Raw genomic sequence first — 55,438 nt, forward strand, 5'->3', positions numbered from 1 at the left:
GAGGCAAGAAATCCCAAACGGGATGTGCCAGTGGGTATTGTGCTGTCTCTCCTGATCTGTACCGGCGTTTATATGGTGGTGGCAGCGGTGCTGATTGGCGTTGTGCCATGGCAGTTGCTGGATGTGGCAGACCCGCTGGCAATTGCGGTCAACGCCATGCACCAGCCGTGGCTGGCCCTGTTTGTTAAAATTGGTGCGGTGGTGGGGTTATGTTCGGTTCTTATGGGCCTGCTGTATGCCCAGAGCCGTATCTTCTTTGCCATGGCGGAAGATGGCCTGTTGTTTTCCGTTTTTGCCCATCTGCACAGACGCTACCAGACACCATGGATCGGCAGCATTTTACTGGGGTGCGTGGTAGCCTTGGCCACTGCCGTGCTGCCCATTGATATTATTGGTGATCTGGTCAGCCTGGGTACGGCCACGGCATTTGGCATTGTCTGTTTTACTGTCATATGGATGCGCAACACAGCACCTGAGTACAAGCGTGCCTTTGTGGTGCCGTTTGGTGGTTTTGTGTTGCGCGGTGTCTGGGTTGGCTATGTGCCTTTGCTGGGCATGCTGTTCTGCGCTTTTATGGTCGCGCCATTATGCTGGGAGCTGGTTCTGGCATTTATGGGGGGGGACCCTGTGCCTGCTCTGCTGCTGGCAGCTTATGCATTATGTGGGTGGGGCTGTTACCGCTTTTACGGGCGGCAGCATTCCCGCCTGCGGCGGGAGCAGCACAGCACGCTGGTGTCTGCACCGCTCAGTCATTGAGCGGGTAGGACGCTAGCAGTTTTTTCTGTTCTCGCCACAGGCGCAGGCCATACCACAGGTTTGTGGGTTTCCAGCCTGCGGCCTTGTTTTTTGCTCCTATGCGGTAGCTCTCGCCATAATGGTGGAACTGTGCTGCATAGGCCTCGCGCAGGGTGGTCGTGGAATCCCAGATGTGGATGGCCTCTGCCCCCACGCCATTGATTTCTATGATTTCAAAATTTTCACCCTGCGCCAGATCGGCTACCGAGCGGAATTTAAGGTCAATACGCCCGAAGTAAAAATCGGGAATATCGTGCATGATCTGGTCAATCCGCTGCGTCAGCTCCGGGGTAATATCGGCTATGCCATTGCGGAAGACTGCGCCTTTGCAATGATTGCCAGCAAAAACCAGATCCAGCCTTTGGCCTTTGGGCGGAATGGTATGCAGGCTGCTTTGCAGGCGCGGGGTGTAGATATGGAGCACCTTGCTTGTGCGGGCATCCTGCTTGAGCAGTTCCAGAACCGTGTTTTCCCCGTTACCGGTCAGGAAGGGGATGTCCTTGTAGGTCAGGGATGTCAGGCGGCCTGTGGGTTCGTCCGGATGGCGGATGTAGAACAGTCCTGCCTCGTGCGGCCATGTGATCAGCTTTTGAATAACAAGGTCGATATTGCGCGGGAATGCGGCGCAGACCTGTGCCAGTTCTTCCTGCGTGTGCACCAGTTTAACGCCTGTGCCGTTGCAGCCGATGTCGGGCTTGACCACTACGGGGAAGTTCAGTTCCGTGGCGTGCATGGCCTGAATGGCGTTCTTTAGATCATCTGAGCCGGTTGTCAGGGTGGCGTAGGGTGCAATCCAGCGTTTTGCGTAAGGCCCAGCCATATCCAGCAGGTCGCTTTTTCTTTCCCCACACAGGCCACCCGTGGTTATGCGGGGGTTGGCGGCGGTGGGTAGGGTTACGTCCCTGTAGCGCAGGCCCAGCAAAATCCAGTAAGCCACAACAGGTGTGTAAAACAGCCAGCGGGGCCAGAATTCAAACAGCGAAAGCGGGTTGGGTTGTTTATTGTTTTGGGGCGCGGAGGGCATGGGCAAAGTCACATCTTGCGTTTTTTGGAGCGTGCAACCAGCCGCCCCATAAGAATGATAACAGCGATAAAGCCAGCAACGCCAACCCAGCGCCACGCACCCAGATGGGCCAGCAAGGCCCCACCGACACGCAGCGAAAGCAGGAAAAGCGCTGTTGTCCAGATCAGGGTGGCGCAGGTGGTTGCCGCAGTAAAAACCAGCAGACCTGCGCGGAAAAAACCGCAGGCCGTATAGAGTGGCAGGCGGGTGCCCGGAACAAACCGGCTGACAAACACAACCCAGAACAGGTTCTTGCTCAACCATGTCTGCTGCATCTGCTCGGGGGGGGCAGCCATCCACCGCTTTGCGCGGGGCCATCTGGCGGCCAGAGCCCCCAGTGCGTACAACCCCACATCGCCCACCACAATGCCTACGTACAGAGCTATTAAGGCATGGGGGATACTGATGGTGTGCAAATGGACCTGAATGGCCGTAATAACGGTTGCCGCGTCTTCCAGCACAAAAGTGGCCAGAATAACGATCAGAACCTGCACAAGAGGTTGTGAGGTGGTCAGTTCCAGAAAATGGTCCAGCACAGCGGGGCTTGGTCTCCAGCACGCAAGGTATGGTCTGTTTTATGCACACAAGCTGCGGCAACAGGCTCTTTTACGCACCACCTGTCAAGCTTTGGAGGTGTGGGGCACCTGTGCGGGAATGGATTTTAAGCGCGCAACACAACCTGACAGCGCCGCAAAAGCAGGATACTGTACTCCTCTGTGTCGTCTGCAAGGCGGATCATGCCCATGTTACGTAGAAAACTGCTGCTTGGAGGGAGTGCTCTGCTGCTTGCTCCGCCTGTTTACGCGCGTACCGCGCCACGGGGGGGGCATGCGGCACATGGCGCCTATGCTACTTTTCTGGCCGGTGTTGCGCGGGAGGCTAGGGGGCAGGGAGTCTCGTCTTCTGTTGTTGCGCAGGCACTGGCGCTGACAACAGCCCCCAATGTCAAGGTCCTGCAGGCGGACAGGCACCAGCCTGAATTCACGCTGACATGGGCGCAGTATAAAGACCGTGTTCTGAGCGAGAAAAAAATGAACGATGGTCTGGCCGCCGTGCAGCAGCGCTCAGGGCTGCTGGGGCAGATCAGCAACCTGTATGGCGTAGGCAGGGGAGCGCTTGCTGGTATCTGGGGGCTGGAATCCGCTTATGGCACCCGCATGGGCAAGTTCTCCGTCATCGATGCTCTGGCTACTCTTGCTTATGATGGGCGGCGTGCCAGCTTCTTCCGTGCAGAGTTGCTCAAGGCGCTGCATGTGCTTGAGCAGGCTGGGGTAGCACCCGCGGGCATGCTGGGGAGTTATGCAGGTGCTATGGGGCAGCCGCAGTTCATGCCCAGTGCCTATCTGCGCTATGCCGCGAGCTATCCTGCGGGTGGGCGTGCGGATATCTGGCATAACGAAGGCGATGTTTTTGCTTCCATTGCCAACTACCTTGCGCGCTGTGGCTGGCAGGCTGGTCAGCCATGGGGGGAGGGCGTTTTTGTCCCTGATACGCTTGAGCAGTCTCAGCTTGGCCGTAGCCAGACAAGACCTCTTGCGTGGTGGCGGCAGCAGGGAGTAAGGCCGCGTGTAGGGGACTTTAATGCCTCCGTAAGCGAGGGAGCCGTCATCCGGCCGGATGGTCCGGGAGGGGAAGCATTTATCGTCTACCACAATTTTAACGTGATCCGGCGGTACAATCCTTCGGATTTCTATGCATTGGCCGTAGGGCTTTTGGGTGATGCCATAACGTGAAGAAAGTTGTTTTTGGGGGATGCTGCCTGCTTGTGGTGTCGTGCTCTCCCACGCCACCACCGCGTGCGGATGTGCACTATACCGTGGGGTCTGCGTGGCAGGCGGATGGTCAGTGGTTTTACCCGCGTGAGGAGTTTGCGTGGCAGGGAACCGGGCTGGCCGTGCGCCAGAACGGGCGTGAGGGTGAACTGACCGCCAATGGTGAGGTGCGCAGCATGGCCACTATGACGGCAAGCCACCCCACACTCCAGTTGCCCGCTATTGTGACCGTCACCAATCTGGAGAACGGGCGGCAGGTGCGGGTGCGGGTCAATGACCGGGGGCCAGCCCAGATCGGGCGTGCGCTGGCACTGTCCACGCAGGCGGCCAACCTTTTAGGTATGGGTAATGACCCCGCACAGGTCCGAATTGTGGAGGATGAAGCCGCCAGCCGCCAGTTGGCTGAGACCCTGCCCGGAGGTGTTGCCCTGCAAATAGAGGCAGCGCCCAAGGAGCAGGTTCTCCAGTCCAGCCTTGGTAATGCGGGGGATACTTCTGTCGTGGCGGGGAGCCGCGGGGCCGAGGCCGCAGCGCCCGCAGGGGTGCAACTGCCCGCCCTGCCTGTGGTTTACACACAGGGTTACGCCGCACCGGGCATGCTTTGGGTGGAAACCATGGATTTTACCTCCCGTTCCGCTGCAATGATGCAGGCTGGCGGCCACGGTGGCATGGTGCGGCCAGTTATGTCTGGCCAAAGCATGATGTGGGCTGTCCGGCAGGGACCGTTTGCGACTATAAGTGCGGCAGACGCAGCCCTTAAACGGGCCTTGTTAAATGGGTTAACTGGTTCTCACATCGTCGTCGAATAGGGAATAGCTTTGCAGACTCGACGGTTTTTACTCGCAGGGGGCGCTGCCCTTATCTCTGGTGGGCTGGTGGGCAGTGCGGTTGCGCGCCCCCGGCACGGGGCAACATCGTCCGCTGCGTCCGCAGCCGTGGCTCCGGCAGGGAGTGTTGTGCCCGAATCACCGGCCATTACTCCCGTTGGGCCAGTGGATACAATGGCACGCTGGGCCTGTATTCTGGACTATGGCAGCGGCACCACCGTTTTGGAAAAAAATGCGGATGAGCGGATGCCGCCTTCATCCCTGACCAAGATGATGACGGCCTATGTCACATTTGGCATGCTGCGGGCCGGGCGGCTCAAGCTGGACCAGATGCTCCCGGTAAGCGAGCGGGCATGGCGCATGCAGGGCTCCAAAATGTTTGTCCCGCTGGGGCAGAGCGTTGCGGTGCAGGACCTTATTCAGGGTATGGTCATTCAGTCAGGGAATGACGCCTGTATTGTGCTCTCTGAAGGGATTTCCGGTTCCGAAGAGCAGTTTGTCGCCTTGATGAATGATACGGCGTCCAAGCTGGGGCTGACCAACTCGCACTTTATGAATGCAACAGGCTGGCCTGCGGAAAATCACTATATGTCCGCCCGGGATGTTGCTTATCTGGCGCTGCGTCTGATCCACGACTTTCCTGAATATTATCATTTCTTTTCTGAAAAAGAATTTGTTTTCAATAAGATACATCAGGAAAACCGCAACATTCTGGTGGTCAAGGGGTTGGCGGACGGCCTGAAGACCGGCCACACGGATGCTGGCGGGTTTGGTCTGTGCGCCTCGTCCGAGCGGGATGGGCGGCGTGTGGTTATGGCCATTAACGGCCTGCCAACAGATGGTGCGCGTGGGCGCGAAGGTGAGCGCCTGATGGGATGGGCGTTTGCTAATTTTGAAACCGCCCAGATTATCAGCAAGGGCGAGATCGTAGATCAGGCTCCGGTATGGATGGGAGCAAGCCAGACCGTACCTTTGGTTGCCGCGCAGGATTTTAAAATGCTGCTGCCTCATGGCTGGAAGAACAGCACCCATGTGTCCATCGACTATGACAGCCCGGTGATTGCGCCTGTGCAGGACGGGCAGGTGCTCGGGCAACTGACCGTGGTGCTGCCGGGGGGCAGAAAAGCGAGTATCCCCCTTGTGGCGGGGCAGGCTGTGCCAGCTCTTGGCCTGCTTGGGCGTGCGAGCAGACGGCTGCACCTCTAGGTTATGGCGCAAGGAGTGTTCATAACGCTGGAAGGGGGGGAGGGTGTTGGCAAGTCCACGCAGCTCCGCCTGCTCCGGGATGCGTTGCAATCCCACGGGTACGAGGTTCTGGCCACGCGCGAGCCCGGTGGTTCCGCCGGGGCGGAGGCCTTGCGTGAATTACTGTTGTTCGGGCAGGCGCCTCTTTCCCTCCGTTCAGAGATTCTGACGCATTTTGCAGCCCGGTTTGACCATGTGGATCAGGTCATTCGTCCAGCTCTGGCGCAGGGGCGCATTGTACTGTGCGACCGCTTTACGGATTCGACCATGGCCTATCAGGGTTATGGCCGTGCGGAGGGGGATGCGACAATTCTGAAATTGATCGCCGTCTTGCAGGCCCAGCTTGGCCTTGCGCCGGATATGACCTTTCTGCTTCAGGCTCCCCGGCAGGTCACGCGGCAGCGTCTGGCCGTGCGGGGCGCGCCAACAGACCGCTACGAACAGGCGGATGAGGCCTTCCATGCCCGTATTGCCGCGGGGTTTCAGGCCATAGCGCAGCAGCACCCAGAGCGTGTGCACTGCGTGACAACCGATCATTGCAGCGCAGAGGCTGTGACCAGCCGGATTATGAAAGACATTTTGCCCCAATTACCCAATGTCTGATGCAGCCCCTCTCTCCCCACGTCTGGCGTCACTCCATTTGCGGGGGCATAGCGCTGAACTGGCACTGTTCCGGGGGGCATTCAGCAAGGGGCGTATGCCACATGCCTGGCTGCTGACTGGCCCACCCGGTATTGGCAAGGCCACATTTGCCTTTGCGCTGGCCCGAATCCTGCTTGGGGGGGAAGGTGAGGGCAGTCTGGCCGGGCGTCGTATTTCAGCCGCAACCCATGCCGATCTTTTGGTGGTCGAGCGTGGTTATGATGAGAAAAAGCACCGCTACCGGCAGGAGATCGTGGCGGATGATGTGCGGCCAATCAATGCCTTTTTGCGCCGGACTGCGGCCGAAGGCGGCTGGCGTGTGGTGATTGTGGATGGCGCGGAGTGGATGAACCGGAGTGCCGCCAATGCGGTGCTTAAAATTCTGGAAGAGCCGCCGCCTGCCACCGTGCTATTCTTAACCAGCTCAGCCCCGGGGCGTTTGCTGCCAACCATACGGAGCCGCTGCCGCAGGCTTGAGTTGTCCGCGTTATCAGAGGCGGACATGCGGCAGGTTCTGCCCATGCTCTGGCCAGACCTGCCTGAGCACGAATTGATGCGTATTCTGGCGCAGGCGCATGGAGCGCCGGGCAAGGCTGTGGCATTGTCGAGTGATACAGAAGGCGGCGTGGCCGCACTGGTCACAGAAGTGCTGCAAGGTGTCAGCGCCCTGCGTGGGTACGAAATAGCCGAGGCCGTCCTGCGTAAGGACTATGGTTTTGGCCTCTTTTTTTCCTTGCTGGCAGACCAGTTGCAAAGTGCCGCACGGCAGGCCGCAAAGGCGGGCAGTGCGCATTGCATGGCTTTTGCCACCGCATGGGAGCAGATTATGCGTGTTCATACCGAGACGGAACGCTTTAATCTGGATAAACAGGAAGCTCTTATTGAAGCCATGACGATTGCGAGCGCACAATGACCCGTCGTTTTTATGTCACCACCCCTATCTATTACGTGAACGGAGCACCGCATATCGGCCACGCCTATACGTCTATCGCAGCAGACGTTCTGGCGCGCTTCCATCGTCTTGTTGGGGATGATGTCTTTTTCCTGACCGGTACGGACGAACACGGGCAGAAGGTGGAGCAGGCCGCACAGGCCGCCGGAGTGGCCCCCAAGGCATTTGCGGACAGTGTTTCTGCCAATTTCCGGGCGATGGCCGATGCCATGGCCATTTCGTATGATGACTTTATTCGCACGACTGACCCCCGCCACATTGCGGGCGCACAGGCCCTGTGGCGCAAGGTGGCAGATAACGGCGCGATTTATCTGGATGCCTACGAAGGCTGGTACGCCCTGCGTGACGAGTGCTTTTATGGCGAAGATGAACTGATAGACGGGTCGGATGGCAAAAAGGTCGCTCCCACCGGGGCCCCTGTGGAGTGGGTGAAGGAGCCGTCCTATTTTTTCCGTCTGTCCGATTATCAGGACCGTCTGCTGGAACTGTATGACCGGCACCCGGAATTCCTTGGCCCCCACGGTGCCCGGAACGAGATCATAAGCTTTGTCAAACAGGGGTTGCGCAACCTCTCCATCAGCCGCACGAGCTTTAAATGGGGCATACCCGTGCCCGGTGATGAGCAGCACGTCATGTATGTGTGGTTTGATGCGCTGGCCAACTACCTGAGCGCACTTGGCTACCCGGATATGGATGCACAACGCATGGCCTTCTGGCCTGCCAGCCTGCACCTTGTTGGCAAAGATATTGCGCGCTTTCATGCCATCTACTGGCCAGCCTTCCTTATGGCCGCAGGGATTGAGTTGCCAGAAAAAATCTTTGCTAACGGCTGGTGGACCATTGAAGGCCAGAAGATGAGCAAGTCCTTGGGCAACGTGGTTGACCCAAGGGAACTGGTTGCAGAGTTCGGGCTTGATGCCGTGCGGTTTTTTGTGCTGCGTGAGGTGCCGTTTGGTGGAGATAGCGATCTGTCGCGCAAGGCACTGATAACGCGCAACAACGTCGAGCTTGCCAACGATCTGGGCAATCTGGCGCAGCGCACGCTGTCTCTGGTTGCGCGTAACTGTGGTGGCATTTTGCCCGAGCGCGGAACCCTGACAGAAGAAGACCAGAAGCTTCTGGGGCAGGTGGCCGTGCTGCCACAACTGCTGGGCGCGCAGTTTGAGCGATGCGCGCTGACCGATGCACTGGAAGATGTGTGGAAGGTGATCCGCGCCTGTAACGCCTATATTGACCATCAGGCTCCATGGGCGCTGCGCAAAACGGATGTGGAGCGTATGGCCGACGTGCTGCGCGTTCTGCTGGATGCACTGCGCGGCATTGCCACCATGCTCCAGCCTTTTATGCCGGATAGCATGGCCCGTATGCTGGACCAGCTTGGTGTGACGCAGGATGAGCGGACATTTGCAGCTCTGGAGGTGCCTCTTCCCGGAGGGCGGCAGTTGCCTGCCCCACAGGGTATTTTCCCCCGTTATGTTGAACCGGAACTGTCATGACAGCAGAACCCATGCCAGGGCTGATCGACTCTCATTGCCATCTTGACCATTTTTCCGATGAGGAATTGCCTGTTCTGCTCAGTGCGGCCAAAGAGGCGGGGCTGAGTGGCATGGTCACCATTGGTACGCGCCTGTCCCACGCTGCGCAGCAGAAGCGCCTGACGGGCTTTGGCAGCCCCGACATGCGGGTCTGGTGCACCATTGGCACTCATCCCGATCATGTGGAGGAAGTGCCTGTTCCTTCGGTGCAGGACATTGTGGCGCTGGCAGACACGCCGGAGGTAATTGGCATAGGCGAGACGGGTCTGGACTACTTCCATGGTCAGGAAGCGGTCCGCCCCCTTCAGCAGGAAAGTTTTCGCAGGCACATTCAGGCTGCCCGGGCGCTGGATATTCCCGTTATTATCCATGCACGGCAGGCGGATGAGGATGTTGCTACGATTCTGGAGGAAGAGTCCGCCATAGGGGCTTTTCCCATTCTGCTGCACTGTTTTGCCTCAGGCCCTCAACTGGCCGAACGGGTGGTGGCGCTGGGGGGGTATGTCAGCTTCTCAGGCATAGCAACCTTCCCCAAATGTGAGGAAATCCGCAGTGTTGCCCGCGAGTTGCCCATAGACCGCATTCTGGTGGAAACGGATGCGCCTTACCTCGCCCCCGTGCCCCAGCGCGGCAAGCGCAACCAGCCCGCATTTGTTGCCCATACGGCAAGGCGTATTGCGCATGAGCGTGGGTTGGAGGTTGCAGATTTTGCGGAGCAGACAACCCGTAATTTTCAGCGGTTGTTCCGCAAGGTTCGTTAACGCGGGAGAGTGCCGGGGATGCAGGTCAGTGTGCTTGGGTGTGGCGGGTCGTCTGGTGTGCCTGCCTTGGGTGGGGAGGATGGTCGTGGCCAGTGGGGGGCCTGTGACCCGGCTGAACCGCGTAACCGACGCACCCGTGCGTCCATTTTTTTGCGGATGAGGGATGGATGCGGCGTTCTGGTGGACACAGGGCCAGACCTGCGCGCCCAGTTGCTGGCGCATGGCATAAGCGCGTTTGAGCATGTGATTTACACCCACACACACGCGGACCACGTTGCTGGTATTGATGAGTTAAGGGGCATCAACCGCCAGATTAGTAAGGCGATCAACGCTTACGGTACTGCCGATGTACTGGAGGAATTGCAGCAGCGCTTTGCCTATGTTTTTAAGCCTGTTACACCGCCACATTTTTTTCGTGCAGCACTGGTGGGCTGCCCCGTTACGCTGGGGCGCTCTGTGAGCATTGGTGGGTATGAGTTCACTCTGTTCGAGCAGAACCATGGTTATGTCACATCCATGGGTATCCGCTGCGGAACCTTTGCGTACAGTACGGATGTGGTGGAGTTGCCAGCCGAGGCCATGGAATGCCTGCAGGGAGTGCAGACATGGATGGTGGACTGTTTTCAAAGAACACCGCACGGCGCGCATGCATGGCTGGAGCGGGTGCTGGAATGGAAAGCCCGGATACAGCCCCAGCGCCTTATTCTGACCCATATGGGCATGGAGATGGACTGGGAGTGGATGCGCCAGAACCTGCCCGAAGGGGTGGAGGCGGCATGGGATGGCATGAGTTTTGAACTCCCAGACCCGCCCCGCATGCCATGAGCGGGGCGGAAAGCTGAGAGTTGAGCGGGTTAGCGGCTCATCAGAACCGTAATGTTGGCTGATTCCAGCACGTGGCGTGTAACACCACCCAGAATAAGCTGCCGCAGGCGCGAGTGTGAATAAGCCCCCATGGCCAGCATGTCGGCATTAAAGTCCTGACAGGCGGCGAGCAGGCCCTTGCCCACATCCCGCTCTACAGGCTGGAATTCTACCGTATCGGCCTGAATGCTATGGGCCGCCAGATACTCCACCACATCTTTTGCGCTGGGGCCGCGGCGCTGGTAATCGCCACAATGCAGCACCCGCACGGCCTCTGCCGTCTGGGCCCATGCAAGCGCACCACGCAGGGCGGATGAGGATTCCGCCGTGCCGTTCCAGCCAATGCATACGCGTTTGATTGGCCCCAGAGGCGTTGTGCGTGGAGCTATGACCACAGGGCGCCCGCTATCAAACAGAACGGCATGCAGTGTTTCGGAGGAGGAGACCTCATCCCCTGAATCAGGGTGGGGGACCAGCGTAAAGTCCGACAGGCGCGCCTGTGCGGGAATAATCTCGCTCTCCACGCCACGGGCTACGGTAAAGCTGATGCTTGGGGCGTCCTGAGGGTAGGTGCTGTGCAGCGGCACAACCTTGATGTCGGGCTGGGTGGCCACGTAGCGCTCAAACAGCGTGTGCACGTCATGGGCGTGGCGTGCACTTTCGTGGTCAGCCGAGCGCATAAGGTCTTCCACCATGGCGCCAGACATGCCCTCGCCAGCCAGTGGGGCAATATCGCGCCCATCGGGGCGGACGTGCAGCACGGCCAGATGGGCGCCAAACCGGCGGGCAAACATGCCGCCACGGGCCAGAGCGGCCTCGGCATTGGACGTGCTGGGGAGTGGTAGCAGAATTTTGCGGACGTCTTTCATTATATCGCTCCTTATTAATGTCTGTGCCGATGGTCTGTGTGCGTTGGGTGGAAGACCGGAAGTGGGGCTTTACGGGTATAACCGCGTAACGTCCCATCCGTTCCCATGGTGTTCCCATATGGCCCTGTCATGCAGGCGATAGGGACGTTCCTGCCAGAACTCAAAATGCTGCGGGCTGACCCGGTAGCCAGACCAGTTTTCGGGGCGGGGGATGGGACCGTCACCAAACTCCTCTTCCGCATCTTTGAGACGTTTTTCAAAAATATCCCGGTCCGCCAGAGGGCGGGACTGGCTGGAGGCAATGGCCCCAAGGCGGGATATACGGCTCCGACTCGCAAAATAGGCATCTGCCTCTGCATCGGAGACCGGAGTAATATTTCCTTCGATTCTAATCTGGCGGCGCAGGCTCTTCCAGTGGAACAGGAGTGCAGCACATGGGTTGTCGGCCAGTTCGCGCCCTTTGCGGCTGAACATGTTGGTATAAAAAACAAACCCCCGGCGGTCATGCCCTTTAAGCAGGACAATGCGTGCAGATGGCCGCCCCTCTGTTGTGGCGGTTGCCAGCACCATGGCGTTAGGGTCGCAGGGTTCGGTTTTTTCCGCGTCGTGCAGCCATGTCTCAAAGAGGGCAAACGGGTCGGCGGTCAGGTCGATCAGGGGGTGCTCTACAAAGGGGACTGTGGGCGCGTTGGGGTCTGTTTCGGGCATGGGGCGCACTCTTGCTCTAAATGTCATGGAAAGGGGCGTTGCTCGCATTCGTGTGTGATTCCATACTCCTGCCCGATGTGAGTTTAAAGCATGTCCATGCGTCTTTGGGCTTGTTTCACGCGCCGGTGTATGCGACCACCCCTACAGAAAACCCAGAATTTTTTCCGAAACAAGTAGGTTGAGGTTCCCACATGTCTGCTCCCAACGCCGTACTGCCCACAAAAGGCACACTGATGAAGGGCAAAAAAGGTCTGGTGATGGGTGTTGCCAATGACCGCTCTCTTGCATGGGGCATTGCATCCGCAGTGGCCGCGCAGGGAGGTGAACTGGCATTTACCTATCAGGGCGAGGCGTTGGGCAAGCGCGTGCAGCCTCTGGCGGAGAGCGTTGGCGCAAAGCTGGTTCTGCCGTGCGACGTAACCGATGATGCCGCCATAGACGAAACCTTTGCCACCATTGAGCGTGAATGGGGCGAACTGGACTTTGTTGTTCATGCCATTGGCTGGGCAGACAAGCAGTTCCTGCGGGGCCGTTACGTGGACACCCCGCGTGATGCGTTCCTGACCGCGCTGGATATTTCGTGTTACTCTTTTACAGCCGTAGCACGCCGCGCTGCCAGCCTGATGAAGAATGGCGGCTCCTTGCTGACACTCAGCTATCTGGGTGCTGAGCGTGTGATGCCCCATTACAATGTTATGGGCGTGGCCAAAGCAGCGCTTGAGGCTTCCGTGCGGTATATGGCTGCCGATCTTGGGTCGGACGGGATCCGCGTTAACGCGGTTTCTGCCGGTCCGGTCAAGACGCTCGCTGCCAGCGGCATTGGCGACTTCCGCTATATTCTGAAGTGGAACCAGTATAACGCACCGCTCGAGCGCAATGTGCTGCTGGAGGAAGTGGGCGGGGCAGGGCTGTATATGCTCTCCGACCTGTCTTCCGGTGTTACGGGCGAAGTGCACCATGTTGACTGTGGCTACAATATTGTGGGTATGAAAAACCCGACCGCTCCCGATATTTCTGTTGCCGGAGACTAAACACCGCCGTGTCCTACAATACTTTCGGGCATATGTTCCGGGTTACCACGTGGGGCGAGAGCCACGGCCCAGCCATTGGCTGCGTCATTGACGGCTGTCCGCCACGCATTGCGTTGAGTGAGGCTGATATTCAGCCTTTTCTGGACCGCAGGCGACCGGGGCAGTCCGCCTTTACCACACAGCGTCAGGAGCCCGATCAGGTCCGTATTCTCTCCGGTGTGTTTGAAGGACAGACCACAGGGACTCCCATCTCCCTGATGATAGAGAACACGGACCAGCGTTCGCGCGATTATGGCGACATAGCCCAGACATACCGCCCCGGTCATGCTGACCTTGTGTATGACCTTAAATACGGCATACGCGACTATCGCGGTGGAGGGCGCTCTTCCGCGCGGGAGACAGCCTGCCGTGTTGCCGCAGGGGCCGTGGCGCGCAAGGTGCTGGGGGCAGGTGTGCAGGTCCGTGGGGCATTGGTCCAGCTTGGCCCGAAGGATATAGACCGTACCCGTTGGGACTGGGCGGAGGTGGAACGCAACCCGTTCTTTTCCCCCGATGCAGGGGTGGTGGATGACTGGGCTGCGTATCTGGCAGGCATCCGCAAGGATGGTTCATCCATTGGAGCGGTGATCGAGATTGTGGCTGATGGTGTGCCCGCAGGGCTTGGCGCGCCGATTTATGGCAAGCTGGATGCGGATATTGCCGCAGCTTTTATGAGCATCAATGCCGTAAAAGGGGTGGAGATAGGGGACGGATTTGCCTCAGCCTCCCTCAGCGGGCCAGAAAATGCCGATGCCCTGTTCATGCGCAATGGTGTGCTGGAGTTTGGGTCCAACCATGCCGGAGGGGTGCTGGGGGGTATTTCCAGCGGGCAGCCGGTTGTGGCCCGTTTTGCGGTCAAGCCAACCAGTTCCATGCTAACGCCTGTTCCCTCCATTACCAAGGATGGGGTGGAAACACAGGTTATTACCAAAGGGCGGCATGACCCCTGCGTGGGTATTCGGGCTGTTCCCGTGGGGGAAGCCATGATGGCCTGCGTTCTGGCAGACCATCTGCTCCGCCACCGTGCTCAGATGGGGGGCTGAGCCCCGTACCCGAGCAGAGTAGCGTCCAGCGTTATGGGGGCCCTGAACAGTTTGGAAACGGGGCAACCTTCCTTGGCTTTATTGGCGAGCTCTAAAAACTGGGCCTGAGTGGCTTCTGGCACTCTGGCCTTCAGGGTCAGGGCGATGGCGGTAATCTCAAACCCTGTGTCTGTTTTGCTTAGACTGACATCGGCCCGTGTATCAATGCTGCTCGGGGTCAGCCCTGCATCCCCCAGAATCAATGATAAAGCCATGGAGAAACAGGCCGCGTGGGCAGCCCCCAGAAGCTCCTCCGGGTTGGTGCCGGGCGTGCCTTCAAAGCGGGTGTTAAAGCCATAGGGCTGCTGGCTGAGTGCTCCGCTCTGGGTGGAAACAGTGCCTTTGCCTGTCTTGATCGCCCCTTCCCAGTGTGCGCTCCCGTGTTTGACAATAGTGCCCATGCTGGCTGCGTCCTTGTGCGGTTCACCCGGCGCGTTGGCCGGGCATCGTAAGGGAGAAACGTGGAGCGGGGTATAAAGTTCGGCCAGAGCCTCTGCTCTCGCAGAGATGAAAAGGCGTTTTGGCCCAGTTGTGCCTATACTGCATTCAATAATAAGGCCGTGACTGCTCCGTAATGCCTTGCAAGCACGAAGGAGTAGGAGCATTCCGGCTGTTATCTTTGGCCCCGTTTCCATACGCAGGCGCGGCGGCGGGCGAGGCTGACAACGCGGAGACCATAATGAGTTCCACCACGACCGATACCGCTTCTTCCGTTGATGTCGTCCTGATCGGCGGCGGCGTCATGAGTGCAACGCTTGGAACATTGCTGCGTCAACTCCAGCCGGAATGGAGCATCAGCGTGTTCGAGCGTCTGGGCAGCGTTGCGGAAGAAAGTTCCAATGCGTGGAATAACGCAGGCACCGGACATTCTGCCCTGTGTGAGCTGAATTACACGCCCCAAGGAACAGACGGCAGCGTGGATATTTCCAAAGCTGTGGGGGTGAACGAACAGTTCCAGATTTCCCGCCAGTTCTGGTCCTATCTGGTGGAAAACCAGATTATTGTCTCGGCCAAAAGCTTTATAACGCCTGTCCCGCACATGAGCTTTGTATGGGGAGAAGATAACGCGGCGTTCCTGCGCAAACGCTACGAAGCACTTGCCCAGCACCCCCTGTTCTCCGGCATGGAATATACCGAGGATACGGCCCAGATCACCCAGTGGGCGCCGTTGATCATGCGTGATCGCCCTGCCGGGCAGAAACTGGCCCTGACCCGTAGCCTTAAAGGAACGGATGTTAATTTTGGTGCCCTGACCCGCCTGATGTTCACCTATCTTGCCAGCACACCGGCCTGCACGTTGCATACGCAGCATGAGGTGAGTGACATTTCCCGTAATGGCACTGACGGCTGGACGCTGAAAATTCGTGACCTGCGGCAGAATACCCAGCGTGAGGTCAAAGCTCGCTTTGTCTTTATTGGCAGTGGTGGTGGAGCACTCTCCCTGCTGCAAAAAACAGGGATTCCAGAAGCACGGGGCGTTGGCGGTTTTCCGGTCAGTGGGCAGTTCCTGCGGTGCACCAACCCGGACCTGATCGCCCAGCATCATGCCAAAATTTACGGCAAGGCATCCGTTGGGGCTCCCCCTATGTCCGTGCCACATCTTGATACGCGCATGATCGATGGTAGCCCCGCCTTGCTGTTTGGGCCTTACGCGGGTTTTTCCACACGCTTTTTAAAGCAGGGGTCCCTGATGGACCTGCCGCTTTCGGTCCGGGCTGATAATATTGGTCCCATGTTGGCAGTCGCGCGGGATAACTGGGCCTTGACCAAATATCTGATCGAACAGGTCATGCAGACGCAGGCTGCCCGCATTAAAGCTCTGCAGGACTTTATTCCCAACGCTCAGGCCAAGGACTGGGAACTGGTTGTGGCAGGCCAGCGTGTGCAGATTATCAAAAAAGACGCAGCCAAAGGGGGCGTTCTGCAATTTGGCACGGAAGTGATCGCCAGTGAGGACGGATCCGTTGCTGCGCTGCTCGGGGCTTCCCCCGGTGCATCTACCGCAGCGCCAATCATGTTGAATGTTCTGCAAAAGTGCTTCCCCACAAAAATGCCGGGATGGACAGACAAGCTGCGCCAGATCATTCCATCATTCGGGCAAAAGCTCGCTCGTCACCCAGACCTGTGTGAGGAAGTTTTTGATAAAACAACGCAGGTGCTGGGCCTGACTCAGTAATTCCGCAGCCCCCCGTATGCAGTGCCTATGGGGGGCAAAAGCGGAGGCTTAGTCTGCGATACTCATGTCGGCCCGGTTCCACCAGCATGCCTGCCCAATGTCGGTATTGGGGATAAAGTCAGCCGGGTCGCCTGCAAAGCTGACTGTATTGGTCGGGGTTTCTTCAATGCTCAGTTCCGAGCAGTATAAAACCCCACCTTCGGCCAGAAGGAAGGCATTGATCTTGGCCATGAGCAGGCAGGTCATCAGTTCGGTTGTCGGGTCGCCGGGGGTGACCACAATGCGTGCCGCACGTGTGGGTTCATGCGCTTTAAACCACGCAAGAAGTGGGTCATCCCCTGCAAGCTGGAGCGCGTGGTCCAGCCGCTCATCCACAAAACGGTGCCAGGTCTGCTTTGCTTTTTGAAAAGAGACCGGCATGTTGGCAGAACCATCCAGACGGCTGGGACGCGTGGGTTTAAGCCGCACCGTTATAAATTCATTATGACCATGGGGCAGGGCGCAGCTCTCGCTGGCACCGTGAATAAGGCGGTGTCCCATAGAAAAACGGCGCGTAAAAACTAGGTCAGGCATGCTGGTCTTCTGCTCTGTAGGCTTCCCATCCGGCGCGGCGGAGCTGGCAGGCGGGGCAGGTGCCACATCCATAGCCCCAAGCGTGGCGCTGGGTACGTTCGCCCATATAGCATGTATGGCTCTCATGGTTAATGAGCGTGACCAGTGGCGCGCCCCCCAGTTCTTCTGCCAGTGTCCATGTCTCGGCCTTGTCGAGCCACATCAGGGGGGTGTGTAGGACGTACCGGCTCTCCATCCCCAGATTCAGGGCGACCTGTAGGGCCTTTATGGTGTCGTCTCTACAGTCCGGGTAGCCGGAATAGTCTGTTTCGCACACGCCGGTTACAATGTGGCGTATACTTCTGCGGGCAGCCAGAGCGGCGGAAAAAGTTAAAAAAATCAGGTTGCGACCGGGCACAAAGGTGTTGGGCAGGCCGCTTTGAGTCATGGAGATTTCGGCATCACGGGTGAGTGCCGTGTCGGAAATATCGTTCAGGGCATGCAGGGGCAGGGTATGGTCCGGCCCGAGGCGTTTTTTCCATTCCGGGTTCTGGGCTGCCAGTCCATCCCGTATGCTCTGGCGGCATTCAAGCTCAATGGCATGGCGTTGTCCGTAGTCAAAACCCACGGTCTCCACATGCCCAAAGCGCGACAGCGCCCATGCCAAGCATGTTGCAGAGTCCTGCCCACCAGAAAAAAGGACAAGTGCTGATTCAGTCTGTTCCTTGGAGGACAGGGGCATGCTCAGGGTATTCCCGTCAGCTTGTGGGTTTGCAGGGACAAGGCCCATTGCGGTGTTTGCAGGCAATAGGCAATGGCGGCCTGTGTGTTGGCCGCCTGAGCGGGACCATCCATGGGTTGTAGCCAGAACTGTGCAAAGTCCAGTCCGGCCACATCTGCCGGGTTCAGCCCACTTTGCGGGTAGACCAGCTTGAGTTCAGTGCCGCTGGTCTGCACCAGTGGCGCACCGGCTTTGGGGCTGATGCACAGCCAGTCTATGCCCGGTGGGGCCAGCACCGTGCCATTACTCTCAACCGCAATGGAAAAACCCCTGTCATGCATGGCGGCGATCAAGGCTGTGTCCAGCTGGAGCAGTGGTTCCCCCCCTGTAAAAACTACCAGACGGCGGGCAGGAGTGGGCGGAGCAGAGGCAGGCCAGAACCCGGCAATACGGTCGGCCAGAGCGGCAGCGGTGTTAAACCGCCCGCCACCAGTGCCGTTGGTGCCGATAAAATCGGTATCGCAGAACTGGCAGGTGGCCTGTGCTCTGTCTTCCTCCCGACCGGACCAGAGGTTGCAGCCGGTAAAGCGGCAGAACACGGCCACGCGTCCTGCCTGCCCCCCTTCGCCCTGCAAGGTGAGAAAAATTTCTTTGACCGAGTAAACCATTTTAAAGTCTTACAGGCCGATCCCGGTCGTATGCATGCCCAGCGTATCCAGCAGGGCCCGGTCGCGCTGGGCCTGCGGGTTGGGCGTGGTCAGCAACCGCTCACCATAGAAAATGGAGTTGGCCCCGGCCAGAAAACACAGGGTCTGTGTTTCATCGGTCATATTTTCGCGCCCGGCGGCAAGGCGCACGCGGCTTTTGGGCATGGTAATGCGGGCGGCGGCAATCATGCGCACAAAGTCCAGCGGCTGCACCTCATCTGCGTGGGCAAGGGGGGTGCCCTCCACGCGGACCAGCAGGTTGATCGGCACGCTCTCTGGGTGGGTGGGCATATTGGCCAGTGCGGTTATCAGGCCCGCACGGTCGGTTTCGTTCTCGCCCATGCCAACAATGCCGCCACAGCAGACATTGATCCCCGCATCACGCACATTGGAGAGCGTATCCAGCCGTTCCTGATAAGTGCGGGTGGTAATGATCTGGCCATAATATTCAGGCGAGGTGTCGATATTATGGTTGTAATAGTCCAGACCGGCCTGCTTGAGCCTGTGTGCCTGTGCATCGTCCAGCATGCCAAGGGTGACGCAGGTTTCCAGCCCCAGTTCCTTGACGCCTTCAATCATGGCGCAGACGGTTTCCATGTCCCGTTCCTTGGGCGTCCGCCATGCAGCTCCCATGCAAAAACGGCTGGCTCCTGCGGCTTTGGCTTTTCTGGCCTCGGTCAGCACGTTTTCAACCGCCATGAGCTTTTCGGCTTTTACGCCGTCTTCATGGAGTGCGCTCTGGGGGCAATAGGCGCAATCTTCCGGGCAGCCGCCGGTTTTGATCGACAGGAGAGTGGAAATCTGAATTTCGGTCGGATCAAATGTCGCGCGGTGAATGGCTTGCGCCTGAAACATCAGTTCCGGGAAGGGGAGGTCAAGCAGTGCCTGTACTTGCGCGACACTCCAGTCATGGCGTGTGTCCACAGATGAAGGGGCGGGGCGGGTAAAAGAGGGCGAACCATCAGGCATGGAATATCAACCGAACCAGATATGCTAAAGGAAAGACTGACGAGTATATCGCGTTTGACTCTTCAAAGCCAGTTTTTAGCAGGCGGGCATAAGCTGCTCCTTAATGCGTGCACCGCCTTCACAACGGGAGTAAAGTGTTCGCATACTGCGGCCACGCTCAACCTGAATGCAAAAACTAAGGTGTTTACGATGGTAAAAAGAAAAACGGTTCTGGGGCTGACTCTGGCACTGGGCGCGCTTGGAACACTGGGGGCGTGTGAACAGCACCCACAGGAACGGTCGGGGCGTGGCGTGGGGCTCCTGCGCATGCCCAACCCTGCATCGCTCTACTGCGTGAAAAAAGGTGGTGAACTGAAGATGGAAACAACCGACAAGGGTCAGGTCGGGTACTGCCATCTGCCTGATGGCACTGTGGTGGAAGAATGGAAACTGTTCCGTCAGGACAACCCGCGGCAGGAGGGGTAATCTGCTGTAAAGGCGGTTCATTCCGGGGGAGGGCATATCGTTCGGATGCGCTTATGCCCCCACACTCAGCCTGACGAGTATCAGGCTGGCCCCAATCAGCCCGATCAGGGAAAAAAGAACCGTCAGGGCTAAGGCTCTGCCTGCGCGCATGACCGTGCGCAGGTCTACACTCAAACCAAGGGCTGCCATTGCCATAATGGTCAGGGCAGTTGCTGTAAGGCTTAAAGGCTCTACGGCCTGCGTGGGGACAAGGTTGGCCGCGCGTGCGAGCATCACGCCCACAAACCCCAGAATATACCACGGGACAAGGCGGAAGATGGCGGGGGATCTGGCCGGAGCTTGCGGAGCTTCTTGAATCGGTATCTTTCGGGCTGTGCCAATCAGGCCGAGTACAAGGCAGACTGGCCCCAGCATAAGTACGCGCATAAGCTTGACCAGCGTGCCTGCATGGATGGCGGTCTGGCCAAAAGGTGCTGCTGCGGCCACAACCTGCGGCACGGCATAAACGGTCAGGCCCGCCAGCGTGCCCTGTGCCTCTGGCGTGAGGTTCAGGGATGGCAGCAGAAGTGGCAGCGCCAGAACGACCACAAGGCCACCGGCCGCAGTAAAAGCAATGGTGGTGCCTACGTCTTCATCTTGTGCATGAATAACGGGCGCTGCGGCCATTATGGCGGAGTTCCCGCATATTGCGTTCCCGCAGGCGACGAGTACGCGTTGCTGCATAGGCAAACCTGTGAGTGATCCAACCAGCAAGGTAAAAACAATGCTGGAGGCAACAAGAGCCACAACCGCCAGGAGCAGGTGCAGCCCTGCGCCAAAAACGGCATTTGGGGCAAAGGATGCACCCAAACAAACGATGGCAATGTTCAAAAGAGTTCTGGAGCAGAACTTCGTGCCTGCGGCCCAGCGGGGACCGGGTTTGCAGGCTGTTCGTATGCCAACTCCAAGTAGAAGGGCCAGATTGAGGCTTTCCAGCCATGCTTTACCCAGAAGCCTGCTTTCTGCCATTTCCAGCACTACGGCAAAAGCACTGAGCAAAAGGCAGAGCAACATGCCCGGCAGAATGCTCTGCATGTGTTGAATAGAGAACCTTGTGGAAAGGCGTGCAGGGGGAGGGGCTGTTGCCACGGCGGTTTGTCCTTTTGTCCTCCCCGGTTTTAAGAGTAGCCAATTCAATCAATCCAACTCATAGTTATTGTCATTTTAATCGTTAATTATGATTGATTGTGCGGGACACAGGGCATGACGCTGGAGCAACTTCGTCTATTTGTGGCTGTGGCCGAGCGGGAGCATGTTACGGCGGCCAGCCGTGCCCTGCACGTTACGCAATCGGCCGTATCCGCCGCCATTGCGGCACTGGAGGAACGGCATGGCGTCAAGCTGTTCCATAGGGTTGGGCGCGGCATAAGCCTGACAGAAGCCGGACGGCTGTTCCTGCCCGAGGCCCGTGCCGTTCTGGCCCGTGCCGCCGTAGCCCGTAATGTGCTGGAAGAGGTGGGTGGGCTAAAACGGGGTACGTTGCGCCTTGTTGCCAGCCAGACCATTGCTGCGTACTGGCTACCGCCCATTCTTGTCGCTTTTAGGCAGCGCTACCCGGATATTGAGGTTGATCTGGCGATCAGCAATACGCTTGATGCCGCCTCCCGCGTGCGGGATGGAGAGGCGGAGATGGGGATTGTTGAAGGTGTGGTGGATGACCCCGCTCTGGCACAATGGCCGCTTGGGGAGGATCACCTGACAATTATTCAGTCAGGGCCACAGTTTCCGCACACCATAAGCCGGGCGTGGCTCTGTGCGGCCCAATGGGTCATGCGGGAGCAGGGGTCTGGTACGCGCGCTGCATTGGAGCATTACCTTGCCGGGTTGGGCATCGCCTTGCAGGATATCACCATAAGCCTTGTTCTGCCTTCAAACGAGGCCGTACGCACCGCCATAGAAGCAGGAGCAGGGATTGGTGCGCTCTCGTCTTTGGTGGTGGCGCCATCCTTACAGGCTGGCACGCTGCACGCGGTACCACAGACTTTGGGTACCCGTGCGTTTTATGGCCTCAGGCACAAGGAGCGGTATCGCAGTCAGGCGGCTGATGCATTGCTGGAATTGATCACCCAGCAAAAGCGTTGATGAGGAACGGGCGGGGACCACACATCAGCCAGAGGCATGTGTGGTCTGAGGGGCAAAAAATCCGTTTGAAGGCATCACGTTAGGTGCAAAACTATGCTAGGTTCCTTGCCCTTGTTCCAATTGCTCCCGCAAGCTTTACGCGGTGGATATAACCGGACACCCAAACATGACAGTTCTGCCGACTTTTAGTGACGTGGTAGCAGCTTCGGCCAGAATACAGGGCAAGGCCCATCGTACACCGGTCCTCAAGTCCCGCTATCTTAACGCGCTGAGTGGGATGGAGTTGTTTTTCAAGGCTGAAAATTTCCAGCGTGTGGGTGCTTTCAAGTTCAGGGGCGCAACCAACGCGATTCTCGCTTTGCCAGAAGCCACAAGACAAAAAGGGATTGTGGCGTTTTCATCCGGCAACCATGCTCAGGCCATTGCCTGTGCCGCGCGTGATGCGGGAATACCCGCAGTTATTGTGATGCCAGAAGATGCTCCCGCCATGAAGCTTGCCGCAACGCGCGGCTATGGGGCGGAGGTTGTAACCTATGACCGATACTCCCAGGACCGTGAGGAAATAGCAGCCCGCCTTGTAGCCCAGAGGGGTGGCACACTGCTGCCGTCTTTCAATCATCCGGATATTATTGCAGGCCAAGGCACGGCCGCATTGGAACTGCTGGAGGAAACAGGGTCGCTGGATGCGCTGTTTGTACCTGTTGGTGGGGGTGGTCTTGTCTCTGGTTGTGCGCTTGTGGCGAATAAAATTGCACCCGACTGCGCCGTTATAGGGGTTGAGCCAGCGGCAGGGGATGATGCCCGACAGTCCATTGCGGCAGGGCACATTGTCAAAATCGCGACCCCGCGCACAATTGCGGATGGTGCGCAGACCACCAGCGTGGGGGCTCTGACATTCGCCATCATACAGCAATACGTCCGCGATCTTGTTACGGTGGATGATGCAGCGTTGGTTGCAACCATGCGCCTATTGGCTGAGCGTATGAAAATTGTTGTGGAACCAACCGGATGTCTGGCGCCAGCGGCGGCCTTTGCTGCCGCACCACAATGGCAGGGGCGACGTGTTGGTGTGCTGCTATCTGGCGGGAATATAGATATTTCAGCGTTTGCCCGATTTATTGGTTAACACTGGCTCGGTCAGTGCCCAGCAGCGTGATGTAGGGACATTCTGGTCCGTTTGGAGGTCTGGAGGATTCAGGGCGCAAAGCACTGTTTGCCTTTGGGAGGCAAGCGTAAACACAGCGCCGGAAGGACCATCATGCGCCATGCTGGTAATGTGGTAGTCCTTTGCGAGCAGTGCTGCCAGAGACTCCTGTAAAGGGCGCATTGTGGTTGGAATGGCCAGCGGGCTGTAAGCAGACTTTACACCAGATTCTGGGAGCCAACTCTCGCGTGGCTGCGCAAAGCTGGGTAAGGGGCATAGAGTGCTGATGGCTATGATGAACGCCAGATAATATTTTTGCATGATCAGGTCATATGGATTTGACGTGACAGAAAAATGGCTACTCGGTGCATTGTAGTGCACATACGGGCTATTTTGTCTCCATCCTGCAGTTGGGGGAGGGCTATAGACCCATTCTAATCGCGGGGCGTCACAACCCCAGCATGTTAAACGGTGCGCGGAGGTGTTTTTTGAACGCATAGGTTGAACAGTCCTGATCTACCCTAGGTGTGTGTTTGGTGTGCAGCGCACAGCCAATTATCGCATAAGATATATTATGCCAACAAAATGAGAGCGCTCCAGTGCTGGCTATAATGATGTCCGATACGGCGCGTGGGGTCGATCATACGGTGGTATCTGGTCCGCGCATGGCGTGAGTTGCTCTCCAAATCAGTGTTTGATCAAGGTCCGGGAGTTGAAAAACGGGCGTTTTGCTCCGCTTGCAGCCGTAGTCTCTGTGGAAAATACGGGCATGGTCTTCCTCCCTGTTTGTATGGGGGCAGATATTTTGAAGGAGGACCACATTACACAAAGTAAAATCGTGCATTGTGGGGGATGCTGAGGAGGATTGTCTATTTTTATGTGTTGTTTTTGGCCAAATATATCTATAAGGGGTCGTTAAATATGCTTCTGTCATTCACTGTGGTGGGTTGTGGATATTTTGTCTTCTGACAATGCAAGTGTTATCAGGCAGTTGACTGAGGTGCAGGAGAACCCGGTTCTGCTGCTACGCAAGGCGCACGCACTGCTGGGGAGCAGGCTTGCCGTCATGTCGTCTTTTGGTGCGGAATCCGCACTTCTGCTCGCCTTTGTGGCTGAGGCTGACCCCGACATAAAGGTTCTGTTCCTCAATACGGGCAAACACTTCCCCCAGACACTCACATATCGTCAGGAACTGGCAGATAAGCTGGGCCTGACCAATGTGGAAGATATAGGGCCATCCCCTGCTCAGGTCAGTGATCGGGACCCCACGGGAGAACTCTGGGCTTTTGACCCGGATGCGTGCTGTAATCTGCGCAAGGTGGAGCCGCTGCAGGTGGCGTCTTTGCCGTATGAGGTTCTGGTAACAGGACGTAAGCGTGGGCAGGCTGCAACCCGCGCCACAATGACCATTGTGGAAGAGCGTGCCGATAGCCAGCAGTTGCGTCTCAACCCGCTGGCGTTCTGGAGTGCGCGGGATATTCAGGCGGAAATGCAGCGCCGTGCGCTGCCCCCGCATCCGCTTGTGGCGGAGGGATATTTGTCCATTGGGTGCGCGCCGTGCACACGTCCAGTGGATGGGCAGGAAGATGCCCGGTCGGGCCGCTGGTCCGGTTTGAACAAAACCGAGTGCGGCATACATATTGCGGCCAAGCCGCTATAATGCGTTTGGTAAACTAGCCTTACCCGTCAAAACTACAGGGTCGTGGAACATGGATCATCTTGATCAACTGGAAGCTCAGAGCGTTTTTATTCTGCGGGAGGCTTATCGCAAGCTTAAGCCGCTTGCCATGCTGTGGTCATTGGGTAAGGATTCCAATGTTATGGTCTGGCTCGCCAAAAAGGCGTTTCTCGGCCGTGTCCCCTTCCCTGTCATGCATGTGGACACGGGTAAAAAATTCCCTGAAATGTACCAGTTCCGTGATGAGTACACCAAAAAATGGGAACTCGACCTGCTGCTCGGTGACTGCCCGCCGGTAGAGGAGATGGACCCTTCCCTGCCGCCTGCCGCCCGCTCTGCCGCGCGTAAGACCGCAGGTCTTGCCGCCATGATTGAAAAGCACAAATTGCAGGGTGTTATCGCGGGTATCCGCCGTGACGAGCAGGGAACCCGTGCAAAGGAGCGCGTGTTCAGCCCCCGTGGTGCCAGCCATAAATGGGATATCCGCAACCAGCCGCCCGAATTCTGGGACCAGTATGCGACCCCGCACGAAGATGGCATGCACATTCGTGTTCACCCGCTCCTGTCATGGCGTGAGATTGATATCTGGCGCTATATCGAGCGTGAGGGCATTCCGCTGGTGGACCTGTATTTTGCCAAAAATGGCAAGCGTTACCGCTCCTTGGGGGATGCGGACATTACGTCTCCGGTGGAAAGCAATGCCGCGACACTGGCCGAAGTGATTGCAGAGCTGGAAACAACCAAAACCTCTGAACGTTCGGGGCGGGCCATGGATCATGAATCCGAAGATGCCTTCGAACGCCTGCGTGTTGCTGGTTATCTCTGATAGAGCGTGGATCGGAAAAAACGAAAATGAGTGATACGATTTCTTCCTCTCAGGATGCCGCAACGCCGATCGTTATTGTCGGGCATGTTGATCATGGTAAATCCACACTGATCGGGCGTCTTTTGCATGACACGGACAACCTGCAGGATGGCAAGGTTGCCCAGATCATTGAATCGTCCAAAAAGCGCGGACTGAAGATTGAGTGGAGCTTCCTGCTCGACTCTTTGCAGATTGAGCGCGATCAGGGTGTTACGGTTGATTCTACGCGTATTCCCTTCAGGCTTGGCGCACGTGAATACGTTATTGTGGATGCTCCGGGACACCGCCAGTTCCTGCGGAACATGATTACAGGTGCCGCCGATGCGGAAGCTGCGGTGCTGGTGGTGGACGCGGTAGAGGGTGCTCGCGAGCAGACCCGCCGCCACGCCATGCTGCTGCATCTGATCGGCATCAGGCACGTCATCGTGCTTCTCAACAAGGTTGATCTGCTGGACTTTGATCAGGCCAAGGTTGAGGCCGTCGAGGTTTCGGTCAACGAACTGCTGGGCAAACTGGGGCTGGAAGCCGCCTATTTTGTACCCGCCTCTGCCCGTGATGGTGATAACATTGCCAGCCGCTCTGAGCGGATGCCGTGGTATAGCGGGCCAACCCTGACCGAAGCACTGGCCCGTGTTCCCACTCCAGCATCCCGCTCGGAACTGGCTCTGCGCTTGCCCGTACAGGACGTGTACCGCTTTGGCGACAAGCGTTATGTTGCTGGCCGCATTGAACGTGGCCGGGTGCGTGTGGGCGATACGGTTGTTATTGGCACACAAAAAACCCCTGCGCGCATTGCGTCTATTGAAAGCTGGCACACAGCGCCGCATGTCAGCGCTTCGGCTGGCCAATCCATTGCGGTCACGCTGGAACCCGATGTTATCCCCGACCGGGGGGATTTGCTGCATCATGTGGATACTCCGCCCACTCAGGCGTCGCGCGTACGCACACGCCTGTTCTGGCTGCGTCAGGAGCCTCTGCGTGTGGGTGAGAGCTTTCGCCTGCGTCTGGCCACGGCAGAGCATGCCGTAACGGTTACCAGCATTGAGTCAGTTGTTAATCTGGACGACCTGACCATGCACCCGGGTACGGAAGTACCGCCCGAAGGCTTTGCTGAAATTACACTGTCTGCGGCCGAAAATGTCCAGTTCGATGCGTTTGCACCGGGGACCCCGGACGGGCGTGGTGTTCTGGTGGACCTTCAGCAGCGTATTGTTGGCGGTGCCCCCCTTATTGGCCCTGCTGACATTGCCGTGGGTGAAAAATCCATTCACCCGAGTGCCAGTGTTGTGACAACTCAGGACCGCCAGCGGGTAAAAGGGCACAAGGGACGTGTGTTCTGGCTGACGGGTCTGTCAGGCTCTGGCAAAAGCACGTTGGCGCGTGCGGCTGAAAATGCCCTGTTTAGCGCTGGTGTGGACGTGAGCGTGCTTGATGGGGACACGCTGCGTGCTGGTCTGTGCAAGGACCTTGGCTTTACCGAAGCAGACAGGACCGAGAACGTACGCCGCGCGGCTGAAGTGGCGCGTATTCTGCGTGACGCCGGTCAGGTTGTGCTGGTCGCCCTGATTTCCCCACTGCGTTCGGACCGTGAACTGGCCCGCCAGATTATTGGTGACGGGTTTGAGGAAGTGTTCGTGGATGCCGATCTGGGTACTTGTGAACAACGTGACCCCAAAGGCCTGTACGCCGCTGCGCGCGCAGGTAAAATTAACGGCTTTACGGGCATAGATGCTCCTTACGAAGCACCACAGGCCCCTGCCCTGCGCGTTGCAACGGGTAACGGAAGTGTGGAAAACGCGGTCGCACAGCTTGTCTCCTTTGTAGAAGGCAGCGTGCGCGCAGGTGGCAACGCCCGCGCGCGCTCCTGACACGACTGCCAGTAAAGAGGCTGTCAGGGGTTAAAGCCTCTGGCAGCCACTTTTCAGATCACACGATACGCCTGTATGCTGGCTTTTTGGTCTGGGGGGCAGGCAGATATATGAGTGTTGGGTCATGACACTGTCTCGTCTTGCTTTTTTCAGGGCTGGAGGTTCCGCCCTGCCCGGTTACAGGCTGTCGTTAACGCTGACATTGGCGTGGACGGGCTTTTTTATTATCCTCCCTCTGTCGACCCTGCTGGTTTACCCGTGGCAGGGCGGGCCTGCGGCCATGTTGTCTGCCCTGCATGACAGCCGCATGCTGGCCGCACTATGGACAAGCTTTTCCTGCGCAGGCATTGCTGCCGCCTGCAATATTCCCTTTGGCTTTTTGTTGGCATGGGCGCTGGCGCGTGGTCATTTGCCGGGGCACCGTCTGGCGGATGCCTTGATTGACCTGCCCCTTGCCCTGCCTACCGCAGTATCGGGTATTACACTGGCTACGCTCTATGGCCCGCAGGGGTGGCTTGGCGCGGTGCTGGCAGAGTTTGGGATCAGTGTCTCCTACAACAAAGCTGGCATTGTGCTGGCTCTTATGTTTGTCGGACTGCCGTTTGTCGTGCGTGCTGTGGAGCCTGTTCTGCGCAACCTGCCGCAAGAGCTGGAGGAGGCTGCGCACCTGCTTGGCGCACGGCCATGGCAGGTATTTATACGTGTGATTGCGGCCCCCGTGCTGCCTGCCCTTATAACCGGCTTTGGCTTGGCTTTTGCCCGAGGGATCGGGGAATATGGATCGGTTATTTTTATTGCCGGGAACCAGCCTTTTAAAAGCGAGATTGCACCGCTGCTCATTGTTGTGCGGCTGCAGGAGTTTGATTATCCGGGGGCGACTGCCATAGCGTTGGTCTTGCTGTGCGTCTCGCTTTTGTCGCTTGCACTTATTGGCGGCGTTCGGCGGCGTTTTGCTTTGTGGAGTGAACCAGCATGACCCGTTATCTGGTCTGGGGGGCTAGCTGGCTGTTCATTCTGCTGGTGCTGGTTACTCCTCCCGCTATGGTGCTGACCGAAGCGTTAAAGGACGGTCTGGGTGCATCACTGGCAACATTATCCGACCCCGATGCACAATCCGCCATCTGGCTGACCTTGCGGGTGAGTGTTGTGGCTGTGGTGCTCAATACAATTTTTGGTATTCTGGCTGCGTGGGTGCTGGTTAAATTCCGTTTTCCGGGGCGGCAGTTCCTGCAAATTCTGGTGGAATTGCCCCTGAGCATTTCCCCCGTTGTGTCCGGGCTTGTCTGGTTGCTCCTTTTTGGGGCGCAGGGGTGGTTCGGGCCTACGCTGGAGCGGTGGAATATTCACATCGCCTTTGCCGTGCCCGGTATTATTCTGGCGACGCTGTTTGTAACCCTGCCCTATGTCGTGCGTACCGTCATGCCCGTTATGGAGGTGCAGGGGCGCGATGCGGAGGAGGCTGCCGTTCTGGCAGGGGCCGGGTTCTGGCAGGTTTTGTGGCATGTGACCTTGCCCGGTGTACGCGGTGCCCTGTTGTCCGGGGTGTTGTTGACCACAGCCCGCGCGCTGGGTGAATTCGGGGCTGTCTCTGTTGTGTCCGGCCATATTCCGGGCGAAACCGAGACCATGCCGTTGCATATTGAAAATCTGTATAATGGTTACCAGTCGGTGGCGGCCTTTACCATGGCGGCGCTGCTGGCCTTTATGGCCATGAGTGCTGTTCTGTTGCGTTCAGCCCCAGACTGGATTGCAAGGTTGCAGGAGAAAAAGGCGTGAGTATTGAGGTCTGCAATCTGGTCCGCTTGGCGCCGGGCACGCAGCAACGGCTGCTGGATGATGTATCGCTCAAGGTGCCGGATGGTGCTTTTGTGGCACTTGTAGGCCCATCGGGTGCGGGCAAGACAACCCTGCTGCGGGCTATAGCCGGGCTTGATGGGTGCAATAGCGGCAGCGTGCTGCTGGATGACCGGCCCATGACCAGTGTTAAGGACCGTGCCGGTCGTATGGGCTTTGTGTTCCAGAATTACGCGCTGTTCCCGCATATGACGGTTGCACGCAATATTGCCTTTGGGCTGGACGTATTGCCGCGTGGGGAGCGCCCTGCCCGTTCCGCGATTGCCAAGCGGGTTGAAGAATTGCTCGAGCTTATGCAGCTACAGGGCATGGGGGGCAAACACCCGGCCAAACTGTCTGGTGGCCAGCGCCAGCGTGTGGCGCTGGCGCGTGCGTTGGCCACAGGACCGCGTGTTCTGCTGCTGGACGAACCTTTTGGCGCGCTGGACCCCATTGTCCGCCGTTCCATTCGCACATGGCTGCGTGAACTGCATGACACACTGGGCCTGACCACCATTCTGGTAACGCATGACCAGGAAGAAGCGCTGGAAATAGCTGACCGGATTGTCGTCATGCAGTCGGGGCGGATTATGCAGGATGCCTCGCCGCAGGATCTGGACGAACAGCCTGCGACCGAATTTGTTATGGAGTTTCTGGGCGAAGCGGTATCCTTTAGCGGGGAGGTTCGCCACGGCCGTATGATTGCAGATGACGCGCTGGTGCTGCCTTTTGCGGTGCCCGAGGGTGTAACGGATGGTCCGATTACGGCCATGATCCGCCCCTATGAAATGACGATAAAAAAACCGGGGTCTGCGCAGGATGTGCTGAGCCTGTACGCAGCGCCACGGGGGACGCGTAATGGCTACAGGCATTATACGCTCCAGCTTGGGGAGCGTATTATTCCGTTCTATCGGCCGGTAGAAGCAGCCGATGCGCAGGTGCAGGGAGTTGCCCTGGATATTAGCCGTGCCCGCTTGTTCCGGCAGGGCTTGCTGTGTGGATGACACGTGTTTCATGCGTGATATATTGATAAAGACGAAAATTTATGTAATTTTCTGTCGTGGAATACGCGGAAAGGTATGAGCGTGGATCGCAGGAATAATCGTCGTGATACTGAGGGTTGTAGCGTTGTTACGGCCAACCGTCTGCTAGATGGCCGGATTGTCTGGCTGGATGCGCAGGGCAAATGGCAACTGAGCATTGCTCATGCCCGCCTTTTTCCCAATGACGGCATGGAGGATGTGCTGCGCTCCCAGAATGCGCGCGCAGGTGCAGACCATGTTGTGGGCGTTTACGGGGTGCAGGTCGAGCAGACAGCCCACGGCACAACCCCGCGCACCACGCGTGAACGTATCCGTGCTGATGGACCGAGTGTTCATGCCGAATTCACGCCCTCATGGCAGCCTGCCCCCGCTGCTGTGAGCGGCTCCTGACCCAACACCCCACGGACCAGAACCATGCCCCAGACCCCCACGCCCCCCACAGATGTCGGCCGGTATGCGTATGACGCGGTTGATCGCACTTTTCTCAAGCAGCGGGTCGAACAGTTCCGCGATCAGGTGCAACGCCGCATATCTGGCGCCCTGAGCGAGGATGAGTTCAAACCCCTGCGTCTGATGAACGGGCTATACCTGCAACTGCATGCCTATATGCTGCGGGTGGCTATTCCCTACGGTATTCTCAGTGCTGGTCAGATGCGTACACTGGCGTATATCGCCCGCCGGTACGACCGCGATTACGGGCATTTTACAACGCGCCAGAACATCCAGTTCAACTGGATCAAGCTGGAGGATACGCCCGATATCCTCAGTATTCTGGCTGACGCGGAAATGCACGCCATCCAGACTAGTGGGAACTGCATTCGTAACGTCACATCCGACCAGTTTGCCGGTGCAGCGCGTGACGAGGTGCTGGACCCGCGTGTGCATGCTGAAATCCTGCGCCAGTGGTCCACGCTGCATCCGGAATTTACGTTTTTGCCGCGTAAATTCAAAATCGCTATTTCCGGCAGTGCGCAGGACCGCGTTGCAGCCCGTTTTCATGATATCGGGTTGCTGGCCCGCAAGGGTGACAACGGGCGCGCAGTGTTTGAGGTCTATGTGGGCGGCGGTCTGGGGCGTACCCCGGTTATTGGCGTAAAGCTGCGCAATGACCTGCCCGAGGAGGACCTGATCGCGTATCTGGAGGCCGTGCTGCGTGTATATAACGCGTATGGTCGGCGCGATAATATTTACAAGGCCCGGATTAAAATCCTTGTGCAGGCGCTGGGGCTGGATGCGTTCAGGGATGAAGTCAACGCCGAGTTCATGGCCATGGACCGCAGCCGTTACCGCCTGCAACCCGAGGTGGTGGAGGCTATTCGCGCGCGCTTTGCCAGCCCGGTTTTTGAGGATGCATCCACAGCGTCTGCTCAGTTGGCGGAACAGATAAAGGCCGACCCCGATTTTGCCTCGTGGGTTGGCACCAATACACACCCGCATCAGCAGGATGGGTATTGCAGTGTCACCATTTCGTGCAAGCCTGCGGGGGGTATTCCGGGGGATGTCACGTCGGCTCAAATGGACCTTCTGGCCAATCTGGCAGACCAGTACAGCTTTGGTGAACTGCGTATCACACACCTGCAGAACGTAGTGCTGGGACATGTGCGCAAGGACGGGCTGCTGGCGTTGTGGCAGGTGCTCACAGCCAATGGTCTGGGTACGGCCAATGTCGGCATGATCACCGACATTATTGCCTGCCCCGGTCTGGATTACTGCGCTCTGGCCAATGCACGCTCGATTCCCATTGCGCAAAAACTCAGCCAGCGTTTTTCCAGTGCGGCACTCCAGCACGAAATTGGGGCGCTACGCCTGAATATTTCGGGCTGCATCAATGCCTGCGGGCATCATCATGCCGGTCATATCGGCATTCTGGGTGTTGATAAGCGTGGTGAGGAAGCGTTCCAGATCACACTGGGCGGCAATGCGGGGGAGGATGCCTCCATCGGCCAGATTATTGGCTCCGCCATGTCTGAGGACGAAACGGTTGATGCCATTGCCAGAATTGTTGATACCTATCTGGTCCAGCGCAAGCCGGGCGAACGCTTTATAGAAACATGCCGTCGCCTAGGCGCCGCGCCGTTCAAGGATGCAGCTTATGCCACTGCTTGAGAACGCACAGATCATAGAGGATAGCTGGACGTTGGTCCCCGATGACCAGCCCCTGCCTGATGGTGATATTCTGGTGCCTCTTTCCCGTCTGGCCGAAGGTCTGGGCCGCAATGGCACGGGGCGTCTGGGTGTTGTGCTCAAGGCAGATGAGCGGGTGGATGCGCTCAGGGAAGCTCTGCCGCGCCTTGATCTGGTGAGCCTGAGCTTTTCCATTTTCCGTGATGGCAGGGCTTTTACACAGGCGCGCTCCTTACGCGAACATCTGCATTTTGCGGGTGCCGTGCGTGTTACGGGGCATTTTCTGCCTGATCAGTATGAGTTCCTGCTGCGCTGTGGTGTAACACAGTTTGTTATTCCCGAGCAGAGCGATCTGGCTGTCTGGAAAAAAGCGCATGAACTGGTAACCCTTGCGTACCAGCCATCCGTCTTGAACGAACGGCAGGAAGGGTTTGCATTCAGGCGGTTCCTTTCTCCCTGATGGTCTGAAGACGTTTATGGACCAGCCCAAGGCCGTGCGGCGTAACGCCCGTGGAGCATTGCTGCTCCACGGCTGGGCTGTTCTGGGAACATGTCTGGCCCCTTTGCTCCCTTTTTATCTGCGCAGGCGGCAGATGCGGGGTAAAGAAATTCCAGCACGTGTGCGGGAAAAAATGGGTTTCCCCTCCCTTCCCTGTCCATCCGGGCCTCTGCTGTGGTTTCATGCGGCCAGTGTGGGCGAGGTCTTGTCCATTCTCCCTTTGGTGCAGGCCTGCCTGCGGCAAGAGCCTGACATAACTGTGCTGGTGACAACGGGTACCGTTACGGCCAGCGCAATTGTGGCGCAGCGTTTTGCACATTCCCGTGTTGTGCATCAGTTCGTGCCACTGGACGTGCCACGGTGGTGCCAGCGTTTTCTGGATAGCTGGACCCCGCAGGTTGCCGTTTTCACCGAAAGCGAGTTGTGGCCAACTCTTTTGAGCGCCTGCCATACGCGTGACCTGCCCGTGGTGCTGGTGAATGGGCGTATGTCTGCATCTTCTTTTCGGGTGTGGCGCCATATGCCCGGTGTGGCACGGCATATGCTTGGGTGTTTTGAGTGGGTGTCTGCCCGGAGCAGGGTGGATGCACAACGCTTACGCACGCTGGGGGCGACCATCCAAACGCCTCTGGGGGATCTGAAAACTGCAGCCCCGCCCCTGCCTGTGCAAGCAGCCGAAATGGCGCATTTGCAGGCTCTTATAGGCGCGCGTCCCGTGTTCGTGGCGGCCTCCACCCATGCGGGGGAAGAAGCACAGGTTGCTCAGGCCGCGCATCTTGCCCGCCAGACCTGCCCTACTTTGCTGACCATTGTAGTGCCGCGCCACCCTGAGCGTGGCGCAGAGGTCGCCTCCCTCCTGAATGCCGCACCAAGACGTGCGCTGAATGCCTTGCCCACTGCACAGGATGCTTTTTGGGTGTGCGATACGCTGGGTGAACTCGGGCTTTTTTTCCGGCTTGCCACCTGTGTTTTTGTGGGCAACAGCCTGCCGGGGTGCCATGGAGGCGGGCATAATCCGTTTGAGCCTGCACGTCTTGGCTGCGCCATGGCTACGGGGCCGCTGATCCATAATTTTGAGGAGGCGTTTCAGGCTCTTCATGGTTGTGTGCAGCAGGTGCAGGACGCGCCTAGCATGGCAGCATGGGTCGAGCAGATGGTCACACACCCCCGCCACCGGGCAAAATTGGGAGAACTGGCGCAAAAGGTTGCGACTGTAAATGAAGCCCTGCCAGATGATCTGGCAGAGAAAATTCTGGCGCTTGTTTGATGCGGTTGTCTCCACCAGCATTCTGGAGTGACCCTCAGGCTCGGTTATGGCCAGCACTACTGGCGCCGTGCGCGTGGGGTGTTGCAGCATTCGTGCGCCGTAGAATGCGCCGCGCGGGCTGGCGTGCACCAGTACCAGTGCTGTGTTGTGGCAATATGACGGTAGGGGGCACCGGCAAAACCACGGTTGTCATTGACCTGGTGCAGCGCCTGAGTGCGCGTGGCCGCAAGCCGCATGTTTTGACCCGTGGTTATGGGGGACATGTGGCGGCTGGTACGCGTGTTGATCCCACCTGCCACACCGCGCGGGAGGTGGGTGATGAACCGCTGATGCTGGCCCGGTACTGCCCCGTATGGGTCGGTGGTGATCGGGCCTTAACGGCCCGTCATGCCGTTAAGGCCGGTGCCGATTGCCTGATTATGGATGACGGCTTCCAAAACCCCTCGTTGGTTAAAACCTTCTCGCTTCTGGTGGTGGATGGCGCCGTGGGGGGTGGAAACGGATGTGTGCTGCCCGCAGGCCCCCTCAGGGAGCGGGTTGCGGATGCATTGGTTCGGGCCGACACCCTGCTTGTCATTGGGGCAGATCAAACTGGTGTTGCAAAACACGTTGGTGCTTTGCCAATTGTATGGGCGGAACTGGAGCAGGTTGATGTACCCCATAAAATCAGGGAGCAGCCCTGTGTGGCCTTTGCTGGAATAGGTCGGCCGGAAAAATTTTTTAACGGCTTGCGTGCGGCGGGTATTCCTTTGGTGGATGTGCTTTCTTTCCCGGACCATTATGCCTATAGCTCGCGGGATATGTTGAAGTTGGCTGCACACGCCAGCAATCTGGGTGCGCAGCTTGTAACAACCCCAAAGGACGCCATGCGCTTGCCTGCCAGTTTTCGTCAGAATGTTGTGGAGGTGGGGGTGCGGCTGGTTTGGCAGGACCCACAGGTGCCAGAGCACTTGCTGGATGTATTTTTGGCGCATAATCCATGAAAAAACGGTTCGTAGCCATAAGGTATCGGCTGGAAGCGCTGCTTGCTGTGTCTTTGGTGCGTGTTCTGGAGCGTCTGCGTCCGGACCAGTCTTCCACGCTGCTTGGCTCTTTCTGCCGTTTTGTGGGGCCGTATCTCCCGTCTTCGCGGATTGTGCTGCGGAATCTCGAACTGGCCATGCCAGAGCTGGATGCGGCTGCGCGGGCACGGATTGTGCGGGGTGTATGGGAAAATCTGGGCCGGACCTTAGGCGAATTGCCTCACCTTGCCAGCTTGGAAGAAAACACACCAGCCGGACCGGGGTTTGAGGTACAGGGGGCAGAATATCTGGCCCAGCAGGCCGCGCGCGGGGGACCCGTTCTGTTTGTCTCCGGTCATATCGGCAACTGGGAAATGCTGCCCCCGGCGGTGGCACGGCACGGCACACCTTTTGCCTCTTTCTACCGTGCTGCGGGTAATCCTTTGGTGGATACCCTGCTCCGCTCCCTGAGGAACAGGGCTATGGGGAGCAATGATGTGCCTCTTTTTGCCAAGGGAGCAAAAGGTGCACGGGGGGCGCTGGCCTATGTGTCCGGTGGCGGTCGCCTTGGCATGTTGGTCGACCAGAAGATGAACGATGGTATTGAAGCCACGTTTTTTGGCCGCCCAACCATGACGGCCCCGGCCCTTGCGGCTATGGCCCTGCGCTACCGCTGCCCGGTTATTCCCGGTTATGTCGAACGTCTGGGGCCAGCCCGCCTGCGCATTGTCGTTGAAGCGCCTCTGGAGTTGCCAGACACAGGAGACAAAAAGCAGGACCTGCAACTGCTGGTGCAGATGGTGAATGACCGCCTTGAAAGCTGGATAAGGCAAAATCCTTCAGCATGGTTATGGCTGCATCGCCGCTGGGCCAAGGAATTGTACCGCGCGCAAAAATAGCAGGCATGCGGCATAGGGGCGCATAAAGCGGGTCGCCCTGTGGCGGGCTTGGCAGTAAGGTGCGGCGGACATATTTTCAGAATTTGGAGCAGCGATTTCCATGCCATCCCTCCCCAGCCCTGCCCTTGCCTACCGACTGGAAGCCGCGCGCGCTGTGGTGCATGATGCAGCCCGGCTGGCCATGTCCATGCGTCCCCCGCCGGGTGGCCCGCAGGGGGAGTTAAAGTCTGCTCAGGACTGGCTGACAGAGACAGATGGTGCGGTAGAAGCTTTTATTGCACAGCGTATGCAGGCCCTTTTCCCCGAAGATGGTTTTCAGGGGGAGGAAGGTGGCATCAGCCGCACAGGAAGCCTGCGTTGGGTTGTTGATCCGATTGATGGCACGTCCAATTATGCCCGCGGTCGGTGCCGGTGGTGCGTGTCCCTCGGCCTGATGGATGGTGATGAACCCGTTGCCGGTGTCATAGACGCTCCCGCGTTGGGTGAGGTTTATACGGCGCTGCGTGGGTATGGTGCTTTTTTGAATGGTAAGCCCATCAAAGCCTCTCCCATACGTGACCCGGCCCGCTCGATGATTGAAATGGGCTGGAGTGGGCGTGTTCCCAAACCTGTCTTTATGGAAAAAATGGATGCCATTATGGCGCTTGGCACCATGCCCCGTTCTGGTGGCTGTGGTGCGCTGGCTCTGGCCGATGTCGCCAGTGGTCGGCTGGATGGGTATATCGAGATTGTCATCAACCTGTGGGATGTCGCAGCAGCCCTGCCTCTTCTGGCGGAAGCTGGAGCCGTTGTTTCACCCTTCCTGCAAAATGGCGGGTTAACGGGGGGCGCAACCATTCTGGCAGCTAACCCCTATATTGGTCCTGTATTGGCTGAGGCGGTTTCCATCCCGCTAAAATAACAGCATAAGGAATAACAGGCCTTTCTCGTGCCACAAAAGCATGCTTTTTTTATTAACAATAAACATTGGCTCTTCGTGGAGAAACCCGGAATGCATTTCTTTAGACGGCTGTCTTCAGTTTCTCTGATCGTGGCGGCGACCATGCTGTCTTCGGGGGTGGTCGTCTGTGCGCAAGCAGCAGACAGTGCACAATCTACTGTAGATAAAGCTGCCCTGACTGTGCAGGATATTTTTCTGGGCGCAAACGGGCAGAGCGCATTGGTCAACAACCTTGCCAAATCACGCGCTGTTATGGTCTGCCCCTCCATGTTCCGTATGTCCATCGCATTCGGTGGTGCGCATGGTGAATGCGTTCTTCTGGCCAAGGATGCACGGGGTTCATGGTCTGACCCTGCGTTTTATAAGCTGAGCGCTGCGTCATTTGGGATTCAACTGGGGGTGCAGAGCTCCCAGATCGTTTTTTTCATTATGACTGATCGTGGCCTTCAGGCTCTGCTGGATAGTCAGTTCCAGTTCGGCTCCAATGCCGGGGCGTCGTTTGCCAATATGAGTTCGGCAGTAGCCAGTAGTAATGCCGGGGCGAGTAATACGGATATTCTGGTTGCCCAGAAGTCTCAGGGTGTGTTTGCCGGTGCTTCGCTAGGAGGCAGCAAGCTGACCGTCAACAGTGACCAGAACCGTGCCTACTACAAACAGAGCGTTGGTCCCGAAGATATTGTCGTGAGTATGCGGGTCAATAACCCGGATGCGGACCCGTTGCGTAGCGTGCTCATGCGCTATGCACGTATGGCGCAGACCACATCGGGTACGGCGGCATCTTCAGGGACTGCCAATACCAGCAATGCGGTAAATGATAGCGACAGCACAGGGGCTACAGCCCCGAGTGGTGGTATTCAGCAGGAGAGCCTGTCCCCGCGCTAAGAGGATTTCCCGCTTCTTTTTATAAGCCAGCCTGCTACTGCCAGATGGCGTTAGCGGCTGGCTTTTTGTTTGCGTAGCAGTCCAACATTATGGTTGTGGTCTGCCAGTGTGGTTGCAAAGTTATGGCCACCAGTGCCGCTGGCGACAAAATAGAGCATGTCCCCTTTTGCGGGGTGTGCTGCCGCGAGTAAGGCAGCCTGCCCCGGTGAACAAATTGGCCCCGGCGGCAATCCGGCGTTCAAATACGTATTGTATGCGCTAGGTGTTTGAAGGTCCGCATGGGTCAATGCCCTGTCCAAAGTAAGCCTGCCCTGCGTGAGTGCGTAAATGACCGTTGGGTCGGTTTGTAAACGCATGTTTTTTTGCAGACGATTGTAAAAAACGCGTGCAATCAGTGGGCGCTCATCAGGCTGTGCAGTTTCTTTTTCCACAACTGATGCCATGGTGAGCAGGTCCTGCGGGCTGGTTAGGGGCAGGTCATTGTCGCGTTCTGTCCATATCTCTTTGAGGGTCTGCGCCATGGCAGCTTGCATATGGGCAAGCAATTCCTTGCGGGAACTGTTCCGTATGTAGGTATAGGTCTGGGGCAGCGTGCTACCTTCAGCAGGCAGTGGGGTCTCCCCGGTTAGTAAAGGGGTGGCTGCTAATAGGGCCTGAACCTGCCAGGCTGTCATGCCTTCGGGAATGGTGATCTTGTGTTGCACGGGCTTTCCGTGCCGCAATATCCATAATGTCTGTTTAATGGAGACATGGGCAGGAAAATGCAGTTCCGCCGCATGGATTTGCCCGTCCTGACGAGTCAGGGCAAGAGCGCTTAAAAATATTTGTGTATTCCACCAGCCGGGTAGCACAACACCTGCATTTTGCAATGCGTCCAAAGTGGAGGTGTAGCTCCCGTGCGGGACTACAATATCCTGATCAGTGGATAAGGGGCCGGGCTGGAGGTAGCTTTGCCAGCCCATAAAGGCGGTTAGCCCTGCACCGGCAAGAAGGATAAAAATCCCGCCCCCTGACCACTTGAGAAAACGGTTAAGTTTGCTGTGGTCTGAGGAGGCAGGGGGCTGTTTTTTGCGTTTAGACGCCACGCACGATCAGGCTGGCGTTGGTACCACCAAAGCCGAAGCTGTTGGACAGCGCAACATTGATCGGACGCTGCTGTGCCGTGTGTGCCACGCGGTCAATCACACTCTCACGGGACGGGTTGTCCAGATTAAGCGTTGGCGGCGCCACATTATCCCGGATGGCAAGGATGGAGAAGATGGCTTCCACCGCGCCCGCAGCCCCAAGCAGATGACCGGTTGCGGATTTGGTGGAGGACATGGCCAGCTTTTTGGCGTCATCACCAAAAAGCCGTTCCACAGCTTCAAGCTCCAGATCGTCGGCCATGGTGGATGTGCCGTGGGCATTGACATAGTTAATGTCAGCCGTTGTCAGGCCCGCACTTTGCAGTGCGGAGCGCATGGCACGGTAAGCACCATAGTGGCCTTCGGAGGGGGCGGTAATATGGTAGGCATCGCCAGACATGCCATAACCAATAATTTCGCCATAGATTTTGGCGCCGCGCGCTTTGGCGTGTTCGTATTCCTCGAGCACGACAATGCCGGAGCCTTCCCCCATGACAAAACCATCACGGTCCTTGTCCCATGGGCGGGAAGCCTGCTGCGGCGTGGCGTTAAAACCGGTGGAAAGCGCACGTGCCGAGCAGAAACCAGCAATACCCAGCGGGCATACGGTTGCTTCTGCCCCACCAGCGACCATGACGTCGGCATCACCAAACATAATCAGGCGTGCGGCATCGCCAATGGCGTGAACGCCGGTTGCGCAGGCGGTTACAACCGAATGGTTGGGCCCCTGAAAACCGTATTTGATGGAGACATGCCCAGATACAAGATTGATCAGGGCGGAAGGAATGAAAAAGGGCGACAGCCGCTTTGCACGTCCTTCATGCACCGTAATGGAGGCGTCATATATGGTCTGAAGGCCACCAATGCCCGAACCGATCATAACGCCGGTACGGCATTTTTCTTCCTCGGTCTGGGGCTTCCAGCCGGAGTCCTCGACAGCTTCAGTTGCTGCCACCAGACCCATATGGATAAAGCGGTCCATCTTGCGCTGGTCTTTGGTTGGCACCCACTCGGAGAGTGTGAGCTTACCTTCCTCGCGCGGTCCCTCAGGGACTTCCCCCGCGACCTGCGCCGGGAGGTCACTCGCATCGAACTGCGAGATTTTGCCAATCCCGTTCTCGCCTGCGATCAGACGTGACCATACGTTTTCGACACCGAGGCCGAGAGGCCCGACGATGCCCATGCCGGTGACGACAACGCGTCTCCGTCCAGAATTCATTCCGGCCGAAAGCAACAAACCAGCCCGCTCCCCATTCGACACATATCTGGTCCCTCAGCCATCTGAGGGACCATAGTCCTGTAATTTAAGGCAGATGGCCTGAAATCAGGCGGCTTTCTGCTTTTCAATGTAATCGATGGCGTCTTTCACCGTGGTGATTTTTTCTGCGGCATCTTCGGGGATTTCGACATTGAAGGCTTCTTCAAACGCCATCACCAGCTCAACAGTGTCAAGGCTGTCAGCGCCCAGATCGTCGATGAACGACGCTTCCGGTGTCACTTTGCTTTCCTCAACGCCGAGATGCTCGACCACGATTTTCTTAACCTTATCAGCGATTTCGCTCATCTGTCTTTCTATCCCATATGCCTGCCTACCAAAAAAGGCAGGTTGTTCAGGTGTTTTATCCGCGACGGACCTTGATGCTGGCAGCAAACTGGGGGGCAAACATCCTCCCGTTTCCGGTCCAGCAGTTCAGGTATTGCGCGCGATTAGCACGTTTTATCTCTCCACGCCAAGGCAAACCCGACAAATACATCAGCGGTAAGCCAAAAACAGCATGGCTGCGCAGCATGTGTGGCACATCTTGAAGCATTTTGCACCACCTGTTCTGGTGGTGCTCTGCTTTTCGTGTGCTCAGGCCATGACCATGCCGCCGTTGACGTGAAGTGTGGCGCCTGTAACCCACTTAGCCTCGTCCGATGCAAGGTATAGCACGGCGGAGGCAACGTCCTCCGGCTGGCCCAGACGTGCGAGGGGGATGGAGGAAAGGAGTTTTTCCTTCTGTGCATCAGGCAGCACGTCGGTCATCGGGGTGACAATAAAGCCGGGAGCCACAACATTAACGGTTACCCCGCGTGAGCCTGCCTCCTGCGCCAGAGATTTGCTCATCCCCACCATGCCGGCTTTGGCAGCGGCATAGTTGGCCTGCCCTGCATTGCCGGTGGTGCCAATAACAGACGCAATGTTGATAATGCGGCCCGCACGGCGGCGCAGCATACCTTTGAGGGTCGCACGGCACAGGCGGAACGGCGCGGCAAGGTCAACATTGAGAACCTGATTCCAGTCCTCATCCTTCATGCGCAGCGCCAGTGTGTCCCGCGTCAGACCCGCGTTGTTGACCAGAATGTCCAGGGGGGCACCGGCAACTTCTTCGGCCCGGGCGATCAGGGCGTCCGCTTCGGGTGGCTCGCTCAGGTTGGCTGCAGCATGGAATGCCCCCTCCCCCAGCTCTTCTGCCAGTTCGCGGATAACCGCTTCGCGCGTGCCAGACAGCACGACCTTGGCTCCCTGAGCATGCAGGGTTCTGGCAATGGCGCTGCCAATGCCACCGGATGCACCGGTGACAAGTGCTGTTTTTCCATCCAGTCGGAACATGGTTGGCTATCCTGTTTTAAAGGGATTTGAGAAAGGCTTCGACATCGGCCGGAGTGCCGATGGACAGGGCCGAAACTTCGGGGTCAATACGTCGCACCAGACCGGACAGAACCTTGCCTGCCCCGATCTCCACAAACGTATCAACACCCAGACCGGTCATGGTCGCTACACTTTCGCGCCAGCGCACACGCCCTGTGACCTGCTGGACCAGATTAAGGCGAATCGTATCGGCATCGCTCTCACGCTCGGCTGTAACATTGGCAATAACTGGCACAACAGGTGTTGCAATGTCGGCCTTGCCCAGCGCTTCGGCCATGACGTCTTCTGCAGGCTTCATGAGCGAGGAATGGAATGGCGCGGAAACCGGGAGTTTGAGTGCGCGCTTGATGCCCATGTCCTTGGCAATGGTAATTGCGGCATCAATCCCGGCCATTTTGCCGGAAATAACAATCTGACCACCGCCATTGTCATTGGCAATTTCGGTGCTGCCTTCTGCGCTGGCGCGGGTGCAGATTTCTTCCGCCTGTGCAAGTGTTACGCCAATCAGTGCGGCCATGCCGCCCTCCCCGGCAGGAACCGCGCGCTGCATGGCCTGCCCGCGCAGGCGCAGCAGCTTGGCTGCCTGTGCAACATCAAATGCCCGTCCTGCGGCAAGTGCTGCATATTCCCCCAAAGAATGCCCGGCCAGCAGGGTCACACGCCCTGCCAGATCAAGCCCGCCATCAAGCTCAAGCACGCGCAGAACAGCCATGGAGACCGCCATAAGGGCGGGCTGGGCATTTTCGGTGCTGGTCAGGGTTTCCAGTGGGCCTTCAAAAATCGTTTTTGACAGATGTTCGCCCAGAGCATCGTCAACTTCCTGAAAAACTGCACGTGCTGCGGGAAAAGCTGCGGCAAGCTCCTGCCCCATGCCAACGGACTGGCTGCCTTGTCCGGGAAAAGTAAATGCGTAAACGGCCATGATACTCACTGTTTCAAAAACGATGCCCAAAGGCAGGTCAATTGTCAGGAATGGCAGAAAAAAACCATTGGGGGCAGAATAGGGTCTGCGCTAGCGCGGCACAATACGCCAGACCAGAACGAGAAGTGCATCCCACGGAATTGCAAGGGTTTCGTGCGCGATGCGGTGCAGCTTTGTGCGCAGGCTCATGGGGCGTTGAGTATGCTGGATAAAGGGAATGACGTGGGCCCGCCACCCGGCCAGACGTAAGAGCAAAAAACAGCGAGGTACATGGTATGGGCTTGTTACCATGGCCACCGGCGTGTTGCGGGCAATGCCAAGGCGCTTGAGAATGGCGGAACATAGAACAATCGAATCAAATGTGTCGGTCGCGCTGTTTTCAGCGACGATCTGCCATTCAGGAACTCCGGCGCTGTGGAGCAGGCGGGCCATGACGGCTGCTTCCGTCAGGCCGCTTTGCGGGACGCCGCCGGTAACAATGTACGTGACCTGCCGTTTTGCGCCATAGGCCAGAGCCGAGTGGATACGTGCGTGCAGTGCTGGTGTTGGCTGGCCATCGGGGCGCAGGGCAGCCCCAAAAATTATAACTGGCTCAGGGTTCTTAGCCTGCATGCGCGTCGTATGTGTGCTCAGGCTGGTGAGCGGAGCAGAACACGGTTCAGGCGTTCAAGAATATGGAAGCTCTCTTGCCAGACATGCCTGAACTTTTCTGCATTAACGCCGCGAGTGGCCAGAATCGCGGTCAACTCGCCTACCGTGCGTTCCCCATCAATCAAGGGAAGAATGCCACGTGCCTGTGGGGGCAGTGGAATGGGCACAACCAGAGTACCAAAAGGAAAAGGCAGCATGTTGTCTGGCGTCATCTGCTTGGCCAGTTCTGCCCCCGGAATTTCGCGCATGATTGGCACGGCATTCGGGTCTAGTGGATCAGGTTTGGTGAGCCCCGCATGTTTGCGCACAACATAGGCCACATGAGTTGCCATGTTGCCAGCAAGGTCCTCCGCAATGGCGGCCTGCTCCTGCCATGGTAGCGTTGCAAGGCGCGCACGCAGGCGTGGGTCGGGCAGGAACAGGGTTGGATCGTACCGTGCGGGCTCCATCAGTGCGGCAGGTTCCAGACCAGCCTGATCCAGCAGGGCCAGGAAGTCGGTAATGGTGTAAGCCCTGTCCCTAGGGTTGAGCAGCAGGTCATACAACCCTGCATCTCCTCCGGACAGGTGGTCACCAAAATTACCATTCTGGCGCAGCCATGCGGTGGCAGGGAGTGTGCGCATGACGCGGCGCGCGACATCAAGCCGTTCTTCGGGTGATTGGGTCAGCGGGGCCAGTTTTTCCAGCGCATCTTGCAGCATATATACGCCGGTGCGCCCAAAGGGCGCGTAAACCATAAGCCCCATGCCCCCGCCCGGAGTCAGGTGACGTTCCAGAGTTTGCAAAGCTGCAGCGGGGTTTGGCAGATGGTGCAGCACGCCGCAGCAGTCGATATAGTCGAACAATCCCAGCTCTAAGGCGTCGAGTTCGTTAAGAGAGCCCTCAACAAAGCGGATATTGTCCAGTTTGCGGGTTTCAGCCCGTGCCTGTGCAATAGAGAGCGCCTTGGTTGAACGATCCAGACAGACAACTTCCGCCGGACGATCAGCCCGTGCCAACTGGGTGGCCAGCATGATTGCGCCATCCCCCGTACCGCACCCGGCGACCAGAACCCGCATGGGTTTGCTACGGGGGCGTTGGGCACCAAAAACCCAGTAATCCACCTCCCGCAGGTGGCTTGGGCTGCCAATAAACAGGCGCCGTGTTTCGTCCTGCGGATTGCGCTCGGGGTATGGATAGGCCTCGTACTGGGCTGCCAGTCCGGCATCGCGGTCATCTGTTGCGGAGGCTGTCATGGGCTTTGCAACCTTTAGCGGGGCAGGAGTTTGCCGCGCTGCCATGCTTCGGCAGCCTCGTCTGCGCTCATGCCCTCAACACGCATGGCGTAATCCATGGCGCTGATGATCTTGGCGCTGAGCATCAGTTCATCCAGTTCATCCAGCAGGTCTGTCTCCAGTTCATCGCGCACGCCTGCGCGGAGAAGGAGTGTGGCTTCCTGCTCTTCTCCCATTGCTTTTTTGGGGTCATTGAGGATGCGCAGTCCGCCTTGATGGAACAGAAAGCACGGCTGGAAGAGCGGCATGAGGCTGGGCGTGTCCGCAGCAAGGGCAGCATTGAGCCGGGCCAAAGCTGCCTCGTCTGGCAGAACTTCAAGCGTAAAACCGGCGTCCGCCAGAGAATAGGCATCCAGCACATGCTGCATACGCTTTGCCAAAGACTGGGGGGTAATAATCGCCCGGCTGACAGCCGCCCCGTTCTGGGCCAACTCAGCCAGCGATGTGATGGGGCTGTTCTCATCCGAAATACAGCAGCAGGCTTCTGGGCGGAACAGATTGCCCAGTTGCGTAATGCCGGGGGAAAGCAGGCTGGCGTCCTCTTCGGGCAGCCATGCCGCAACGTAGATGTCAATTTCGCCTTTATGCAGCAGGTCGGCCAGAGCCTCTTTGGGACCTGTTACAATTTCAGGCTCAATGTCGTTGGCTTCGAGAACCCGAATGATAGTGGCTGCCGTCGCCTCATGAATTGTGGAATCAGGATAGGCGAGTGTCAGGGATGTCATTTCGGGTTCCTCTGGATCGGTCGGGACAGCAAGGTCTTAGCCCTGTCCTTGCCGCACGGCAAAGTGCAGTGGCAATCCCTCAAATGGAAATATTTGGTGTTGCCGGGTATTTTTATGGTGAGCAGGATAAAGAAAAACCGTCATCCCCGGGGTGGGAATGACGGCCAAAAGCACCAGAACAATATAAGTTTGGGGGCGGTAATCAGGCTGCAACAATGCCCTGTTTTACTGGCAGAACCGGGCGGATCATGTTCAGGGCGTCTGCAAAAGATGCGAACTGGCCCAGTGTGTTGTCGCGCACGGCATCCATAACAATCCAGCGGTTGCCGCGGGAGTAAACCTTGTAGGCTGGGTTGGAGGTCTCACGCACCCAGATCAGCACATAACCGGAGGAAACGCCTGCCTGTTTTTCTTCCGAAGGGAAGATATCGGCATCGCAGATACCCATGGGCTGGCTGGCTGCAATCCAGCGATCCAGATAATCGCGGTGACGGCACATGATTTCCATCTGGAACGGGATGACCTGACAGGTGTTCTGTGTTTCCGACTGGCGCAGCATAAGTTCTGTATCCCCTACTCAAACCCGGTGGCTCTTTCTGAATTTGAGAGTAAGGGGGAAAGTTCGTGCCGCGCTACAGGAAAGAGAGGTCTCCCGCCTCATAAAAGGGCAGGTTGAGAGGGTAGTGGCGAAAAAAACACAACACGGCTGATTTTGTCAGGAAATAATGCACAATTTCAATGCGAATGATTAAAAAGTAGGCATATTTTTGGAGCGACTTGCGCCGGCATGTGCGACTTAAATAAACAAAATCGAGTTTTGCGTGTCGGGACAAATTAGTCGACGCGCAGGTGTGGTGGCGTAACGGAAGGCCGTATGGGGGGCTTATCGGCCCCATTCTCTAGAGCGTGACATAAGTGGTGGCGTGTCATGTTATCGGGAATTGTTATGGCTGAGGTTCAGCCTTGTTTTGCGGGTGTGGCCCCTCCCCGCGCCCTCCTTGCATGCTTAATGCAATGTGTATGACCGTTTGGGGTGGCCATGCGTGCATTGTGTTTTGCGGCTATTTTGCGCGATGGATTGGGGTGCTGGAGAGCATCTGAAAGAGGTGCATTATCACAAATTTGTGAAACGAAGAAAAGTGCGTGAAGCGGGCGCGGTTTTCATGCTTTGCTGTAGCGGCACGGTAATGACTGTGCTACGCATGCGTTGGGCATGTTTGCAATATTCAGGAGGGGGAATGATGGGCTTTTTGTTCAAAGCACGTAAACCTGTCAACCCATTCTGGCAGTTTGCCCGTTTTTCAATATCCGGAGAAGAATCTGTCTTCTCCGCACTCCAGGATCAAGACCGTTGAAAAGTAACAGGACCGACCGCAGCCCCCGTTCTCCTCGCCGCGGCGGATTTGATGACGACTATATGTCGATGCCTTCTTTCGGTGAACGCCCCGCTTATGGTGGTGGCGGTGGTGACCGTGGTGGCTTTGCTCCGCGTCGGCCCGCTGGTGGTCCGCAGGTTATCGCTTCCGGTCCGGAAGTGGGCGCGGCCGTCAAGTGGTTCAATGGCGAAAAAGGCTTCGGCTTTGTCGAACTCGCTGATGGATCGGGCGATGTGTTCCTGCACGCCAATGCGCTGTCTCAGGCTGGTGTTCAGGGCGTAAACCCTGGCGCAACTCTGGTTGTGCGTATCGGTCAGGGCCCCAAGGGTCGTCAGGTCGCTGAAGTCATCTCTGTTGACGAAAGCACGGCTCAGCCGGAACGTCCGCGTAGCCCCGCTGGTGGTCGCCCCGGTTTTGGCGCACGCCCTGCTGCGCGTCCTGCTCCTGATCTGTCCGATGCTGAAGACACGCGCGGTACCGTTAAGTGGTACAACGCTGTTAAGGGCTTTGGCTTCATCACGCCTGAAGGTGGCGGCAAGGACATCTTCATCCACGCATCTGCACTGGAACGCTCCGGTCTGCCGGGCCTGAACGAAGGTCAGGGCGTGAATGTTAAGGTTGTTCAGGGCCAGAAAGGTCCGGAAGCTGCTGAAGTGACCTCTGCCTGAGGCACTGCTTTTTAGCGGTACGTTAGAAAAAAGCCTCGGTCTAATGACCGAGGCTTTTTTTATGGCTGCTCATGTGCCCTATAAAGATATGTGCCGTTATGTGGCTGGGCTTGGAGGTCAGTAGTCTCCCTTCCCCTTGTTGCGGATCAGGCGCGCCTTGTCGCGCTGCCAGTCCCTGTCTGCGACTGTCTGGCGCTTATCGACACTTTTTTTGCCAACGCCCAGACCAAGGGTTACTTTGGCCAGCCCCCGGTCATTAAAGTGAATATCCAGCGGCACAAGGGTTGCGCCCTGTTTGGCAATAGCCCCCATAAATTTTTGCGCCTGCTTGCGGTGCATGAGCAATTTACGGGGCGCGCGCGAGTCAAAGCGTGAGAGTACCCCGCCCTGATACTCAGGAATATAGCTGTTAAACAGCCAGAGTTCACCGTTGCGTTCGCCTGCAAAGGCTTCGCCAATCGTTGCGCGGCCTAGTCGCAGGCTTTTCACTTCCGGCCCTTTGAGCACCAGCCCGGCTTCTACTGTTTCCTTGATGGTATAATTGAACCGCGCTTTGCGATTTTGCGCGACCATACCATGGGAGATCATGGTGCTTTTGGTGGATTTTCCAGACATGATCAGCCCAGAAGCCCGACATCAACCAGCGCTTGCCGGACTTTCTGGCGGGACGCGTCGGTTAGCGGAGCCAGCGGCAGGCGGCAGGTCTCGCCCGCTAGTCCCAGCAGGCTTGCGGCATATTTGGCCGGAGCGGGGTTGCTCTCGCAGAATAGTGTGTCATGCAGCGGGGTCAGGCGGTCCTGTATGGCAATGGCCTCCTGTGCCTGCCCTGCTGTCCATGCTGCTTGCACGGCGGCGCACAGAGCCGGGGCAATGTTGGAGGTCACGCTAATGCAACCATCGCCCCCTGCTGCCAGAAAAGCCACAGCTGTACCATCTTCACCAGAAAGCTGGTTAAAGGGTTTGTCCACGGCCTGACGGACCTGGAGGGGGCGGAACAGATTTGCTGTTGCGTCCTTCACCCCCAGAATATTGACATGTTTTGCGAGCCTGGCTGTGGTTTCCACGCTGATGTCAACAATGGAGCGGCCCGGAATATTGTACAAAATAACCGGAATGGAAACCGCATCAGCTATGGTCATGAAGTGCCGGTACAGCCCTTCCTGCGTGGGCTTGTTGTAATAGGGGGCGACCACCAGCGCGGCAGAGGCCCCGGCCTGTTCCGCATGGCGGGCAAGGTCAACAGCTTCGGACGTGCTGTTGGAGCCTGCCCCCGCAATAACCGGCACACGACCATTGGCAACTTTTATGGTGCGTTCCACAACTTCATGGTGCTCGCTGTGGGAGAGTGTGGGGCTTTCCCCCGTTGTGCCAACGGCGCACAGCCCGGAGGTGCCCTCCTTGATCTGCCAGTCCACCAGTTTTTCAAACGAGACAAAATCCAGGCTGCCGTCCCGGTTCATCGGGGTGATGAGTGCAGTGATGGAGCCGGAGAAGAATGTATGAGGCATGGGGCAGTCACTTATCCTGGAATGGCATCTGCGGGAGTGGAGCGTGGCGTGTCCTGCCCTTGGGTGGCGGCATGGCGCCGGAAGGGCGATTGTTGATACACGCCCAGAATTGTGGCGTTTTTGGAGAAAAATTCAAGTTCCGCCAGAGCTTTGCCCAGATGGGAATCGCTGGGGTGGCCTTCTACATCCATCAAAAAACGTGTGGCGGCAAATGTTTCGCCCGTCATGTAGCTTTCCAGCCGGGTCATGTTTACGCCATTGGTGGCAAAACCTCCCAGCACTTTATAGAGGGCGCCGGGGCTGTTCTGTATGCTGAATAGCAGCGTGGTCATGGTGTGTGGCGTGTTGGGCGCAGGCTCTTGGGGCGTGCGGGCGGTAATGTAAAAGCGCGTGGTGTTGTGGGAGGCATCTTCCACATTCCGTTGCAGAATTTCCAGCCCATACAGTTCTGCGGCCAAGGCGGAGGCAACTGCGGCCTCTTCGGGCTTTTGCCAGAGCGCTACCAACTCTGCCGCCCCTGCTGTGTCAAACTCCGTGACCGGGGTCAGGTTATGGTTTTTGAGCAGGTTGCGTATCTGGGCCATGGCAACGGGGTGTGTATGTACACGGCGGATCTGCTCCATGCGGGTGCCCGGCACAACCAGCAGGCAGTGTTCAACACGCTGGAAATGTTCGCCAATAATATGCAGCCCCGACGCGGGGAGGAGTGAATGAATGTCTGGCACGCGGCCTGCCAGACTGTTCTCGCACGCCAGCATGGCCTGTTCCGCACGACCGGTATGCACGGCATCTATGGCGTCTGCAAAACTGTGGCATGGCAGTGTTGTCCAGCCCGGCCGTGCTGCGCGGCAGGCCATATCGGAGTAAGCTCCGTGCATGCCCTGAAAGGCAATAACTTTGTCCATCATGGCCTTTATGCTCCAAGCAGGCGGCGTGCCCGTTCCAGATCCTGTGGTGTATCAACCCCAAATGGCGCGATTGCAATACGTGAGCAACCAATGCGCATACCATTTTCCAGCGCACGGAGTTGTTCCAGACTTTCGCGCTTTTCCAGCCCGGATGGCGGGAGTTGGACAAAGCGCGCAAGAGCGGTGCGCCGCCAGCCATAAAGACCAACATGGTGCCATAGCGGCCCCGGCCCCCATGGAATGGGTTGGCGGGAAAAATACAGGGCTGGGGTTTGTTGCGCGTCAGGTGCAAAATGGCAGGCGACCTTGACTACGGAAGATGCGTTTTTCTCTTCTTCCGAGGTAATGGGCGCAACAAGGGTGCCTATGTCAAACGCCGGGTTGTCCATGACCTTGCTAACCTCGTGCAAGGTCTGTGGCGCAAGTGTAGGCAGGTCCCCCTGCAGGTTGATGATGGTGCTGTACTGCCCATGCGGGTCAATACTCTGCACAGCCTGCCACACCCGGTCCGAGCCAGATGGCAGGTCTGCATCGGTTAGCACGGCTGTTCCTTTGGCAGCAGTCACGACCTGACATATCTCTGGGTCAGCGGATGCAACCACCACAGGGCCAATGTCCGCTTTAAGCGCGGCTTCAAGCACATGCACGATCATGGGGCGTCCGGCTATGTCAGCCAGAGGCTTGCCGGGGAGCCTTGTAGAGGCAAGTCTGGCGGGGATGACAACAAGGGACGACATGGATCGGCTTGCTCCAAAAGACAGCGCGGCTTATAGCCGTGGAAAAGCGCCGGGCAGTCTAGAAAAGCTGCACTGCAAACGCAACCAATGATAAACAGGGCGGTCGTGCGGATGGATGGCAGGTTCGTGAACAGGGTGGCGGTCTCGGTTCTGCTGAGCGCTGTTGCCATGGGGGGCGCACTGGCGGTGGCCTGCTCCGTTGTGCCGGATACAGCGCCTGCCACGCTGGCTTTCCGACTTCCTGACCAGCAGGCAGTCACCATTGCGCCGTTTATGGTGCGTGCCAGTTCTGCCCATGGTGGGCAGCTGGTGCGCCATATCTGCGCGCAATGCCACGCCCTTGCCGCTGGAGGGGAAGGTGCGGGGCCTGTTCTGGCTGATGTGGTGGGCCGCACTGTCGCGTCCCTTCCCGGCTATGCTTATTCTGCCGCGTTGCGCCAGCATGGTGCTCAGGTCTGGGATGACCAGAGACTGTCCGACTGGCTGACGTCTCCTGCCCGTTATGCTGCGGGTACACGCATGTCTTTTGCTGGCTTGCCGGACCCGCAGGACAGAGCCGATGCAATTGCTTACCTGCATACGCTACGTACCCCCTCCCCCACGCCAATAACAGGAGAGAACCGATGAACCTGTCGGGAATTGACCAATTTGTGGATGTCGCCACCATGCTGGCGGATACGGCGCAAAGTGTTGTGCGTCCATGGTTCCGGCGTGGTGTAAATGTGGACAGCAAGCAGGACGCAAGCCCGGTGACCGTGGCAGACCGGAGTGCCGAGCGGGTTATGCGCGCCATACTGGCTGAACGCCTGCCCGGCCACGGCGTGTTCGGGGAGGAGTTTGGTCAGGATAATGCCGGTGCGGACTACCAGTGGCTGCTGGACCCGGTGGATGGCACACGTGCGTTTGTAACCGGGCGTCCGTTGTTTGGCACCCTGATCGCCCTTTTTTACAAAGGCGAGCCGATACTGGGGGTTCTGGACCAGCCGGTTCTGCAGGAGCGTTGGCTGGGGGTTAAGGGACGGCAGACACTTTTTACCTCGCCTTTGGGGGGAACTGCCCGGACCCGGCAGGGCGTCGCGCTGGAGGATGCTGAGATGTCCTGCACATCCCCCGAAATGCTTGAACTGGCCCCCCATGACCGCTGGCGGCAGCTCAAGCAAAATGCACGCCGGATGACATGGGGTGGAGACTGTTACGCCTATGGCCTGCTTGCCATCGGGCAGATTGATCTGATCGCCGAATGCGACATGAACCCGTGGGACTGGGGCGCACTTGTGCCGATTGTACACGGTGCCGGTGGGGTTATGAGCGCATGGGATGGCTCCCCCTTGCGGCTTGATGGTGACCGTACGGTTCTTGCCGCGGGTTCCGCCTCCCTGCACAGTCAGGCGGTAGGGATACTGCGGGCGGAACAGTAAGATTTATATAGGACATATCGGCAAATTTGGGCGTGCAGACTATGCATTGGCCCAGTTTTGCGATAGGTCTGCGCTTCGGTACAACAGCGATGGTCAGTCCAAATGAGCACGAGCACGCACCTGTCCCTCTCCAAGGACAAGATCCGTATTCTTCTGCTGGAGGGTATCCACGATAGTGCCGTCGCCCTTCTGAAGGCCTGTGGTTACGAGAATGTCGTACGCCATAAAGGGGCACTCGAGGGCGATGCGCTCAAACAGGCGCTGGAAGGTGTGCATATTGTCGGCATCCGCTCGCGCACGCAATTGACCAAAGAGGTCATTGAGGGTGCGGACCGCCTTATGGCCATCGGCTGTTTTTGCATTGGCACCAATCAGGTCGATCTGGAAGCAGCACGCCTGAACGGGATCCCTGTTTTCAACGCGCCTTACAGCAACACGCGTTCCGTGGCCGAACTGGTCATGGGCGAGATTGTTATGCTGATGCGCCGCATTTTCCCCCGCTCGGTTGAATGCCACAAAGGGGCATGGACCAAGTCTGCTGCCAATAGCTGGGAAGTGCGTGGCAAAACCCTTGGTATTATTGGTTACGGCTCCATTGGCTCGCAGCTGTCCGTGCTGGCAGAAGCTTTTGGCATGCGCGTGGCTTATTACGATGTGGTGGATAAGCTGGGTCATGGTAATGCCATGCCGGTGGACACGCTGGATGACCTGCTGGCCCAGAGCGACGTGGTCAGTCTGCATGTTCCCCAGTTGCCAACCACAGCCAATCTGATGGGTGCCGAGCAGATTGCCAAGATGAAGAAGGGCTCCTTCCTCATCAACAACGCGCGCGGCAATGTGGTGGATCTGGACGCGCTGGCCAAAGCGCTGGAAAGTGGCCACCTGCTTGGTGCCGCTATTGACGTGTTCCCCAAAGAACCCAAAGGTCCGGGGGATCTGCTTTCTACCCCGATCATGGGGCTTGATAACGTCATCCTCACCCCGCACATCGGTGGTTCCACGGCGGAAGCTCAGGAACGCATTGGCGTGGAAGTGGCCCGCAAGCTGGTAGAATATTCGGATGTCGGCTCCACCTTTGGTGCAGTCAACTTCCCCGGTGTGCAGTTGCCACAAAGCCCACGTGGGACGCGCTTCATGCACGCGCATCATAACATCCCCGGTGTTATGATGAAGCTCAATGAAATCTTCCTGCGTGAGACCTGCAATGTGACCGCCCAGTTCCTCCAGACGGATGGGGAAATTGGCTACGTGGTGATTGAAGCGGATACAGGCGGTGATACCGACCTGGATGATCGTCTGCTCAAGGCCCTGCGTGAACTGGATGGCACAGTGCGTGCCCGTCTGATTTACAAAGGCCGTTAAGCATGGGCTGCGGAGAGTGGGAATGATTTACTCCCGCATCCGCAGTTTTGCATTTTCGGGTATCGAGGCACGACCCGTATGGGTTGAGGTTCAGATATCTTCTGGTTTGCCTGCATTTCTGGTTGTGGGGCTACCAGACAAGGCCGTAGCCGAAGCGCGCGAGCGTGTACGGGCGGCCTTGACTTCCATTGGGCTGGCGCTGCCCGCAAAGCGTATTGTGGTGAATTTGGTGCCAGCGGACCTTCCCAAGGAAGGATCGCATTTTGATCTGCCCATTGCGCTGGCCCTGCTGGCGGCCATGGGGGTTATTCCCGGAGAAGAAGTAGGGCGCTATGCTGCCCTTGGCGAACTCTCGCTCGATGGGCGGCTTAATCCGGTTTCTGGTGTGCTGTCAGCCTCTCTGGAGGCCGCATCCATGGAACTGGGCATTGTCTGCCCCGCAGCGCAGGGCGAGGAGGCTCTGTGCGGTGGGGACATTGCCATTCTGGCTGCCGTAGACCTTTTGTCGCTGATTAACCATTTTACGGGCCTGCAAATTCTCTCTGGCCCCGTTTTTTCCAATACTCCCGATGTTGATGATGCCCCTGCCGAACCTGATCTGGCTGATATAAAAGGCATGGAAATCGGGCGTCGTGCGCTGGAAATTGCTGCGGCCGGCGGGCACTCCCTTTTGCTGTCTGGTCCACCCGGCGCAGGCAAATCCATGCTGGCATCACGCTTGCGCGGCCTGCTGCCAGACCTGCTGGCGCCCGAGAGTCTGGCGGTTTCGCGCATATATAGTGCCGCCGGGTTGCTGCGTGATGGCAGACCCATGCGCCGCCCCCCTGTGCGTGACCCGCACCACTCTGCCAGCCTGCCCGCGCTGGTTGGCGGGGGTACGCGTGCTCGCCCTGGGGAGATCAGTCTGGCGCACCATGGCGTGTTGTTTTTGGATGAATTGCCAGAGTTCTCTCGCGCGGCGCTGGAGGCTTTGCGCCAGCCGCTGGAGACCGGGCAGGTCAGCATCGCCCGGGCGGCTGTGCATGTTACCTACCCTGCCCGCTTCCAGCTTGTTGCCGCCATGAACCCGTGCCGTTGTGGGTATCTGGGGGACGCGGAGCGGGAATGTGGTAAGGCACCCCGCTGTGGGGCGGAGTATCTGGCGCGCCTTTCTGGCCCGCTTATGGACCGGATTGACCTGCATGTGGCCATGCAACCTTATGAACCCATAGGGTATATGGCGCAGGACGGTGGGGAAGATACAGCAACAGTTGCACGGCGTGTGGCTCAGGCCAGAGCACTTCAGGCACATCGGCAGGGCATACGGAAAAATGCCGAAGCACCACTGGATATCCTCAGCCTGACAGGCAGAGCGCAGGAGCTGGCGCAAACTATTGCCGAGCGTTTCCGCTTTTCCGCACGGGGTTACACCCGCCTGCTACGCGTGGCCAGAAGCATAGCGGACCTGGCTGAAAGCCCGGATGTGGAGCCACAGCACATCGCCGAGGCTGCTACATTCCGGGCCCGCTCCAGCACGTAAGGCGTGTCAGGTGGTCGTATGGTGCAGGGCGTTGAAGGCCTGCTCCAGATCGTCAATCAGGTCCTGGGTGTTCTCCAGCCCGATCTGGAGGCGGAATGCGGGAGCATCAGGCTGGTCCGAGCCAAAATTCCGCGTGATGCCACCTGTGGTCGGCAATACCAGACTTTCGTATCCACCCCATGAGGCCCCAATGCCAAACAGGCGCATGGCGTTAATCATGTGCTCCATGTTCTGGCGCGTATATGTTGTGTTCAGCACGACCCCAAACAGGCTGCCCGCCCCTGTAAAATCCCGCTTCCAGTAAGTGTGGCCGGGGCAATCCGGTAAGGCGGGGTGCAGAACCTGTGCAACCTCGGGGCGTTCGTGCAGCCATGTTGCAATGTGCAGCGCTGTGCGCGCCTGTTGTGCCAGACGGACCCCCATGGTGCGCAGGCCGCGCAGGGTCAGCCAGCAGTCGTCCGGTCCGGCAAGCTGGCCGAGCTGGATGGAAGCATCGCGCAGGATGTGCCAGCTCGCCTGATCGGCCACGGTAACAGCACCAGCAATCACATCGGAATGCCCGGAGGGATATTTGGTCAGCGCCTGAATGGATACATCTACCCCGTGCTCAAACGGGGCAAAAATGCCAAATCCCCAGGTGTTATCCAAAAAAAGCCGCGCCCCATGACTATGGGC

Annotated in this window: 60 protein-coding genes (2 of these 60 only partly in view); 35 read left to right on the plus strand and 25 right to left on the minus strand. The window is 57.9% G+C overall.

Going from position 1 to position 55,438, the window contains the following annotated elements:
- Positions 1-756: the final stretch of an APC family permease gene (locus HK26_RS04340; RefSeq protein WP_086638612.1), read on the plus strand. 789 nt of this gene lie to the left of the window's left edge; the window shows 756 of its 1,545 coding nt (coding positions 790-1,545); its start codon lies off the left edge, out of view; its stop codon occupies positions 754-756.
- Here HK26_RS04340 and HK26_RS04345 read toward each other — a convergent pair.
- Together HK26_RS04345 and HK26_RS04350 are read right to left on the minus strand one after the other, a co-directional pair.
- Positions 746-1,819 (minus strand): ATP-binding protein, encoded by a 1,074-nt coding sequence (locus HK26_RS04345; protein ID WP_086638741.1) that lies wholly within the window; start codon positions 1,817-1,819, stop codon positions 746-748. The genes HK26_RS04340 and HK26_RS04345 overlap by 11 nt on opposite strands.
- Positions 1,820-1,827: 8 nt before the next feature.
- Positions 1,828-2,394, minus strand: a complete 567-nt coding sequence (locus HK26_RS04350) for a DedA family protein (RefSeq protein ID WP_086638613.1) — start codon at positions 2,392-2,394, stop codon at positions 1,828-1,830.
- Between the two features lie 207 nt (positions 2,395-2,601).
- Between HK26_RS04350 and HK26_RS04355 the strand changes: the two genes are divergently transcribed.
- From HK26_RS04355 to HK26_RS04390, 8 genes are read left to right on the plus strand one after another with little or no spacing between them, the layout of a single operon-like run.
- Complete coding sequence (locus HK26_RS04355; protein ID WP_086638614.1) at positions 2,602-3,591, plus strand: lytic murein transglycosylase; 990 nt, start codon at positions 2,602-2,604, stop codon at positions 3,589-3,591.
- Complete coding sequence (locus HK26_RS04360) at positions 3,588-4,439, plus strand: septal ring lytic transglycosylase RlpA family protein (protein WP_086638615.1); 852 nt, start codon at positions 3,588-3,590, stop codon at positions 4,437-4,439. Before HK26_RS04355 ends, HK26_RS04360 begins: the two co-directional genes overlap by 4 nt.
- 9 nt (positions 4,440-4,448) lie before the next feature.
- Positions 4,449-5,663, plus strand: coding sequence for a D-alanyl-D-alanine carboxypeptidase family protein (locus HK26_RS04365; protein ID WP_086638616.1), 1,215 nt, complete (start codon positions 4,449-4,451; stop codon positions 5,661-5,663).
- 3 nt (positions 5,664-5,666) lie between these two features.
- A complete protein-coding gene (gene tmk, locus HK26_RS04370; RefSeq protein ID WP_086638617.1) occupies positions 5,667-6,305 on the plus strand; it encodes a dTMP kinase in 639 nt (212 codons plus the stop codon).
- A complete protein-coding gene (locus HK26_RS04375) occupies positions 6,298-7,257 on the plus strand; it encodes a DNA polymerase III subunit delta' (RefSeq protein WP_086638618.1) in 960 nt (319 codons plus the stop codon). The genes tmk and HK26_RS04375 overlap by 8 nt, the downstream gene beginning before the upstream one ends.
- Positions 7,254-8,792 carry a methionine--tRNA ligase gene (gene metG, locus HK26_RS04380; RefSeq protein ID WP_086638619.1) on the plus strand — a complete coding sequence of 513 codons (1,539 nt, stop codon included), beginning with the start codon at positions 7,254-7,256 and terminating at the stop codon, positions 8,790-8,792. The genes HK26_RS04375 and metG overlap by 4 nt, the downstream gene beginning before the upstream one ends.
- A gap of 11 nt (positions 8,793-8,803) precedes the next feature.
- Positions 8,804-9,592: a TatD family hydrolase gene (locus HK26_RS04385; protein ID WP_086638742.1), complete on the plus strand. Its 789-nt coding sequence runs from the start codon at positions 8,804-8,806 to the stop codon at positions 9,590-9,592.
- 18 nt (positions 9,593-9,610) lie between these two features.
- Positions 9,611-10,417 (plus strand): MBL fold metallo-hydrolase, encoded by an 807-nt coding sequence (locus HK26_RS04390; RefSeq protein WP_086638620.1) that lies wholly within the window; start codon positions 9,611-9,613, stop codon positions 10,415-10,417.
- A 29-nt stretch (positions 10,418-10,446) separates the two neighbouring features.
- Here the strand turns inward: HK26_RS04390 and HK26_RS04395 are convergent, their stop codons facing one another.
- Together HK26_RS04395 and pdxH are read right to left on the minus strand one after the other, a co-directional pair.
- Complete coding sequence (locus HK26_RS04395) at positions 10,447-11,325, minus strand: universal stress protein (protein ID WP_086638621.1); 879 nt, start codon at positions 11,323-11,325, stop codon at positions 10,447-10,449.
- A 69-nt stretch (positions 11,326-11,394) separates the two neighbouring features.
- Complete coding sequence (gene pdxH / locus HK26_RS04400) at positions 11,395-12,033, minus strand: pyridoxamine 5'-phosphate oxidase (RefSeq protein WP_086638622.1); 639 nt, start codon at positions 12,031-12,033, stop codon at positions 11,395-11,397.
- 191 nt (positions 12,034-12,224) lie between these two features.
- Here pdxH and fabI point away from each other — a divergent pair, with 191 nt between their 5' ends.
- On the plus strand, positions 12,225-13,064 hold the full coding sequence (gene fabI / locus HK26_RS04405) for an enoyl-ACP reductase FabI (protein WP_086638623.1): 840 nt from the start codon (positions 12,225-12,227) through the stop codon (positions 13,062-13,064).
- Between the two features lie 8 nt (positions 13,065-13,072).
- The gene (gene aroC / locus HK26_RS04410; protein ID WP_086638624.1) at positions 13,073-14,146 is read left to right on the plus strand and encodes a chorismate synthase; all 1,074 of its coding nucleotides are present in this window, start codon (positions 13,073-13,075) and stop codon (positions 14,144-14,146) included.
- On the opposite strand, the gene HK26_RS04415 is transcribed toward aroC, so the two are convergent.
- Positions 14,131-14,586, minus strand: a complete 456-nt coding sequence (locus tag HK26_RS04415) for an OsmC family protein (protein ID WP_086638625.1) — start codon at positions 14,584-14,586, stop codon at positions 14,131-14,133. The genes aroC and HK26_RS04415 overlap by 16 nt on opposite strands.
- A 275-nt stretch (positions 14,587-14,861) precedes the next feature.
- On the opposite strand from HK26_RS04415, the gene HK26_RS04420 reads away from it, so the two are divergent.
- Complete coding sequence (locus tag HK26_RS04420) at positions 14,862-16,361, plus strand: malate:quinone oxidoreductase (RefSeq protein ID WP_257640859.1); 1,500 nt, start codon at positions 14,862-14,864, stop codon at positions 16,359-16,361.
- Between the two features lie 48 nt (positions 16,362-16,409).
- Here HK26_RS04420 and HK26_RS04425 read toward each other — a convergent pair whose 3' ends face one another.
- The 4 genes from HK26_RS04425 to bioB are packed head-to-tail and all read right to left on the minus strand — an operon-like array spanning position 16,410 to position 19,310.
- Positions 16,410-16,934 (minus strand): 6-pyruvoyl trahydropterin synthase family protein, encoded by a 525-nt coding sequence (locus HK26_RS04425; protein WP_086638626.1) that lies wholly within the window; start codon positions 16,932-16,934, stop codon positions 16,410-16,412.
- Positions 16,927-17,655 (minus strand): 7-cyano-7-deazaguanine synthase QueC, encoded by a 729-nt coding sequence (queC, locus tag HK26_RS04430; protein ID WP_086638627.1) that lies wholly within the window; start codon positions 17,653-17,655, stop codon positions 16,927-16,929. Before queC ends, HK26_RS04425 begins: the two co-directional genes overlap by 8 nt.
- 2 nt (positions 17,656-17,657) lie before the next feature.
- Positions 17,658-18,302, minus strand: coding sequence for a 7-carboxy-7-deazaguanine synthase (queE, locus tag HK26_RS04435; RefSeq protein WP_086638628.1), 645 nt, complete (start codon positions 18,300-18,302; stop codon positions 17,658-17,660).
- A 9-nt stretch (positions 18,303-18,311) separates the two neighbouring features.
- Positions 18,312-19,310: a biotin synthase BioB gene (gene bioB / locus HK26_RS04440; protein WP_086638629.1), complete on the minus strand. Its 999-nt coding sequence runs from the start codon at positions 19,308-19,310 to the stop codon at positions 18,312-18,314.
- Between the two features lie 189 nt (positions 19,311-19,499).
- On the opposite strand from bioB, the gene HK26_RS04445 reads away from it, so the two are divergent.
- Positions 19,500-19,775 (plus strand): putative hemolysin, encoded by a 276-nt coding sequence (locus tag HK26_RS04445; RefSeq protein ID WP_086638630.1) that lies wholly within the window; start codon positions 19,500-19,502, stop codon positions 19,773-19,775.
- Positions 19,776-19,826: 51 nt separating this feature from the next.
- On the opposite strand, the gene HK26_RS04450 is transcribed toward HK26_RS04445, so the two are convergent.
- Positions 19,827-20,849 carry a YeiH family protein gene (locus tag HK26_RS04450; protein ID WP_086638631.1) on the minus strand — a complete coding sequence of 341 codons (1,023 nt, stop codon included), beginning with the start codon at positions 20,847-20,849 and terminating at the stop codon, positions 19,827-19,829.
- 168 nt (positions 20,850-21,017) lie between these two features.
- Between HK26_RS04450 and HK26_RS04455 the strand changes: the two genes are divergently transcribed.
- Positions 21,018-21,896 carry a LysR family transcriptional regulator gene (locus HK26_RS04455; protein ID WP_086638632.1) on the plus strand — a complete coding sequence of 293 codons (879 nt, stop codon included), beginning with the start codon at positions 21,018-21,020 and terminating at the stop codon, positions 21,894-21,896.
- Between the two features lie 166 nt (positions 21,897-22,062).
- Positions 22,063-23,022, plus strand: a complete 960-nt coding sequence (locus tag HK26_RS04460) for a threo-3-hydroxy-L-aspartate ammonia-lyase (protein ID WP_086638633.1) — start codon at positions 22,063-22,065, stop codon at positions 23,020-23,022.
- Here the strand turns inward: HK26_RS04460 and HK26_RS04465 are convergent.
- Entirely contained in the window at positions 22,996-23,361 is a 366-nt protein-coding gene (locus HK26_RS04465; RefSeq protein WP_086638744.1) for a hypothetical protein, read from the minus strand. The genes HK26_RS04460 and HK26_RS04465 overlap by 27 nt on opposite strands.
- Before the next feature lie 616 nt (positions 23,362-23,977).
- Here HK26_RS04465 and HK26_RS04470 point away from each other — a divergent pair.
- From HK26_RS04470 to HK26_RS04535, 14 genes are all read left to right on the plus strand, one after another.
- Positions 23,978-24,700 (plus strand): phosphoadenylyl-sulfate reductase, encoded by a 723-nt coding sequence (locus HK26_RS04470; protein WP_374188216.1) that lies wholly within the window; start codon positions 23,978-23,980, stop codon positions 24,698-24,700.
- A 49-nt stretch (positions 24,701-24,749) separates the two neighbouring features.
- Entirely contained in the window at positions 24,750-25,544 is a 795-nt protein-coding gene (gene cysD, locus HK26_RS04475) for a sulfate adenylyltransferase subunit CysD (protein ID WP_025825148.1), read from the plus strand.
- Positions 25,545-25,570: 26 nt separating this feature from the next.
- Positions 25,571-27,451 carry an adenylyl-sulfate kinase gene (gene cysC / locus HK26_RS04480; protein ID WP_086638635.1) on the plus strand — a complete coding sequence of 627 codons (1,881 nt, stop codon included), beginning with the start codon at positions 25,571-25,573 and terminating at the stop codon, positions 27,449-27,451.
- A gap of 124 nt (positions 27,452-27,575) precedes the next feature.
- The gene (gene cysT, locus HK26_RS04485; protein ID WP_086638636.1) at positions 27,576-28,427 is read left to right on the plus strand and encodes a sulfate ABC transporter permease subunit CysT; all 852 of its coding nucleotides are present in this window, start codon (positions 27,576-27,578) and stop codon (positions 28,425-28,427) included.
- Positions 28,424-29,227, plus strand: coding sequence for a sulfate ABC transporter permease (locus tag HK26_RS04490; RefSeq protein WP_086638637.1), 804 nt, complete (start codon positions 28,424-28,426; stop codon positions 29,225-29,227). The genes cysT and HK26_RS04490 overlap by 4 nt, the downstream gene beginning before the upstream one ends.
- The gene (locus HK26_RS04495) at positions 29,224-30,288 is read left to right on the plus strand and encodes a sulfate/molybdate ABC transporter ATP-binding protein (protein ID WP_086638638.1); all 1,065 of its coding nucleotides are present in this window, start codon (positions 29,224-29,226) and stop codon (positions 30,286-30,288) included. Before HK26_RS04490 ends, HK26_RS04495 begins: the two co-directional genes overlap by 4 nt.
- 81 nt (positions 30,289-30,369) lie before the next feature.
- A complete protein-coding gene (locus tag HK26_RS04500) occupies positions 30,370-30,717 on the plus strand; it encodes a DUF2849 domain-containing protein (RefSeq protein WP_086638745.1) in 348 nt (115 codons plus the stop codon).
- 24 nt (positions 30,718-30,741) lie between these two features.
- Positions 30,742-32,433 carry a nitrite/sulfite reductase gene (locus HK26_RS04505; RefSeq protein ID WP_086638639.1) on the plus strand — a complete coding sequence of 564 codons (1,692 nt, stop codon included), beginning with the start codon at positions 30,742-30,744 and terminating at the stop codon, positions 32,431-32,433.
- Complete coding sequence (locus HK26_RS04510) at positions 32,420-32,911, plus strand: DUF934 domain-containing protein (protein ID WP_180539314.1); 492 nt, start codon at positions 32,420-32,422, stop codon at positions 32,909-32,911. Before HK26_RS04505 ends, HK26_RS04510 begins: the two co-directional genes overlap by 14 nt.
- Before the next feature lie 16 nt (positions 32,912-32,927).
- The gene (locus HK26_RS04515) at positions 32,928-34,217 is read left to right on the plus strand and encodes a 3-deoxy-D-manno-octulosonic acid transferase (RefSeq protein WP_086638641.1); all 1,290 of its coding nucleotides are present in this window, start codon (positions 32,928-32,930) and stop codon (positions 34,215-34,217) included.
- Between the two features lie 5 nt (positions 34,218-34,222).
- Positions 34,223-35,200 carry a tetraacyldisaccharide 4'-kinase gene (gene lpxK / locus HK26_RS04520; RefSeq protein WP_374188217.1) on the plus strand — a complete coding sequence of 326 codons (978 nt, stop codon included), beginning with the start codon at positions 34,223-34,225 and terminating at the stop codon, positions 35,198-35,200.
- A complete protein-coding gene (locus HK26_RS04525) occupies positions 35,197-36,117 on the plus strand; it encodes a lysophospholipid acyltransferase family protein (RefSeq protein ID WP_086638643.1) in 921 nt (306 codons plus the stop codon). Before lpxK ends, HK26_RS04525 begins: the two co-directional genes overlap by 4 nt.
- A gap of 100 nt (positions 36,118-36,217) precedes the next feature.
- Entirely contained in the window at positions 36,218-37,018 is an 801-nt protein-coding gene (locus HK26_RS04530) for an inositol monophosphatase family protein (RefSeq protein WP_025825167.1), read from the plus strand.
- 90 nt (positions 37,019-37,108) lie between these two features.
- On the plus strand, positions 37,109-37,939 hold the full coding sequence (locus tag HK26_RS04535; protein WP_086638746.1) for a lipid-binding SYLF domain-containing protein: 831 nt from the start codon (positions 37,109-37,111) through the stop codon (positions 37,937-37,939).
- Positions 37,940-37,989: 50 nt separating this feature from the next.
- Here the strand turns inward: HK26_RS04535 and mltG are convergent, their stop codons facing one another.
- The 9 genes from mltG to HK26_RS04580 all read right to left on the minus strand — a co-directional run bounded on the left by mltG (position 37,990) and on the right by HK26_RS04580 (position 45,826).
- The gene (gene mltG, locus HK26_RS04540) at positions 37,990-39,024 is read right to left on the minus strand and encodes an endolytic transglycosylase MltG (protein WP_374188214.1); all 1,035 of its coding nucleotides are present in this window, start codon (positions 39,022-39,024) and stop codon (positions 37,990-37,992) included.
- Positions 39,014-40,282 (minus strand): beta-ketoacyl-ACP synthase II, encoded by a 1,269-nt coding sequence (fabF, locus tag HK26_RS04545; RefSeq protein WP_081774692.1) that lies wholly within the window; start codon positions 40,280-40,282, stop codon positions 39,014-39,016. The genes mltG and fabF overlap by 11 nt, the downstream gene beginning before the upstream one ends.
- A 105-nt stretch (positions 40,283-40,387) precedes the next feature.
- Entirely contained in the window at positions 40,388-40,627 is a 240-nt protein-coding gene (locus HK26_RS04550; RefSeq protein ID WP_025825175.1) for an acyl carrier protein, read from the minus strand.
- 288 nt (positions 40,628-40,915) lie between these two features.
- The gene (fabG, locus tag HK26_RS04555) at positions 40,916-41,656 is read right to left on the minus strand and encodes a 3-oxoacyl-[acyl-carrier-protein] reductase (RefSeq protein WP_025825177.1); all 741 of its coding nucleotides are present in this window, start codon (positions 41,654-41,656) and stop codon (positions 40,916-40,918) included.
- A gap of 16 nt (positions 41,657-41,672) precedes the next feature.
- Positions 41,673-42,617, minus strand: coding sequence for an ACP S-malonyltransferase (gene fabD, locus HK26_RS04560; RefSeq protein WP_086638644.1), 945 nt, complete (start codon positions 42,615-42,617; stop codon positions 41,673-41,675).
- 90 nt (positions 42,618-42,707) lie between these two features.
- Positions 42,708-43,229 (minus strand): YdcF family protein, encoded by a 522-nt coding sequence (locus HK26_RS04565; protein WP_086638645.1) that lies wholly within the window; start codon positions 43,227-43,229, stop codon positions 42,708-42,710.
- 17 nt (positions 43,230-43,246) lie between these two features.
- Positions 43,247-44,503: a class I SAM-dependent methyltransferase gene (locus tag HK26_RS04570; RefSeq protein WP_086638748.1), complete on the minus strand. Its 1,257-nt coding sequence runs from the start codon at positions 44,501-44,503 to the stop codon at positions 43,247-43,249.
- A 14-nt stretch (positions 44,504-44,517) separates the two neighbouring features.
- Positions 44,518-45,267, minus strand: coding sequence for a glycine betaine ABC transporter substrate-binding protein (locus HK26_RS04575; protein ID WP_086638646.1), 750 nt, complete (start codon positions 45,265-45,267; stop codon positions 44,518-44,520).
- Positions 45,268-45,469: 202 nt separating this feature from the next.
- Positions 45,470-45,826 (minus strand): hypothetical protein, encoded by a 357-nt coding sequence (locus HK26_RS04580; RefSeq protein WP_025825186.1) that lies wholly within the window; start codon positions 45,824-45,826, stop codon positions 45,470-45,472.
- 514 nt (positions 45,827-46,340) lie between these two features.
- Between HK26_RS04580 and HK26_RS13175 the strand changes: the two genes are divergently transcribed.
- The gene (locus HK26_RS13175) at positions 46,341-46,622 is read left to right on the plus strand and encodes a hypothetical protein (protein WP_143296286.1); all 282 of its coding nucleotides are present in this window, start codon (positions 46,341-46,343) and stop codon (positions 46,620-46,622) included.
- Positions 46,619-47,311, plus strand: coding sequence for a cold-shock protein (locus tag HK26_RS13970; protein ID WP_086638647.1), 693 nt, complete (start codon positions 46,619-46,621; stop codon positions 47,309-47,311). The genes HK26_RS13175 and HK26_RS13970 overlap by 4 nt, the downstream gene beginning before the upstream one ends.
- Positions 47,312-47,428: 117 nt before the next feature.
- Here the strand turns inward: HK26_RS13970 and smpB are convergent, their stop codons facing one another.
- The 4 genes from smpB to HK26_RS04605 are packed head-to-tail and all read right to left on the minus strand — an operon-like array spanning position 47,429 to position 50,464.
- Positions 47,429-47,926: an SsrA-binding protein SmpB gene (smpB, locus tag HK26_RS04590; RefSeq protein WP_086638648.1), complete on the minus strand. Its 498-nt coding sequence runs from the start codon at positions 47,924-47,926 to the stop codon at positions 47,429-47,431.
- A 2-nt stretch (positions 47,927-47,928) separates the two neighbouring features.
- Positions 47,929-48,819: a 4-hydroxy-tetrahydrodipicolinate synthase gene (gene dapA, locus HK26_RS04595; protein WP_086638649.1), complete on the minus strand. Its 891-nt coding sequence runs from the start codon at positions 48,817-48,819 to the stop codon at positions 47,929-47,931.
- Positions 48,820-48,830: 11 nt separating this feature from the next.
- Positions 48,831-49,727, minus strand: a complete 897-nt coding sequence (locus HK26_RS04600) for a prephenate dehydratase (RefSeq protein WP_086638650.1) — start codon at positions 49,725-49,727, stop codon at positions 48,831-48,833.
- A gap of 5 nt (positions 49,728-49,732) precedes the next feature.
- Positions 49,733-50,464, minus strand: coding sequence for a 3-deoxy-manno-octulosonate cytidylyltransferase (locus HK26_RS04605; protein ID WP_086638651.1), 732 nt, complete (start codon positions 50,462-50,464; stop codon positions 49,733-49,735).
- 111 nt (positions 50,465-50,575) lie between these two features.
- Between HK26_RS04605 and HK26_RS04610 the strand changes: the two genes are divergently transcribed.
- The 4 genes from HK26_RS04610 (at position 50,576) to HK26_RS04625 (ending at position 54,763) form a co-directional block, all read left to right on the plus strand.
- Entirely contained in the window at positions 50,576-51,091 is a 516-nt protein-coding gene (locus HK26_RS04610; RefSeq protein ID WP_086638652.1) for a c-type cytochrome, read from the plus strand.
- On the plus strand, positions 51,088-51,882 hold the full coding sequence (locus HK26_RS04615; protein ID WP_086638653.1) for an inositol monophosphatase family protein: 795 nt from the start codon (positions 51,088-51,090) through the stop codon (positions 51,880-51,882). Before HK26_RS04610 ends, HK26_RS04615 begins: the two co-directional genes overlap by 4 nt.
- A gap of 102 nt (positions 51,883-51,984) precedes the next feature.
- Positions 51,985-53,244: a phosphoglycerate dehydrogenase gene (gene serA / locus HK26_RS04620; RefSeq protein WP_086638654.1), complete on the plus strand. Its 1,260-nt coding sequence runs from the start codon at positions 51,985-51,987 to the stop codon at positions 53,242-53,244.
- Positions 53,245-53,266: 22 nt separating this feature from the next.
- Positions 53,267-54,763: a YifB family Mg chelatase-like AAA ATPase gene (locus HK26_RS04625; RefSeq protein WP_086638655.1), complete on the plus strand. Its 1,497-nt coding sequence runs from the start codon at positions 53,267-53,269 to the stop codon at positions 54,761-54,763.
- Between the two features lie 6 nt (positions 54,764-54,769).
- On the opposite strand, the gene metC is transcribed toward HK26_RS04625, so the two are convergent.
- Positions 54,770-55,438: the 3' portion of a cystathionine beta-lyase gene (gene metC / locus HK26_RS04630; RefSeq protein WP_086638656.1), read on the minus strand. It continues 546 nt past the right edge of the window; 669 of the gene's 1,215 nt are visible here — the last part of the coding sequence; the start codon falls outside the window, past its right edge; the stop codon is at positions 54,770-54,772.

The sequence above is a fragment of the Acetobacter okinawensis genome, from assembly GCF_002153655.1.
Lineage (GTDB): Bacteria > Pseudomonadota > Alphaproteobacteria > Acetobacterales > Acetobacteraceae > Acetobacter > Acetobacter okinawensis_A.

What these genes read in the sequence shown, in the direction of transcription:
- HK26_RS04345 (WP_086638741.1), bottom strand. Translation starts at nt 1,819, where the DNA reads ATGCCCTCCGCGCCCCAAAACAATAAACAACCCAACCCGCTTTCGCTG.
- HK26_RS04355 (WP_086638614.1), top strand. Translation starts at nt 2,602, where the DNA reads ATGTTACGTAGAAAACTGCTGCTTGGAGGGAGTGCTCTGCTGCTTGCT.
- tmk (WP_086638617.1), top strand. Translation starts at nt 5,667, where the DNA reads ATGGCGCAAGGAGTGTTCATAACGCTGGAAGGGGGGGAGGGTGTTGGC.
- HK26_RS04375 (WP_086638618.1), top strand. Translation starts at nt 6,298, where the DNA reads ATGTCTGATGCAGCCCCTCTCTCCCCACGTCTGGCGTCACTCCATTTG.
- metG (WP_086638619.1), top strand. Translation starts at nt 7,254, where the DNA reads ATGACCCGTCGTTTTTATGTCACCACCCCTATCTATTACGTGAACGGA.
- HK26_RS04385 (WP_086638742.1), top strand. Translation starts at nt 8,804, where the DNA reads ATGCCAGGGCTGATCGACTCTCATTGCCATCTTGACCATTTTTCCGAT.
- HK26_RS04390 (WP_086638620.1), top strand. Translation starts at nt 9,611, where the DNA reads ATGCAGGTCAGTGTGCTTGGGTGTGGCGGGTCGTCTGGTGTGCCTGCC.
- HK26_RS04395 (WP_086638621.1), bottom strand. Translation starts at nt 11,325, where the DNA reads ATGAAAGACGTCCGCAAAATTCTGCTACCACTCCCCAGCACGTCCAAT.
- pdxH (WP_086638622.1), bottom strand. Translation starts at nt 12,033, where the DNA reads ATGCCCGAAACAGACCCCAACGCGCCCACAGTCCCCTTTGTAGAGCAC.
- fabI (WP_086638623.1), top strand. Translation starts at nt 12,225, where the DNA reads ATGTCTGCTCCCAACGCCGTACTGCCCACAAAAGGCACACTGATGAAG.
- HK26_RS04415 (WP_086638625.1), bottom strand. Translation starts at nt 14,586, where the DNA reads ATGGGCACTATTGTCAAACACGGGAGCGCACACTGGGAAGGGGCGATC.
- HK26_RS04425 (WP_086638626.1), bottom strand. Translation starts at nt 16,934, where the DNA reads ATGCCTGACCTAGTTTTTACGCGCCGTTTTTCTATGGGACACCGCCTT.
- queC (WP_086638627.1), bottom strand. Translation starts at nt 17,655, where the DNA reads ATGCCCCTGTCCTCCAAGGAACAGACTGAATCAGCACTTGTCCTTTTT.
- queE (WP_086638628.1), bottom strand. Translation starts at nt 18,302, where the DNA reads ATGGTTTACTCGGTCAAAGAAATTTTTCTCACCTTGCAGGGCGAAGGG.
- bioB (WP_086638629.1), bottom strand. Translation starts at nt 19,310, where the DNA reads ATGCCTGATGGTTCGCCCTCTTTTACCCGCCCCGCCCCTTCATCTGTG.
- HK26_RS04445 (WP_086638630.1), top strand. Translation starts at nt 19,500, where the DNA reads ATGGTAAAAAGAAAAACGGTTCTGGGGCTGACTCTGGCACTGGGCGCG.
- HK26_RS04450 (WP_086638631.1), bottom strand. Translation starts at nt 20,849, where the DNA reads ATGCAGAGCATTCTGCCGGGCATGTTGCTCTGCCTTTTGCTCAGTGCT.
- HK26_RS04455 (WP_086638632.1), top strand. Translation starts at nt 21,018, where the DNA reads ATGACGCTGGAGCAACTTCGTCTATTTGTGGCTGTGGCCGAGCGGGAG.
- HK26_RS04460 (WP_086638633.1), top strand. Translation starts at nt 22,063, where the DNA reads ATGACAGTTCTGCCGACTTTTAGTGACGTGGTAGCAGCTTCGGCCAGA.
- HK26_RS04465 (WP_086638744.1), bottom strand. Translation starts at nt 23,361, where the DNA reads ATGCAAAAATATTATCTGGCGTTCATCATAGCCATCAGCACTCTATGC.
- cysD (WP_025825148.1), top strand. Translation starts at nt 24,750, where the DNA reads ATGGATCATCTTGATCAACTGGAAGCTCAGAGCGTTTTTATTCTGCGG.
- cysC (WP_086638635.1), top strand. Translation starts at nt 25,571, where the DNA reads ATGAGTGATACGATTTCTTCCTCTCAGGATGCCGCAACGCCGATCGTT.
- cysT (WP_086638636.1), top strand. Translation starts at nt 27,576, where the DNA reads ATGACACTGTCTCGTCTTGCTTTTTTCAGGGCTGGAGGTTCCGCCCTG.
- HK26_RS04490 (WP_086638637.1), top strand. Translation starts at nt 28,424, where the DNA reads ATGACCCGTTATCTGGTCTGGGGGGCTAGCTGGCTGTTCATTCTGCTG.
- HK26_RS04505 (WP_086638639.1), top strand. Translation starts at nt 30,742, where the DNA reads ATGCCCCAGACCCCCACGCCCCCCACAGATGTCGGCCGGTATGCGTAT.
- HK26_RS04510 (WP_180539314.1), top strand. Translation starts at nt 32,420, where the DNA reads ATGCCACTGCTTGAGAACGCACAGATCATAGAGGATAGCTGGACGTTG.
- HK26_RS04515 (WP_086638641.1), top strand. Translation starts at nt 32,928, where the DNA reads ATGGACCAGCCCAAGGCCGTGCGGCGTAACGCCCGTGGAGCATTGCTG.
- HK26_RS04525 (WP_086638643.1), top strand. Translation starts at nt 35,197, where the DNA reads ATGAAAAAACGGTTCGTAGCCATAAGGTATCGGCTGGAAGCGCTGCTT.
- HK26_RS04530 (WP_025825167.1), top strand. Translation starts at nt 36,218, where the DNA reads ATGCCATCCCTCCCCAGCCCTGCCCTTGCCTACCGACTGGAAGCCGCG.
- HK26_RS04535 (WP_086638746.1), top strand. Translation starts at nt 37,109, where the DNA reads ATGCATTTCTTTAGACGGCTGTCTTCAGTTTCTCTGATCGTGGCGGCG.
- fabF (WP_081774692.1), bottom strand. Translation starts at nt 40,282, where the DNA reads ATGAATTCTGGACGGAGACGCGTTGTCGTCACCGGCATGGGCATCGTC.
- HK26_RS04550 (WP_025825175.1), bottom strand. Translation starts at nt 40,627, where the DNA reads ATGAGCGAAATCGCTGATAAGGTTAAGAAAATCGTGGTCGAGCATCTC.
- fabG (WP_025825177.1), bottom strand. Translation starts at nt 41,656, where the DNA reads ATGTTCCGACTGGATGGAAAAACAGCACTTGTCACCGGTGCATCCGGT.
- fabD (WP_086638644.1), bottom strand. Translation starts at nt 42,617, where the DNA reads ATGGCCGTTTACGCATTTACTTTTCCCGGACAAGGCAGCCAGTCCGTT.
- HK26_RS04565 (WP_086638645.1), bottom strand. Translation starts at nt 43,229, where the DNA reads ATGCAGGCTAAGAACCCTGAGCCAGTTATAATTTTTGGGGCTGCCCTG.
- HK26_RS04570 (WP_086638748.1), bottom strand. Translation starts at nt 44,503, where the DNA reads ATGACAGCCTCCGCAACAGATGACCGCGATGCCGGACTGGCAGCCCAG.
- HK26_RS04575 (WP_086638646.1), bottom strand. Translation starts at nt 45,267, where the DNA reads ATGACATCCCTGACACTCGCCTATCCTGATTCCACAATTCATGAGGCG.
- HK26_RS04580 (WP_025825186.1), bottom strand. Translation starts at nt 45,826, where the DNA reads ATGCTGCGCCAGTCGGAAACACAGAACACCTGTCAGGTCATCCCGTTC.
- HK26_RS13175 (WP_143296286.1), top strand. Translation starts at nt 46,341, where the DNA reads ATGGATTGGGGTGCTGGAGAGCATCTGAAAGAGGTGCATTATCACAAA.
- smpB (WP_086638648.1), bottom strand. Translation starts at nt 47,926, where the DNA reads ATGTCTGGAAAATCCACCAAAAGCACCATGATCTCCCATGGTATGGTC.
- dapA (WP_086638649.1), bottom strand. Translation starts at nt 48,819, where the DNA reads ATGCCTCATACATTCTTCTCCGGCTCCATCACTGCACTCATCACCCCG.
- HK26_RS04600 (WP_086638650.1), bottom strand. Translation starts at nt 49,727, where the DNA reads ATGATGGACAAAGTTATTGCCTTTCAGGGCATGCACGGAGCTTACTCC.
- HK26_RS04605 (WP_086638651.1), bottom strand. Translation starts at nt 50,464, where the DNA reads ATGTCGTCCCTTGTTGTCATCCCCGCCAGACTTGCCTCTACAAGGCTC.
- HK26_RS04610 (WP_086638652.1), top strand. Translation starts at nt 50,576, where the DNA reads ATGGATGGCAGGTTCGTGAACAGGGTGGCGGTCTCGGTTCTGCTGAGC.
- HK26_RS04615 (WP_086638653.1), top strand. Translation starts at nt 51,088, where the DNA reads ATGAACCTGTCGGGAATTGACCAATTTGTGGATGTCGCCACCATGCTG.
- serA (WP_086638654.1), top strand. Translation starts at nt 51,985, where the DNA reads ATGAGCACGAGCACGCACCTGTCCCTCTCCAAGGACAAGATCCGTATT.
- HK26_RS04625 (WP_086638655.1), top strand. Translation starts at nt 53,267, where the DNA reads ATGATTTACTCCCGCATCCGCAGTTTTGCATTTTCGGGTATCGAGGCA.